At 55.8% G+C, this 56,706-nt stretch carries 57 protein-coding genes; 37 read left to right on the top strand and 20 right to left on the bottom strand.

Going from position 1 to position 56,706, the window contains the following annotated elements; genetic code table 11:
• Window positions 1-93: 93 nt before the first annotated feature.
• A complete protein-coding gene (gene mnmE, locus R0J87_RS15170) occupies window positions 94-1,464 on the top strand; it encodes a tRNA uridine-5-carboxymethylaminomethyl(34) synthesis GTPase MnmE (RefSeq protein ID WP_498887170.1) in 1,371 nt (456 codons plus the stop codon).
• 42 nt (window positions 1,465-1,506) lie between these two features.
• Here mnmE and R0J87_RS15165 read toward each other — a convergent pair whose 3' ends face one another.
• The 4 genes from R0J87_RS15165 to rdgB all read right to left on the bottom strand — a co-directional run bounded on the left by R0J87_RS15165 (window position 1,507) and on the right by rdgB (window position 4,942).
• Window positions 1,507-2,352: a 23S rRNA (adenine(2030)-N(6))-methyltransferase RlmJ gene (locus R0J87_RS15165; RefSeq protein ID WP_498887169.1), complete on the bottom strand. Its 846-nt coding sequence runs from the start codon at window positions 2,350-2,352 to the stop codon at window positions 1,507-1,509.
• An 86-nt stretch (window positions 2,353-2,438) separates the two neighbouring features.
• On the bottom strand, window positions 2,439-3,110 hold the full coding sequence (locus R0J87_RS15160; protein ID WP_404344372.1) for a YiaD family glycine zipper/OmpA-like lipoprotein: 672 nt from the start codon (window positions 3,108-3,110) through the stop codon (window positions 2,439-2,441).
• Between the two features lie 61 nt (window positions 3,111-3,171).
• Window positions 3,172-4,341: a radical SAM family heme chaperone HemW gene (gene hemW / locus R0J87_RS15155; RefSeq protein WP_498887166.1), complete on the bottom strand. Its 1,170-nt coding sequence runs from the start codon at window positions 4,339-4,341 to the stop codon at window positions 3,172-3,174.
• Window positions 4,334-4,942 (bottom strand): RdgB/HAM1 family non-canonical purine NTP pyrophosphatase, encoded by a 609-nt coding sequence (gene rdgB, locus R0J87_RS15150; RefSeq protein WP_404344370.1) that lies wholly within the window; start codon window positions 4,940-4,942, stop codon window positions 4,334-4,336. The genes hemW and rdgB overlap by 8 nt, the downstream gene beginning before the upstream one ends.
• A 258-nt stretch (window positions 4,943-5,200) precedes the next feature.
• Between rdgB and R0J87_RS15145 the strand changes: the two genes are divergently transcribed.
• The 6 genes from R0J87_RS15145 to R0J87_RS15120 all read left to right on the top strand — a co-directional run bounded on the left by R0J87_RS15145 (window position 5,201) and on the right by R0J87_RS15120 (window position 9,323).
• Window positions 5,201-5,893: a LuxR C-terminal-related transcriptional regulator gene (locus R0J87_RS15145; protein ID WP_498887164.1), complete on the top strand. Its 693-nt coding sequence runs from the start codon at window positions 5,201-5,203 to the stop codon at window positions 5,891-5,893.
• 19 nt (window positions 5,894-5,912) lie between these two features.
• Window positions 5,913-6,422 carry a CsgE family curli-type amyloid fiber assembly protein gene (locus tag R0J87_RS15140; protein ID WP_498887162.1) on the top strand — a complete coding sequence of 170 codons (510 nt, stop codon included), beginning with the start codon at window positions 5,913-5,915 and terminating at the stop codon, window positions 6,420-6,422.
• Window positions 6,422-6,835, top strand: coding sequence for a curli assembly protein CsgF (locus tag R0J87_RS15135; protein WP_498887160.1), 414 nt, complete (start codon window positions 6,422-6,424; stop codon window positions 6,833-6,835). The genes R0J87_RS15140 and R0J87_RS15135 overlap by 1 nt, the downstream gene beginning before the upstream one ends.
• Before the next feature lie 73 nt (window positions 6,836-6,908).
• Window positions 6,909-7,739: a CsgG/HfaB family protein gene (locus R0J87_RS15130; RefSeq protein WP_404464621.1), complete on the top strand. Its 831-nt coding sequence runs from the start codon at window positions 6,909-6,911 to the stop codon at window positions 7,737-7,739.
• Between the two features lie 263 nt (window positions 7,740-8,002).
• On the top strand, window positions 8,003-8,503 hold the full coding sequence (locus R0J87_RS15125; protein WP_498887158.1) for a hypothetical protein: 501 nt from the start codon (window positions 8,003-8,005) through the stop codon (window positions 8,501-8,503).
• Window positions 8,504-8,561: 58 nt separating this feature from the next.
• The gene (locus R0J87_RS15120; protein WP_498887156.1) at window positions 8,562-9,323 is read left to right on the top strand and encodes a hypothetical protein; all 762 of its coding nucleotides are present in this window, start codon (window positions 8,562-8,564) and stop codon (window positions 9,321-9,323) included.
• Window positions 9,324-9,373: 50 nt separating this feature from the next.
• Here R0J87_RS15120 and R0J87_RS15115 read toward each other — a convergent pair whose 3' ends face one another.
• The 5 genes from R0J87_RS15115 to R0J87_RS15095 form a co-directional block, all read right to left on the bottom strand.
• Window positions 9,374-9,751: a hypothetical protein gene (locus R0J87_RS15115; protein WP_498887154.1), complete on the bottom strand. Its 378-nt coding sequence runs from the start codon at window positions 9,749-9,751 to the stop codon at window positions 9,374-9,376.
• An 87-nt stretch (window positions 9,752-9,838) separates the two neighbouring features.
• A complete protein-coding gene (hemL, locus tag R0J87_RS15110) occupies window positions 9,839-11,119 on the bottom strand; it encodes a glutamate-1-semialdehyde 2,1-aminomutase (protein ID WP_498887153.1) in 1,281 nt (426 codons plus the stop codon).
• 36 nt (window positions 11,120-11,155) lie between these two features.
• Window positions 11,156-11,965 (bottom strand): bifunctional hydroxymethylpyrimidine kinase/phosphomethylpyrimidine kinase, encoded by an 810-nt coding sequence (thiD, locus tag R0J87_RS15105; protein ID WP_498887151.1) that lies wholly within the window; start codon window positions 11,963-11,965, stop codon window positions 11,156-11,158.
• Window positions 11,965-12,396, bottom strand: coding sequence for a protoporphyrinogen oxidase HemJ (hemJ, locus tag R0J87_RS15100; RefSeq protein WP_498887149.1), 432 nt, complete (start codon window positions 12,394-12,396; stop codon window positions 11,965-11,967). Before hemJ ends, thiD begins: the two co-directional genes overlap by 1 nt.
• Before the next feature lie 27 nt (window positions 12,397-12,423).
• Window positions 12,424-14,223, bottom strand: a complete 1,800-nt coding sequence (locus R0J87_RS15095; RefSeq protein WP_498887147.1) for a chloride channel protein — start codon at window positions 14,221-14,223, stop codon at window positions 12,424-12,426.
• A 170-nt stretch (window positions 14,224-14,393) separates the two neighbouring features.
• On the opposite strand from R0J87_RS15095, the gene argC reads away from it, so the two are divergent.
• The 19 genes from argC (at window position 14,394) to mgtE (ending at window position 32,024) form a co-directional block, all read left to right on the top strand.
• On the top strand, window positions 14,394-15,428 hold the full coding sequence (gene argC / locus R0J87_RS15090; protein ID WP_404464609.1) for an N-acetyl-gamma-glutamyl-phosphate reductase: 1,035 nt from the start codon (window positions 14,394-14,396) through the stop codon (window positions 15,426-15,428).
• Window positions 15,429-15,530: 102 nt separating this feature from the next.
• Window positions 15,531-15,884 carry an iron-sulfur cluster insertion protein ErpA gene (gene erpA, locus R0J87_RS15085; protein WP_083025782.1) on the top strand — a complete coding sequence of 118 codons (354 nt, stop codon included), beginning with the start codon at window positions 15,531-15,533 and terminating at the stop codon, window positions 15,882-15,884.
• 149 nt (window positions 15,885-16,033) lie between these two features.
• Window positions 16,034-16,801, top strand: coding sequence for a transporter substrate-binding domain-containing protein (locus R0J87_RS15080; RefSeq protein WP_498887144.1), 768 nt, complete (start codon window positions 16,034-16,036; stop codon window positions 16,799-16,801).
• Window positions 16,802-16,908: 107 nt separating this feature from the next.
• Window positions 16,909-17,580 carry an amino acid ABC transporter permease gene (locus R0J87_RS15075; protein ID WP_498887142.1) on the top strand — a complete coding sequence of 224 codons (672 nt, stop codon included), beginning with the start codon at window positions 16,909-16,911 and terminating at the stop codon, window positions 17,578-17,580.
• Window positions 17,581-17,590: 10 nt separating this feature from the next.
• Complete coding sequence (locus R0J87_RS15070; protein ID WP_399841232.1) at window positions 17,591-18,349, top strand: amino acid ABC transporter ATP-binding protein; 759 nt, start codon at window positions 17,591-17,593, stop codon at window positions 18,347-18,349.
• Window positions 18,350-18,927: 578 nt separating this feature from the next.
• Window positions 18,928-20,832, top strand: a complete 1,905-nt coding sequence (gene mnmG / locus R0J87_RS15065) for a tRNA uridine-5-carboxymethylaminomethyl(34) synthesis enzyme MnmG (protein WP_498887140.1) — start codon at window positions 18,928-18,930, stop codon at window positions 20,830-20,832.
• Complete coding sequence (gene rsmG, locus R0J87_RS15060) at window positions 20,829-21,494, top strand: 16S rRNA (guanine(527)-N(7))-methyltransferase RsmG (protein WP_498887138.1); 666 nt, start codon at window positions 20,829-20,831, stop codon at window positions 21,492-21,494. The genes mnmG and rsmG overlap by 4 nt, the downstream gene beginning before the upstream one ends.
• Window positions 21,494-22,261 carry a ParA family protein gene (locus tag R0J87_RS15055; RefSeq protein WP_498887137.1) on the top strand — a complete coding sequence of 256 codons (768 nt, stop codon included), beginning with the start codon at window positions 21,494-21,496 and terminating at the stop codon, window positions 22,259-22,261. The genes rsmG and R0J87_RS15055 overlap by 1 nt, the downstream gene beginning before the upstream one ends.
• A 55-nt stretch (window positions 22,262-22,316) precedes the next feature.
• Window positions 22,317-23,246, top strand: a complete 930-nt coding sequence (locus tag R0J87_RS15050) for a ParB/RepB/Spo0J family partition protein (protein ID WP_490175486.1) — start codon at window positions 22,317-22,319, stop codon at window positions 23,244-23,246.
• A gap of 221 nt (window positions 23,247-23,467) precedes the next feature.
• The gene (locus R0J87_RS15045; protein WP_054640720.1) at window positions 23,468-23,860 is read left to right on the top strand and encodes an ATP synthase subunit I; all 393 of its coding nucleotides are present in this window, start codon (window positions 23,468-23,470) and stop codon (window positions 23,858-23,860) included.
• 16 nt (window positions 23,861-23,876) lie between these two features.
• Window positions 23,877-24,704 carry a F0F1 ATP synthase subunit A gene (atpB, locus tag R0J87_RS15040; protein WP_044628644.1) on the top strand — a complete coding sequence of 276 codons (828 nt, stop codon included), beginning with the start codon at window positions 23,877-23,879 and terminating at the stop codon, window positions 24,702-24,704.
• 66 nt (window positions 24,705-24,770) lie between these two features.
• The gene (atpE, locus tag R0J87_RS15035; RefSeq protein WP_007112217.1) at window positions 24,771-24,998 is read left to right on the top strand and encodes a F0F1 ATP synthase subunit C; all 228 of its coding nucleotides are present in this window, start codon (window positions 24,771-24,773) and stop codon (window positions 24,996-24,998) included.
• Window positions 24,999-25,074: 76 nt separating this feature from the next.
• Window positions 25,075-25,545 carry a F0F1 ATP synthase subunit B gene (locus R0J87_RS15030; protein WP_044628601.1) on the top strand — a complete coding sequence of 157 codons (471 nt, stop codon included), beginning with the start codon at window positions 25,075-25,077 and terminating at the stop codon, window positions 25,543-25,545.
• A gap of 11 nt (window positions 25,546-25,556) precedes the next feature.
• Window positions 25,557-26,090: a F0F1 ATP synthase subunit delta gene (locus tag R0J87_RS15025; RefSeq protein WP_498887133.1), complete on the top strand. Its 534-nt coding sequence runs from the start codon at window positions 25,557-25,559 to the stop codon at window positions 26,088-26,090.
• Window positions 26,091-26,106: 16 nt separating this feature from the next.
• Window positions 26,107-27,651 carry a F0F1 ATP synthase subunit alpha gene (gene atpA / locus R0J87_RS15020; RefSeq protein ID WP_287837440.1) on the top strand — a complete coding sequence of 515 codons (1,545 nt, stop codon included), beginning with the start codon at window positions 26,107-26,109 and terminating at the stop codon, window positions 27,649-27,651.
• 65 nt (window positions 27,652-27,716) lie between these two features.
• Complete coding sequence (atpG, locus tag R0J87_RS15015; protein ID WP_044628604.1) at window positions 27,717-28,604, top strand: F0F1 ATP synthase subunit gamma; 888 nt, start codon at window positions 27,717-27,719, stop codon at window positions 28,602-28,604.
• Between the two features lie 76 nt (window positions 28,605-28,680).
• Window positions 28,681-30,060 carry a F0F1 ATP synthase subunit beta gene (gene atpD / locus R0J87_RS15010; RefSeq protein WP_188639548.1) on the top strand — a complete coding sequence of 460 codons (1,380 nt, stop codon included), beginning with the start codon at window positions 28,681-28,683 and terminating at the stop codon, window positions 30,058-30,060.
• A 24-nt stretch (window positions 30,061-30,084) separates the two neighbouring features.
• Window positions 30,085-30,513 carry a F0F1 ATP synthase subunit epsilon gene (locus R0J87_RS15005; RefSeq protein ID WP_498887130.1) on the top strand — a complete coding sequence of 143 codons (429 nt, stop codon included), beginning with the start codon at window positions 30,085-30,087 and terminating at the stop codon, window positions 30,511-30,513.
• A 128-nt stretch (window positions 30,514-30,641) separates the two neighbouring features.
• Complete coding sequence (gene mgtE, locus R0J87_RS15000; protein WP_404464596.1) at window positions 30,642-32,024, top strand: magnesium transporter; 1,383 nt, start codon at window positions 30,642-30,644, stop codon at window positions 32,022-32,024.
• A gap of 7 nt (window positions 32,025-32,031) precedes the next feature.
• On the opposite strand, the gene R0J87_RS14995 is transcribed toward mgtE, so the two are convergent.
• Complete coding sequence (locus tag R0J87_RS14995; RefSeq protein WP_404344351.1) at window positions 32,032-33,225, bottom strand: cation diffusion facilitator family transporter; 1,194 nt, start codon at window positions 33,223-33,225, stop codon at window positions 32,032-32,034.
• Between the two features lie 187 nt (window positions 33,226-33,412).
• Between R0J87_RS14995 and R0J87_RS14990 the strand changes: the two genes are divergently transcribed.
• From R0J87_RS14990 to nhaD, 5 genes are all read left to right on the top strand, one after another.
• On the top strand, window positions 33,413-34,213 hold the full coding sequence (locus tag R0J87_RS14990) for an undecaprenyl-diphosphate phosphatase (RefSeq protein WP_404344350.1): 801 nt from the start codon (window positions 33,413-33,415) through the stop codon (window positions 34,211-34,213).
• A 29-nt stretch (window positions 34,214-34,242) separates the two neighbouring features.
• Window positions 34,243-35,361: an FAD:protein FMN transferase gene (locus R0J87_RS14985; protein WP_404344349.1), complete on the top strand. Its 1,119-nt coding sequence runs from the start codon at window positions 34,243-34,245 to the stop codon at window positions 35,359-35,361.
• Between the two features lies 1 nt (window position 35,362).
• Window positions 35,363-36,730, top strand: a complete 1,368-nt coding sequence (glmU, locus tag R0J87_RS14980; RefSeq protein WP_498887127.1) for a bifunctional UDP-N-acetylglucosamine diphosphorylase/glucosamine-1-phosphate N-acetyltransferase GlmU — start codon at window positions 35,363-35,365, stop codon at window positions 36,728-36,730.
• Window positions 36,731-36,783: 53 nt separating this feature from the next.
• The gene (gene glmS / locus R0J87_RS14975; protein ID WP_498887125.1) at window positions 36,784-38,610 is read left to right on the top strand and encodes a glutamine--fructose-6-phosphate transaminase (isomerizing); all 1,827 of its coding nucleotides are present in this window, start codon (window positions 36,784-36,786) and stop codon (window positions 38,608-38,610) included.
• A 156-nt stretch (window positions 38,611-38,766) separates the two neighbouring features.
• Window positions 38,767-40,233, top strand: coding sequence for a sodium:proton antiporter NhaD (gene nhaD, locus R0J87_RS14970; RefSeq protein WP_498887123.1), 1,467 nt, complete (start codon window positions 38,767-38,769; stop codon window positions 40,231-40,233).
• 187 nt (window positions 40,234-40,420) lie between these two features.
• Here nhaD and R0J87_RS14965 read toward each other — a convergent pair whose 3' ends face one another.
• The 7 genes from R0J87_RS14965 to R0J87_RS14935 form a co-directional block, all read right to left on the bottom strand.
• Complete coding sequence (locus R0J87_RS14965; RefSeq protein WP_404344345.1) at window positions 40,421-41,038, bottom strand: CBS domain-containing protein; 618 nt, start codon at window positions 41,036-41,038, stop codon at window positions 40,421-40,423.
• A gap of 118 nt (window positions 41,039-41,156) precedes the next feature.
• On the bottom strand, window positions 41,157-42,560 hold the full coding sequence (locus R0J87_RS14960; RefSeq protein WP_498887121.1) for an ATP-binding protein: 1,404 nt from the start codon (window positions 42,558-42,560) through the stop codon (window positions 41,157-41,159).
• Window positions 42,557-43,234, bottom strand: coding sequence for a response regulator transcription factor (locus R0J87_RS14955; protein ID WP_404464585.1), 678 nt, complete (start codon window positions 43,232-43,234; stop codon window positions 42,557-42,559). Before R0J87_RS14955 ends, R0J87_RS14960 begins: the two co-directional genes overlap by 4 nt.
• Window positions 43,235-43,261: 27 nt before the next feature.
• Window positions 43,262-43,939 (bottom strand): tetratricopeptide repeat protein, encoded by a 678-nt coding sequence (locus R0J87_RS14950; RefSeq protein WP_399841191.1) that lies wholly within the window; start codon window positions 43,937-43,939, stop codon window positions 43,262-43,264.
• Entirely contained in the window at window positions 43,936-44,763 is an 828-nt protein-coding gene (locus R0J87_RS14945) for an SDR family oxidoreductase (RefSeq protein ID WP_498887118.1), read from the bottom strand. Before R0J87_RS14945 ends, R0J87_RS14950 begins: the two co-directional genes overlap by 4 nt.
• Window positions 44,750-46,897, bottom strand: a complete 2,148-nt coding sequence (locus R0J87_RS14940; protein WP_498887116.1) for an AMP-binding protein — start codon at window positions 46,895-46,897, stop codon at window positions 44,750-44,752. The genes R0J87_RS14945 and R0J87_RS14940 overlap by 14 nt, the downstream gene beginning before the upstream one ends.
• Window positions 46,881-47,516: a thermostable hemolysin gene (locus R0J87_RS14935; protein ID WP_498887114.1), complete on the bottom strand. Its 636-nt coding sequence runs from the start codon at window positions 47,514-47,516 to the stop codon at window positions 46,881-46,883. Before R0J87_RS14935 ends, R0J87_RS14940 begins: the two co-directional genes overlap by 17 nt.
• Window positions 47,517-47,663: 147 nt before the next feature.
• On the opposite strand from R0J87_RS14935, the gene R0J87_RS14930 reads away from it, so the two are divergent.
• Window positions 47,664-48,563, top strand: coding sequence for a GNAT family N-acetyltransferase (locus tag R0J87_RS14930; protein ID WP_498887112.1), 900 nt, complete (start codon window positions 47,664-47,666; stop codon window positions 48,561-48,563).
• Window positions 48,564-48,841: 278 nt separating this feature from the next.
• Window positions 48,842-49,672: a c-type cytochrome gene (locus tag R0J87_RS14925; RefSeq protein ID WP_404344337.1), complete on the top strand. Its 831-nt coding sequence runs from the start codon at window positions 48,842-48,844 to the stop codon at window positions 49,670-49,672.
• A gap of 120 nt (window positions 49,673-49,792) precedes the next feature.
• Here R0J87_RS14925 and rep read toward each other — a convergent pair whose 3' ends face one another.
• A complete protein-coding gene (gene rep, locus R0J87_RS14920; RefSeq protein WP_498887110.1) occupies window positions 49,793-51,862 on the bottom strand; it encodes a DNA helicase Rep in 2,070 nt (689 codons plus the stop codon).
• A 108-nt stretch (window positions 51,863-51,970) separates the two neighbouring features.
• Between rep and R0J87_RS14915 the strand changes: the two genes are divergently transcribed.
• Window positions 51,971-52,441: a tRNA (cytidine(34)-2'-O)-methyltransferase gene (locus R0J87_RS14915; protein ID WP_253018726.1), complete on the top strand. Its 471-nt coding sequence runs from the start codon at window positions 51,971-51,973 to the stop codon at window positions 52,439-52,441.
• A 2-nt stretch (window positions 52,442-52,443) separates the two neighbouring features.
• Here the strand turns inward: R0J87_RS14915 and pyrE are convergent, their stop codons facing one another.
• Window positions 52,444-53,109, bottom strand: a complete 666-nt coding sequence (pyrE, locus tag R0J87_RS14910) for an orotate phosphoribosyltransferase (protein ID WP_498887108.1) — start codon at window positions 53,107-53,109, stop codon at window positions 52,444-52,446.
• Window positions 53,110-53,250: 141 nt separating this feature from the next.
• Here pyrE and R0J87_RS14905 point away from each other — a divergent pair, with 141 nt between their 5' ends.
• A complete protein-coding gene (locus R0J87_RS14905) occupies window positions 53,251-54,018 on the top strand; it encodes an exodeoxyribonuclease III (protein ID WP_159343622.1) in 768 nt (255 codons plus the stop codon).
• Window positions 54,019-54,106: 88 nt separating this feature from the next.
• Here the strand turns inward: R0J87_RS14905 and rph are convergent, their stop codons facing one another.
• Complete coding sequence (gene rph, locus R0J87_RS14900; RefSeq protein WP_498887106.1) at window positions 54,107-54,844, bottom strand: ribonuclease PH; 738 nt, start codon at window positions 54,842-54,844, stop codon at window positions 54,107-54,109.
• Between the two features lie 119 nt (window positions 54,845-54,963).
• On the opposite strand from rph, the gene R0J87_RS14895 reads away from it, so the two are divergent.
• Together R0J87_RS14895 and R0J87_RS14890 are read left to right on the top strand one after the other, a co-directional pair.
• On the top strand, window positions 54,964-55,842 hold the full coding sequence (locus tag R0J87_RS14895; RefSeq protein WP_498887104.1) for a YicC/YloC family endoribonuclease: 879 nt from the start codon (window positions 54,964-54,966) through the stop codon (window positions 55,840-55,842).
• Window positions 55,843-56,099: 257 nt separating this feature from the next.
• Complete coding sequence (locus R0J87_RS14890; RefSeq protein ID WP_498887102.1) at window positions 56,100-56,648, top strand: integrase arm-type DNA-binding domain-containing protein; 549 nt, start codon at window positions 56,100-56,102, stop codon at window positions 56,646-56,648.
• Window positions 56,649-56,706: the final 58 nt, after the last annotated feature.

The following is a 56,706-nucleotide window of genomic DNA, read 5'->3' as shown; positions in this document are numbered from 1 at the left end:
CCCGCCTTTGCGGGGGTCTGGCGTTTTAGGCCTAACCTGCTCATCATGAGCGCCATCACGATACACTCATCTCTTTAGCCACTAGGAAGCGCCATGGCCGATCGACTCTATACCCAAGACACCATTACCGCCTTGGCAACCCCACCCGGCCGTGGCGGCGTTGGTATTATTCGTGTGTCAGGCCCTGCTTGCCGCGCGATTGCCGCTGAAATACTGGGTAATTGCCCTGCTCCTCGTTACGCCCACTACGGCCCGTTTCAGGGCGCTGAGGGCATTATTGACGAGGGCATAGCGCTACTGTTTAACGGCCCCCACTCCTTCACCGGTGAAGACGTGCTGGAGCTGCAAGGCCACGGCGGCCCCATCATTATGGATATGCTGCTTGAGCGCTGCCTGCAGCTGGGTGCTCGCCTGGCCCGGCCTGGGGAGTTCTCTGAACGGGCGTTTCTTAACGACAAGCTGGATCTGGCGCAGGCGGAAGCGATTGCCGACCTAATTGATGCCACCTCCCGCTCCGCCGCTGAGAACGCCGTGCGCTCGCTTCAGGGCGAGTTCTCACAGCGGGTTGCTGCACTGGTCCAACGGCTGATTGAGCTGCGCGTTTACGTTGAAGCTGCCATCGATTTTCCGGAGGAGGAGATCGACTTTCTCGCCGATGGCCATGTCGCCACGCACTTAGAGAGTGTTCAGCAGGCGCTGGTTGATGTTCGTAAGGCCGCTGGGCAAGGCGCTCTGCTACGCGAGGGCATGAGCGTGGTGATTGCAGGACGCCCCAATGCAGGTAAATCGAGCCTGTTGAACGCGCTGACCGAGCAGGATACTGCCATCGTCACAGATATCGCGGGCACAACGCGGGACGTACTCCGGGAGTACATTCACCTAGACGGCATGCCGCTGCATATTATCGATACCGCCGGGTTGCGTGATACGCCCGATGCAGTAGAGAAAATCGGTGTTGCCCGGGCATGGGAAGAGATCGAAAAGGCCGACCGCGTACTGCTTATGGTGGATGCATCTACCACAGCGGCTACCGACCCAATGAGCATCTGGCCTGAGTTCGTGGAGCGCCTCCCCGATCAAAGCAGGCTTACCCTGGTGCGTAATAAAATCGATGCCAGTGCTGAAGCGCCGGGCATTGAATTATCCACAGCCACTCCGATTATTAGGCTATCTGCGAAAACCGGAGAGGGTGTGGATAGTTTGAAAACGCATCTGAAAGAGGTGATGGGCTTCTCTGCAACGACAGAGGGCCGCTTCTCCGCCCGCCGCCGCCACCTGGATGCCCTTGACCGCGCCATGGCGGCACTTGATACCGGGCGAGCACAGCTAGATGGCTACGGAGCAGGCGAGCTGCTTGCCGAAGACCTAAGGGATGCGCAGCAAGCGCTGGGAGAGATCACCGGTGAATTTAGCGCCGATGATCTGCTTGGCGAAATTTTTGGCAGCTTCTGTATTGGCAAATAACCGAGCCACTCGTAACAAATCATCCACCACGACTATCCGTCACTACTCGCCCACCAGCCATTTGGCGCGGTAGTGGCTGTCGCTCCCCAGCTGCGGTGTCACCTGAGACATCGCTGCTGCAAGCTGCTCATCCAGCCCCCAGGGCGGATTGATAACCACCATGCCGCTACCGTACATCCCGTGCGCACTCTCCCCTGCGGCTCGTAGCAGCAGCTCGCTGTGCCAAATTTTACGAATGCCGCTCGCTTCAAGGCCGCTGAGCAACGTTTCGTGATGTCCAGCAGGCAGCAGCGGGTACCAAATCATCACCACGGCGTGGCGCACTTTTTCCAGGGTATAAGCAACGGTTTCAACGACCTCTTGATACTCCGCTTTACGCTCGTAGCTAGGGTCTACCAACACGCACATTCGTGGCGTCGCCACCGGCACCAACTGTTTCAGCCCCTGCAACCCATCGCCGTATACGCGACGTGCCTGCTTTGGCAGCGTCTGGCCACTCAAATGTTCATGCTCACCCGGGTGTAGTTCAAATAGACGCAGTTGGTCATGGTCACGTAGCGTCTGAGCAAGCCACCAGGGTGACCCCGGGTAGTGAGATAGCGCATCAGCGTTGGGTTGTGCTGAATTCAAAGCGGTAAGCCAATGACTGAGCAACGGGTCGCTCAGCTGCTGTCGGGCCTGCCAGAGCGGAGCGATGCCTTCCCGATACTCTTGAAGCCGCTGGGTCTCTTTGGTGGCTAGCGGGTAGAGGCCTCTCCCCGCATGGCTATCCACATATGTAATTGCTGATTTTTTACGTAATAAATAATCAGCCACCGCATAAAGCGTTAAATGCTTCTGGACATCGGCAAAGTTACCGGCGTGATAGGCGTGTTGATACGACAGCATGGCAGCTCGCTTGCAGTTGAACAAAAAAAGCCCGCTATGTGAGCATAGCGGGCGCTGGACAGCAATGCTGAGATTAACGCATCACGTTACTGGCCGTTACCGGTAGGGGTCAGGGTAATTTCTACCCGGCGGTTTTGAGCACGCCCCTGTTCATTGTCGTTACTGGCCACCGGCTGATTAGCACCGTAACCCATGGTGTTTAAGCGCATAGAGGAAACACCGTTCTGGCTCAGGTAACTGCCCACCGACTGAGCACGACGCTCAGAGAGACGCTGGTTGTAGCTGGCGTCGCCGGTGCTATCCGTGTGGCCTGCAATGTTGATGCGGGTGTCGGTGTACTGGGTGAGAACACTAGCGACTTCGTTGAGAGCGCTGCGGGCATCGCCGGTCAGCTCAGCAGAATCAAAACCGAAGGTCACGCTGCTGGGCATGTTGAGCACGATATCGTCGCCACGGCGATCAATCTCTATACGCGAACCTTGCAGATTGTCACGCAACTGCTGCTCTTGGCGGTCCATGTAAACACCCACACCCGCGCCGGCAGCCGCGCCTACTGCGGCACCAATGAGCGCACGGTCACGGCGGCTGGTGCTGCCATCGCCAGAAAGCGCGCCGGCAGCCGCGCCAATCGCTGCGCCAATACCAGTGCCCATCGCGGTGCTAGAGCGCTGCGTTTGACCGCCGTACGGGTCGGAAGTCGCACAGCCAGCCAAAAGAATTGCCGCTGCCAACGGGGTCAGTAGTCGAGAAATACGCATCACTCACTCCTTGCTTATGATTGGGTTATTGCCTTATAGATCGCTGGTCACTTGTCACTGATCACTCTTCGCTGATTAAGGCCAGCAACTCGTTCAAGAATAATAGACCTTGGGGCGATGCACGCAGCTTTTCAGGCATTTCCATTAAAAGTCCTTTTTCCTGGGCGCTTTGTAAACGGCTAAGTAACAGAGCATTTGGCTGCCCAGTATGGGCAAACCAATCCGCTAACGTCACGCCTTCCGTTAAACGCAGCGCGTTCATGGCAAACTCAAGGGGCAGTTCCTGGGGTTCGATAAGCTGTTGGCCTGCCACAAAACCACGCGGGTCGTTAGCACGACGCAAGTACGCATCAGGTTGGCGCGTTTTCCAACGCCGCTCAATCTGCCACTCCCCCTGGGAATCTATATGGGTGAGTTTTCCATGAGCGCCTGCGCCAATCCCCAGATAGTCGCCAAATCGCCAGTAGTTCAGGTTATGGCGGCTCTGAAATCCTGCGCGGGCATAGGCAGAGATCTCATACCGGTTCAATCCAGCCTGCTCCAAGCGCTGGTGCCCCGCTTCCTGAATATCCCACAGCGCCTCCTCTTCTGGCAGAGGTGGCGGATGCGAGAAAAACGCCGTATTAGGCTCCAGGGTTAACTGATACCAGGAAAGATGTTCAGGGTTGAGGGCAAGCGCCTGGTCGATGTCTTCCATGGCTTGTTCGGGCGTTTGCTGGGGTAGCCCATGCATTAGATCAATATTGAGGTTATCAAACCCCGCCGCCCTGGCCTCGCTGATGGCCGTCACCGCTTCATTACCGCTATGAATTCGACCTAAAGCTTTCAGCTGAGTTGGGCGGAAACTCTGTACGCCCAGTGACAGGCGATTAATACCTGCTTCCCGGTAACCGATAAACCGCTGCTGCTCGGTCGTGCCTGGATTCGCTTCCAGCGTGATTTCAATCGTGGGTGAGAAAGGCAGCCGCTGGCGAATACCTTCAAACAACTGTCGATAAAACCCAGGAGAAAGAAGGCTAGGTGTACCACCACCGATAAAAATGGTTTGAACGGTTCGGCCGGAAGCTAACGATACATCACCGTCCAAGTCGCTAAGTAAAGCAGCCAAGTAGGCCGCTTCGGGTAGCTCGCTAGAATCAGGCTCATGAGAGTTAAAGTCGCAATAGGGGCACTTGCGTACACACCAAGGCGTATGAATATAAAGCGATAGTGGCGGCAGCTGATCAGCCATGCGCCACCTTCAAAATATCTACTAGGGCGTGCAGCGCGCGCCCTCGATGGCTTAAGCGATTTTTGGTCTCGCTTTGTAGTTCAGCAACGCTCATGCCCTGGTCGGGTAACCAAAAGAGCGGGTCGTAACCAAAACCACCCTCACCGCGAGGATGGGCAAGGATTTCTCCCTCCCAGCTACGCTGCACAATCACAGGCACCGGGTCTTCTGCATGGCGTAAATAGACCAAAACGCACCAGTAACGGCCCGTACGCTGACCTTCCGCGCACTCACTGAGCGCCGCCAACAGTTTCTCGTTGTTACGTTCGTCACTTTTAGGCTCACCCGCATAGCGAGCGGAATAGATGCCTGGCGCCCCATGCAGCGCATCCACTTCTAATCCAGAGTCATCTGCTAGCGCAGGTAACCCACTGACTCGGCTGGCTTCACGCGCTTTTAACAAAGCGTTTTCGACAAACGTGAGGCCTGTCTCCTCCACATCGTGCACACCAAATTCCGCTTGAGGCCGTACGTCCAACCCTAGCGGCGACAGCAACTGATTGAATTCTCTTAATTTACCGGCATTTCCGCTGGCTAAAACAAGCGTGTTCGCTGCATTCATAGGGGCTATCTCCACACATAAGGCGTTCAGTTTACGCCTAACAGAAACGCAGCTAAAGGCGACAAAATGTTACTCAATGTACATTAGAAAAATTAAAACGAAAATTAAAAAACTAATTAAATCAATTGATTAAAATTTTTTTTAAATCTTATGCTACTTTTTAATAATTTTTTTGATAACAAAACTTTACGAAATTAACCTATTGAGCAACACTTCGTAGACCACCTGCTAGCGCTCCCTTTAACTGAGGCTTTCCCAATGTCACAAGAAAAAACGCACGGTTTGGTGTACATCGTCACCGAAAAAAGCCCCCAATCGCAGCTGTTTGCTGACTACTTACACGAACACACAGGCTGCACGGTGAGCATTCATTCGCCCCGTGGGGCATTACCCACGGCTACCCCAGAAAAACTGCTGATCTTGATTGATAGTGATCACATTGGGATAGATGCGCTCCCCGAGTGGCAGGAGAAACTACCCGAAACCTTGGCGAAAACCTCTCTGGCTGCTTTTAACATTCGCGATATGGATCACGCCCTCGAGGCCCTCTCGTGTGCTCAACTGAAGGGTGTTTTTTACCGTAACGAAAGCCTGGATGTTATTTGTAAAGGTATCCACTCCCTATTAGAAGGTGAGCTATGGATGTCGAGAGACTTGATGGCACGCCTGATTCTTTTTTACCGCAAATATCAAAGCAATGCCTTTAGACCAGCTTGCGGCTTAACGAATCGCGAGATGGAAATTATCTCTTTACTAAGCGCAGGCTCTTCTAATCAACAAATTGCCGATAAACTTTTTGTGAGTGAGCACACAGTTAAATCACATCTTTACAATATCTTTAGAAAAATCAATGTGCATAACCGCATTCAAGCACTCAACTGGATTCATCAAAATTTAGGTCCGATTCTGCCTAATATCGAAACGGCACGTAGTTTACAGCGGCATCGGTAATCGAAAGGAGCCTAACGTCATGGGCAACTTATTAAAAAGAATAACGCATTACCTTCTGCTCATTGTCACTCTTTCCATGAATGCGCTTGCGGCCATGGCGAGCGAAGAGGAAAGCGTAAACGATCAACAACAAGTGAATGCCATCAATCAGCTTTCTAGTCCTGACGGGCCGGCAATTCAAAGCCGGGCTTACCCTAGCAGCGAGTTAACGGGCGTCATGGTAGACCGAACCATCACCATGGCGGGAAAAACGTTTTATCGGGCCTTTAGCCAACGTGCGATGGATAACATCGTAATCAACGGCGCAACCATCACCATACAAGAGCGCCCAGATGCTCGGTGGGGCAGTCAAATTTGGGTGATGGAAGGCAACCGTATGTATTTTAGAACACAGCTCTCTCCTCGAATAAGTGAAGCCGATAGTGTGGCGGGAGAAGCTGTTCAAATCGTCGAAAAAGCACTGCTTGAACGGCAAATATCCGCAGCAATGTCTTCCGACATAGATCTAGGAAAAGAGGAGATATTCTGATGAACGATTTATTGAAACGTAGCGGTATGGGGGTGGTACTGGGCGTGATGAGCATGACGGCGACAGCAGGAGACCTTGTCTATCAACCGTTAAACCCCTCGTTTGGTGGCGATCCTTTTATGGGTAGTTATCTACTGGGTAAAGCGCAAGCACAAGACACTAACACCGATCCAAACTCACGCCGAACGCAGCCTCTTTCTGCAACTGAAAGGCTTGTACAAAGTTTGGAAAGCCGTTTGATCTCACAATTGATCGGAGACATAAGTAGCGGAGAACTGGATCAAGGAAGTTTCGATAGTGATGACTTTAGCGTTGTGATTGAAGACCAGGGCGGGCTCATCAACCTACGCATTGTGGATAAAGTAACGGGTGATGTCACCAATATCAGCGTGGGTGGATTATTTAACCCCTGAGCTGTGAGCAAACGCTTATCCACCATTAATGCCGTAGAACAATATTTACATAAAAGATAGCCAGGGGGTCATCATGAAAGCCATTGCTACACTGCTTGTCGTAAGCCTACTGAGTGGCTGCGCAGGCATGGTTGCCACATCAGAAAACCTTGAAGGGGCACAAGCAACATTAACCCCGAGAGGCGCGACTTACCAAGACCTTGTATCGTTACCACCACCGGCGGGACGCATATTCGTCTCGGTTTATGATTTCCGTGATCAGACCGGTCAGTATCGACCGGCACCGGCGAGTACTTTCTCAACGGCTGTCACCCAAGGGGCAGCGGCTATGCTCACAGGTGCGCTTGCAGACTCTGGCTGGTTCATCCCTCTTGAGCGCGTCGGGCTACAAAACCTGCTGACGGAGCGGCGCATTATCCGCGCGGAATCTGAACGCTTTGGCCAGCCGGATACTCTGCCATCGCTTAGAGCGGCTTCCGTGATGCTTGAAGGGGGCATCATTGCTTACGAGTCGAATGTGAGGACGGGGGGCGCAGGCGCTGAGTATTTTGGTATCGGAGCATCGGGTCAGTATCAAGTTGATCAAGTGACCGTTAATTTACGCGCCGTTGAGATTTCCACTGGTGAAATTCTGGCAAACGTTACCACCACAAAAACGATCTATTCTAAAGAACTCAGAGCAGGTGTTTATCGCTTTATCGACTTTCGACGTTTGCTAGAAGCAGAAGCCGGCATTACGACTAATGAGCCCGTTCAATTGGCAGTCATGTCAGCCATCGAATCAGCCGTTATTCACCTGGTTGCACGAGGAGTTGAAAATAATCTGTGGAATCTTGCCCAGGGTGTTAACCTTCAAGATACTGTGCTGGGAGATTACCTTAACGCTCCCACTCCACTTTTATAAAAAATATTATCAAGGGAACACAAGCCCTGCTTTACGCAGGGCTTTTTTTTATTTTTCACTTTATTAAAAACCTCATACTCTTGTTATTATAAATAATAAGAATAAACACTAAAAAATAAGTAAAAAAGCAGACTCAACTATAAAAAAAGTTCTGATAGCGGAAAATTTGAGATGGTTCAAACTCAACATATGGAAAACAAAAGATACAAAAAGTTTCAGAAATGAAACATTCAAACCACCTTAATCGCTTGGGAGCACATAAGATGAAAAAGATCTTTCCTGTACTTCCGTTAGCTTTAGTAAGCATGGTGAGTTTGCATGTGGCTGCTGATAATACACATGTCTACAACTCTCAAAACCGAGTTGAACAGTTTATCGAAAACAGTCGCGTTTCGTCACCTGCTAACGTGAGTATTATCGAACAAATAGGAAATGATAATCGTGCCGAGGTATCTCAATCACGCTCTTCACGATATCAAACCAATAACTTGGCTTATATATATCAGAATGGGAGCCGGAATAACGGCACGATCCATCAGCTTTCTGGAAATAATGTCGGCTTCATCCTCCAGTTTGGTAACGACCATAACGCTATTATTGAACAGCGTAGTCAGGGACGAGGCATTAACCATTCGTCTGTCGTTCAAACAGGGTTCAATAGCGACATAACGCTTTCACAATCGGGTAGTGGCTATCGAAGTATTACCGTAGAACAGCAAGCTTTCTCTGGTAATGCAAGACCCGTCACTGTCGAGACCTACTGAGGCAACCTTCGTTGCCCAGTAATAACCAAAAGCAAGTGCGAGATAAAGGGGAAACACCATGAAAACTCAAATGACTGCTATCGCTGCTGCTGTTGTAATGGCTGCTAGCTTTTCTGCAAACGCTCGTGATTTCCAAAACTCCACTACAACAGGAGACGCAAATACTGGGGCAAACCCAGCTTTTGAAAATCAACAAGATATCCGTCAAAGCATGGATGGCTTTGATCGTGACGCCATGCGAACTTCTCTGATCTATCAGATCGGAAACAGTAACAGTGCAGAAACAGACCAGTTAGGTGATGCGCAATATTCTCGAGTTGTTCAAGAAGGAAATGACAACTCCTCTTATGTCTATCAAAGCGGCAATGAGCACGAGTCTATTGTTTACCAATTTGGTAATGAAAACGATTCCACTGTATATCAAGATGGTGGTAACCGTAATGATTCTTACGTCTTCCAAGATGGTAACAATAACTCATCTACAGTGGCTCAGTTCTTGAATACTAGCCAAAGTGATTCAGTGGTTGAACAACTAGGCGATGGTAACGATGCTGATGTTTATCAAGCCTACAACACAGATGAAACTTGGAGCTTCATTCACCAAGATGGTAATGGCAATGATGCAACTGTTGTTCAAATTGCTGCCGATCTAAGCGCATCATATATCTACCAAGGTGGTGATGGCCACATGGCAGATGTATACCAAACCGGTAACAGCAATATTTCTACAATCCGTCAAAACGTTACATACGGTGGCGCAGCCGCAGCCACTCACTTCCAGGCTGGCAACGGTAACTCCGCTATCTCTACTCAGTGGTAAGCACCGCCTCTCTCTTCCAACCGCCCCCCAGGGGGCGGTTTTTTTATGCCTTAACGCACCACCACCGTCAGCGTGCCGCCTTTGCCTTGGGTCGAAGAACGTGAGCGGTTGCTGCCTTTGACGATATCCACTTCCAGTCGTTCGTCATCACTTAATAGCTTGACCGTTCCTTCTAGCATATCGCCTTCAAAGGTGAATTCTGCGGGTACCGTGCCGTGAGTTTCAGGGTGTTCAACGGTTTCGCCATTGTGGGTAATGCGCCACTCGGCGGAAAACTCAGCGCCGGGGGAGCCGCTCATGGTGATGTGGATCTGGGTCATATGCTGCTCCTGTGCGGCTAGCCCTGTTAAGGGAAAGCCAAAGGTGAGCACGGCGGTAAACAGAGCGCCGTGTAAACGTAAAGCCTGCCAAGCCGATGGTTGTTTCATGGTTAGCTACCTCGTTAACCACAAGAGCCGCTCAACATGGGCGGCTCTTGCAGTGTAGCAGGCGATCTCTCTACCGTTTACTCAACGTTACATTACGGTAAAGGCCTTTTCGGCCGCTTCTAGCGTACGCTGGATATCTTCTGGCGTATGGGCACTGGACATAAAGCCGGCTTCATAAGCAGAAGGCGCGAGATAAACGCCATGATCAAGCATCGCACCAAAGAAGCGGCGGAAGGCATCCGGGTTACAGGCAGTCGCCTGGGCAAAGTTATCGACCCGCGATTGAGAGGTAAAGAAAAGACCAAACATGCCGCCCGCTGATTGCGTCATCATCGGCACTCGCGCCGCATTGGCACGCTCTTGCAGGCCGTTACACAGCGTTTGTACGCGCTGGCTCAAGGCGTCGTGGAAGCCCGGTACCTGCAGCTTGGTGAGTAGTGCCACCCCGGCGGCCATGGCCAGCGGGTTACCCGAAAGGGTGCCCGCCTGATATACCGGCCCCAGCGGAGAAATGTTTTGCATAATGTCGCGCTTACCACCAAACGCGCCTACCGGCATACCACCGCCAACGATCTTACCCAAACAGGTTAAATCCGGCGTGACACCGTAGTAAGCCTGGGCACCGCCCAACGCTACGCGGAAACCCGTCATCACCTCGTCAAAAATCAGAATGCTGCCGTACTCGTTACAGACGTGGCGCAGGGTTTCCAAGAAACCTGGCTGAGGCGGAATACAGTTCATGTTGCCCGCCACCGGCTCGACGATGATACAGGCAATCTGCTCACCGATCTCAGCAAAGCACGCTTCAACGCCTTCCGGGTCGTTATAGGAGAGCGTGATGGTGTGCTCGGCCAGCGAGGCCGGCACGCCTGGAGAGCTGGGCTCGCCATGTGTCAACGCGCCAGAGCCCGCTTTTACCAGCAGGGAATCCGAGTGGCCGTGGTAGTTACCCTCGAATTTAACGATCTTATCTCGCCCCGTGGTGCCCCGCGCCAGCCGAATCGCTGACATGGTGGCCTCGGTGCCCGAGCTGGTCATGCGCACCATTTCCATAGAAGGAATCATGTCGCAGATCAGGTCTGCCATGGTGGTTTCCACAGCAGTGGGGGTACCGAACGAGAGCCCGTTATCCAACCGCGCACGCACGGCTGCCAGTACGTCTTGATCGGCGTGACCGGTGATCATCGGCCCCCAGGAACCAATGTAATCAACGTAGCGGTTGCCCTCCACATCAAAGAGGTAGGCACCCTGCGCACGCTCCATGAAGACCGGCGGGCGGTGCAACCCTTTGAAGGCACGCACAGGAGAGTTCACGCCCCCAGGAATATGGCGACTCGCGAGGTCAAACAGTTCAGCAGATGTGGTCATGGCATCCTCAATATAAATGGCTTACTACCAATGAGATCAAAAGCGCACGGGGCGTGGCAAGCGATTCGGCAAGCACTGCCCGCTCGGGGGTTGGTAGCCGTGAGACAAGCTCTCCCAGGTAAAGTGCTGCGCCTGTTCACACGCCGTTGGTAAGCGCTCACCTACCGCTAGGCGCGCTGCCAAGGCCGACGCGAGCGTACAGCCGGAACCATGAAACACTTCCGGCAGCCGCGGCCATTGCCACTGGCGGGTGGTGTCGGGTGAATGCAGTGTATGCACCACTTGCTGTGCCGTACCGGGTAATGGGTCATCCGTTGCCGTTACTAACACCGCTTGGCAACCCTGAGACAGCAGTGATACCGCACGGGCGGTATCGTCATAAGGCTCATGGATCTCAGGCGTCAGCGCCGCCAGCTCAAAGCGGTTCGGGGTTAATATATCCACAAGCGGTAGCAGCCGATCACGGTAAAGCGCCTGCAAAGCAGCTGTGGATAACATAGTGCCTCCCCCTGCTTTGAGAACCGGGTCGGCAACCACGGGTACCCCAGGAAAACGGCGAATAATTTGCTCCGCAGCGCGTAGCGTAGCTTCATCCGCCAGCAGGCCGAGCTTGATCGCGGCAATCTGCATATCACCGACGGCTTCGGCCATTTGCCGCATGGCGCCAGGGTCGGCGGGCATCACCCTAGAGACGTTGTGGCAGTTCTGCACGGTCATCGCCGTGGGGATCGTCACCGCCCAACCGCCGCAGGCGGCGATGGCTTCGCTATCAGCGACTAGTCCGGCACCGCCCGTGGGGTCATGGCCCGCTAACACTAAAACGACGGGGGGAAGGGCTTGGCGCATCAAAAGGGCTTCACTACCGCCAGTAGAATAATCGCGACCAGCGCAATCACAGGCGCTTCATTGAACCAGCGAAAAAATACGTGGCTCTTAGTGCAGCGCGACTGATCAAACTGCTTCAAGTAGATCAGGCAAACGTGGTGGTAGGCAATCAACAGCGCAACCAGCGTGAGCTTAACGTGCATCCAGCCCTGGCTAAACCACGCAGGCACCAAATAGAGCATCCAACCACCAAAAATCAGCACCACAATCATCGACGGCGTCATGATGCCGCGATAGAGCTTACGCTCCATGGTTTTGAAGTAAGTGATCGCTTGCTCATCGCCTTTGTCGCGTGCCATGGCGTGGTACACATAAAGTCTTGGCAGGTAGAACAGTGCGGCAAACCAAGTAACAACGGCCATCAAGTGAATAGCCTTTACCCATTCGTACATGGTCTCTCCTTAGGCGGTGACGTATGGCTAGGAATCGGTCTCGCGGGCATCTGTTTGCCGAGCGTCAGTGTAGTGGTAATAACGCTCGATCGCGCCCCGGGTAATGATACCTGAAATTCGCTGCTGCTTTGGTCGATAGCCATGCACCACATAAAGCGCCCCAAGCGCGCTATCTTGAAGCTTTAAAAACGCTTCCGATAGCGTGGCCTGCAAACCAATCGGGGCCATTTCCAGCCGCTGGCCGGGAATCTCCAACAGATCAATCAACTCATCCTCCGGCGGCGCTTCCCCATCAAGCGCCTTATCGTGCTCCAGCAGCCAGCGGGCAAGCTCCGCCGCCTTCAGCGCCAGCACGGGCTTCTCTTCACTAGAGCGCTCGATCACTAGCCACATAGGGTTGGTTTCCAGCAAGCGGCGGGCTTGGTCTGGCGTAATCATCCGTTCTGTGCGCACCAATTGGCGCTCCATCACCGCCGGTACCGATACTCGGGAGAGCGCCTGCATCAGCGGCTGCTGCAGCGGGTGTAACCCGTAGCGTACTGAGCTAATGAAGAAACCTTCACAGCCTGTCAGCTGGCGCGACGTCAAGCAGGCCACCACCACGACCAGCATCCCCGGCAGCATGATATTGGGTGTATGCGTCAGTTCTAATAGCGCCATCAGCGCTGCAAGAGGCGCCTGAAGGACGGCCCCCATCATCGCCGCCATGCCCAGCATGGCATAAATGCCCGGGTCCGCGGCTTTATCGGGCCATAGCCATCCACCAAGCATACCGCCTAGCGCCCCAGTGGCCGCCCCCGCCACCAGCACTGGGCCGATAATACCGATGGGCACACCGCCAGCGACGGTAATCGCCGTAATCAGCAGCTTGGCCACCATCAGCGCCAACAGCACCGTGATCGTCAGCTGATTATTCAGCGCAGCAGCGACGCTGTCGTAGCCGATCCCCTGAATTTCAGGGAACCGCCACGCCAACGCCCCAGTGGCCACACCCACTACTCCTAATCTCAACCACAACGGCAATTTTTGTAAGCGCTGGCTGCGGGAAATATGAATGAAAAGCCCAGCCATTAAACCAATCACCAAGCCAATCACCACGATCCAGGGCAGGTTCATCAGCGATCCTAACGCCACCTCAGGAATCCGAAAGGCAGGCTCGTTGCCATACATCACCTGAGCCACCAGCGCGCCCATGGTGGAAGCTAAGATCACCGGCATAAAGCTCATCAGGGTGTACTCCATCATCACCACTTCCATGGCAAAGATCACCCCAGCGATGGGCGTGTTGAACGAGGCCGAAATACCGGCTGCCGTGCCGCAGGCCACCAGCACCCGCAAACTGTTATTGGGCAGCCGCAGCTTTAGCCCTAACCCGCTGGAAGCCGCCGCGCCTAAATGAATCGCAGGGCCTTCGCGCCCGGCGGATAAGCCACCCAACACGGAAACGACCCCCACCCACCATTGGTTCAGCCAGTTACGCAGCGGAAAGCGCCCCTGGTGATAGGTGAGACGCTCAATCACATGGCTCACCCCGAGTTTGCGCGCAGCGGAGCGCTGCCGATATAGCAACAGGCCAATCAACGTGACGGCGACGATCGGCAGAAGTGCTCTCAGCCACGGTGACAATCCTTCAAAGGCTTCCGGATCCCCTTCCGGCATATAGAGCACCGCCCCGGCTTCAAGCAGCAGGCGGAACGCCACCATCACTGCCCCAGTAATCACCCCAGACACCAACCCCAGCACACACAGCTGCGGTAAGGCATCCACGTTCGCCAACTGGCGGCGAAAACTCTCTAGAGTGAAATCTGACCGAGAAAAACGTGCCACAACGTCCGTCCTTGCGTTTGTTGTTCGTTTCATTGTCTCGCGTTGCGCAGCGCTCTTAAGCGCTGGCTCTCTTGTGTATCATAGCTGGATACACTTCAACAGCCTGGCCACACTCATTAGGCTGTTAATTATTCAAGCGTTGGCTGTGCGAAGCACACAAGGAGTGGTTTGTGATTAACGTTGGCATTGTAGGCGGCACCGGTTACACCGGCGTCGAACTTCTCAGGCTGCTGGCCCAGCATCCCCAGGTAAGCGTGAAAGCCATCACCTCTCGCTCAGAGGCGGGCGTGAAAGTGTGCGACATGTACCCCAATTTACGCGGCCACTACGACACGCTGGCGTTTAGCGAACCTGACGCCAAAGCGCTGGGCGCGATGGATGCGGTCTTTTTCGCCACGCCCCACGGCGTTGCCCATGCGCTTGCAGGCGAGCTGCTGGCTAACGGAACCCGGGTAATCGACCTCTCCGCCGACTTCCGCCTGCGGGATGCCGACGAGTGGAGCCGCTGGTACGACCAGCCCCACGGCGCGCCGGAACTGCTGGAAGAAGCCGTCTACGGCCTGCCTGAAATGCATCGCGAAAAGATCAAAACAGCGCGTTTGATTGCCGTTCCTGGCTGCTACCCCACCGCCGTTCAACTAGGCTACCTGCCGCTGTTAGAAGCGGGCTTGATTGATCCGAGCCAGCTGATTGCCGACTGTAAATCCGGTGTGACCGGTGCTGGCCGCGGCGCTAAGGTCGCCTCGCTGCTTGCCGAGGCCAGCGAATCGATGAAAGCCTACGGCGCGGGCGGCCACCGCCATCTGCCGGAAATTCGTCAAGGCTTGGGCGACATGCAGCCCAACCCGGTGGGGTTGACCTTTGTGCCCCATCTAACGCCTATGATCCGCGGCATTCACGCCACGCTCTACAGCACGCTTACCGCCGAGCCAGAAGATCTACAGGCACTGTTCGAGCAGCGCTATGCCAACGAGCCGTTCGTGGATGTGATGCCCGCCGGCAGCCACCCGGAAACCCGCAGCGTCAAAGGCAACAATACCTGCCGGATCGCGGTCCACCGCCCGGGTAACGGCAATACGGTTGTGGTGCTCTCGGTCATTGATAACCTGGTGAAGGGCGCCTCTGGTCAAGCCATTCAAAACCTTAATTTAATGTTTGGCTTTGATGAACACATGGGGCTCAACGCCCCCGCGCTGATGCCCTAACGTTTGAGGAATTCCCAGCAATAGTTGACCAATTTGCTGGGAATTACCCATAATCACCCCCCAATGCGGATTATTCGTTCTTAAAGCTCGCGGGAGGTACCCATGAGCGGTGCAGAAGCTTTTGTTCCAACCCCTCTGTTACTGTCAGACAGCGCACGCAAACGTATCAAAGCGTTAATGGCTGAAGAGAGTAACCCGGCGCTGAAACTGCGCGTGTATGTTACCGGTGGCGGCTGCTCAGGTTTTCAATACGGTTTTGACTTCGCGGACAACGTTGCCGAAGACGACACGCTGATTGAGTTTGGCGATGCCACGCTGGTCGTCGACCCACTATCGTATCAGTACTTGGTCGGCTCCACAGTCGATTATGAAGAGGGCTTAGCGGGCGCACGTTTTCGTGTCCAAAACCCAAATGCCACCACTACTTGCGGGTGCGGTGCCTCGTTTATGGTGTGACCAACGTTGGTGGCAACCCCGTCCCCATGACTTGACGCCTTGGTGGTTTCTCGCCAAGGTTGAAAGGTCAATAACGTTTGCTTGCCCGATTTATAAGAAAAAAAATTCTATAAACAGCGCGGCAAACCACATAAAACATGGGGAAACTAATGAAACACTTACTCACTACCTCTGCCATTGCGACCGCTATCACACTGGGCTTGGGCAGTACCACCGCGTTTGCACAAACGCCGTCTGTTAACGTGGCCACTGACCCAAGCTTTGTGCCTTTCGAGATGCTCGACCCCGAGACCGGTGAAATGATCGGTTTCGACATGGATATCATCAACGAAGTTGCTGAGCGCGCTGGCTTTGAAGTCAACCTCACCACCATGGAGTTCTCTGGCATTATTCCCGCCGTACAAACCGGCAGCCAGGAGATCGCCATCGCGGGCACCACCATTACCGAAGAGCGTTCACAGGTCGTCGACTTCTCTGACCCCTACTACGACTCCGGTCTACAAATCATCGTGCGTGCCGATAACGAAGAAGTGTCTGCCATTGAAGACCTCGAAGGCCTGACGATTGCCACCAAAATCGGTTCCACCAGCTACGACTTCCTCCAGCAAGAGCTAGGTGAAGACGCCGATATCACGCCCTACCCCGGCACCGCCGATATGTACATGGCACTGCTGGGTCGCAATGTCGACGCCGTACTTTACGATGCGCCGAACGTTGCCTACTTCTCGCAAACCCGTGGCGAAGGCCGCACTAAGGTGGTCGGCCCGCTGTATGAGGGTCAGCAGTACGGCATCGTGTTCCACAAAGGCAGCGAGTGGGTAGAGCCGACCAACGAAGCGCTGGCCGCTATGCGTGAAGATGGCACCTACGACGAGATCTACACGAAGTGGTTCGGTGAAGCACCCAGCGCTGAGTAATTCGCGCGCTATGCCATAACCAACGCTTAAAGCGACTCTCACCACAGGGCCGGGCGGCCATTTACCCCCGGCCCTGTGTCGTTGTTCCTCTTGCCTGGAGATAACGCGTGGACGTTAACTTTCAGTTTGACTGGTCGGCTGCCTTTAGCTCGATCCCCTACTTGTTACCCGGTATTCCCTGGACCCTACTGATTTCGTTTGGCGGTCTGGCGATTGGTTTTTTCATCGGTATTTTCTTTGGCCTGTTGCGCATTAGCCCGGTGCGCTGGTTACGCTGGCCTGCGGTTGTGTATGTTGAAGTGTTCCGCGGCACCCCTATTCTGGTTCAGGTGCTGTTTATCTTTTACGGTTTGCCGCAGCTTTTAGGCAGCCCCATTAATGCGTTGGTAGCGGGTATTGCGGCCATTGCCGTCAACTCCGGTGCCTATATCTCTGAAATTGTGCGCGGCGGTGTACAGTCCATTGAGCGCGGCCAGCGGGAAGCATCGCTATCGCTTGGCCTCTCCCGAGTACAGGCCTTCCGCTATGTTATTTGGCCCCAGGCACTGCGCCGTATGATTCCACCGCTGGGCAACCAGGGCATCATCAGTATCAAAGATACCTCGCTCTTCTCCGTCATCGGGGTCAGTGAGCTGGTACGCCAAGGGCAGATCTATATCGCCACTACCTTCACCGCGCTGGAGGTCTACTTCATGGTGGCGCTGATGTATCTCGCCATTACCTGGACCCTCTCACTGGTGCTGCGCCAAATCGAGCGCCGCGGCCTCACCGGACAATAAGGAGCGCACAATGACCTCTACTCAAACGCCTATTGTGCGTATGCAAAAGCTCCACAAGCACTTTGGCAGCCTGCACGTACTCAATGATATCGACCTGGAAATTGTGCCTGGTGAAGTCGTCGTGGTCATCGGGGCCAGCGGTTCCGGTAAATCCACGCTCATTCGCTGTATCAACGGCTTGGAAGAGTTTCAGTCGGGCAGCCTGGATGTGGACGGCAATACGCTGCTACCCAACGGTAAAAGCAGTCAGGCGCTGCAAACCATCCGCACCGAAGTGGGTATGGTGTTTCAGCAGTTCAATCTGTTCCCGCATCTTAGCGTGCTCGATAATGTCACTCTCGCACCGATGAAGGTGCGTGGCTGGAGCCGCCAGGACGCCGAAGAGACCGCTAAGCGGCTGCTTGATCGCGTAGGTATTGCCGATCAGGCAAATAAGTACCCCAGCCAGCTCTCCGGCGGCCAGCAGCAGCGTGTGGCGCTGGCCCGTGCGCTGGCCATGGAGCCGCGCCTCATGCTGTTCGATGAGCCAACCTCAGCCCTCGACCCCGAGATGATTGGTGAAGTGCTGGATGCCATGCGGGAGCTTGCCAAAGAAGGCATGACCATGGTGATCGTTACCCACGAAATGGGCTTTGCCCGTGAGGTGGCCGACCGCATCATCTTTATCCATAAAGGCGAAATTGCTGAACAAGGCACTCCCGAGCAGCTGTTTGATGCTCCTCAACACGAACGCACTCAATCGTTCCTGGCACGGGTACTGAAGCACTAATGTCGTGCTAACCATGTGTTCTTAAATAGCCAATATTGCGCTTAAAACGTCCTATCTAATGGCCTGTCTTCATGACAGGCCATTTTTTTTGCCTGTGGATACTATTTTTTACACGCTCTTCGCTACTTCGCCACGAAGCCCACCATGAGCGCTTATCAGCATGATTTGAGTATATGAAGCAGGTTGTTCACAGGTGCGGTAACAAGCCAGGTACCCATCGGTGGATAACCCGTTGTCAGTCAGCCTTGTGGGTAAGTCGCACTTTCATCCACAGCTCCAACACCGCTTCTACGCAGGCACTACGCTGCTTAATCACCTAAAGGTCAACAATGTAAAATGTTGATAAAAATAGCGTTAGTAGACTTATCAACAGATTTTGTCCACACCAGTAGTTACTACATCAACAGAACTTCTCTTATTTATTTTTATTTTGTTATTAATAAAGACTGAACCCTTAGGTTGGGGTGTGGAAAAACCTGACGGTTACCCACAGGAGGTTTATACTGGCGGGCTTATTCCAACAGCGCTGAATCGCTGACCACATCATCCGTGCCAACAGGCGCAAGACGAGGTGTCTCTTGAACTACCCCGACCGCTTTGACGTGATTGTCATCGGCGGTGGCCATGCGGGAACTGAAGCCGCACTGGCCTCTGCTCGTATGGGCTGTCAAACCCTATTGCTAACCCACAACATCGAGACGCTTGGCCAAATGTCGTGCAATCCCGCCATTGGCGGTATCGGCAAGAGCCATTTGGTGAAAGAAATTGATGCGCTCGGCGGTGCAATGGGGCTAGCCACGGATTTAGGCGGCATCCAGTTTCGCGTGCTCAACGCACGCAAAGGGCCAGCGGTACGTGCAACCCGTGCCCAGGCCGACCGCATCCGCTACAAAGCAGCCATTCGCGGGATGCTGGAAAACCAGCCCAACCTGACAATTTTTCAGCAGGCGGCCGGTGATCTCATTGTGGATAACGACACCGTGCGCGGCGTCGTAACTGAAACCGGCATTCACTTTCACGCGGAATCCGTTGTGCTCTCAACCGGTACCTTCCTGGGTGGCGTTATCCACATCGGGTTGGATCAAAGCCGCGGAGGCCGCGCGGGTGATCCGCCCTCCAACGCGCTGGCAGAACGACTGCGTGCGTTGCCGTTTCACGTTGACCGGCTCAAAACCGGCACGCCGCCGCGTATCGATGCCAAAACCGTCGATTTTTCGCAGTTGGAAGAGCAGCCGGGCGATACCCCAACGCCGGTGATGTCTTACCTCGGCTCGCGGGAGATGCATCCCCAGCAGGTGAGCTGCCATATCGCGCACACCAACGAGCGCACCCACGAGATTATTCTGGGTAACTTGGATCGCTCGCCAATGTACTCTGGCGTGATTGAAGGGATCGGCCCGCGCTACTGCCCCTCGATTGAAGACAAAGTGCACCGCTTTGCCGACAAATCGAGCCATCAGGTGTTCATCGAGCCTGAAGGCCTGGATACCCACGAGCTTTATCCCAACGGCATCTCGACCTCATTGCCGTTTGATGTGCAGCTACAGGTGGTCCGCTCCATCAAAGGGTTAGAAAACGCGCACATTACGCGTCCTGGCTATGCCATTGAGTACGATTTCTTTGATCCGCGGGATTTGAAACACTCGCTGGAAACCAAGTTTATCCACAACCTGTTTTTTGCCGGACAGATCAACGGCACAACCGGTTATGAAGAAGCGGGTGCCCAAGGGCTACTGGCGGGCTTAAACGCCGCTCGCCGCGCTAGACAGCTTGACGCTTGGTATCCCCGCCGTGATGAAGCCTACCTAGGCGTTTTGGTAGACGACTTAATCACCATGGGCACCAAAGAGCCCTACCGCATGTTTACTTCGCGGGCGGAATACCGCCTGCTGCTGCGTGAAGATAATGCCGATCTGCGCCTGACCGAAAAAGGCCGCGAGCTGGGCTTAGTCGACGACACCCGCTGGGCAGCGTTTAGTCAAAAGCGCGAAGCCATCGAGCGGGAAACTGCACGCTTGGCTACCGCTTGGGTGCAGCCCAATAGCCCGGCGGCGGAAAAAATCGCTGAAAAAACCGGCAGGCCGCTACCCCGAGAGTACTGCTTAAGCGATTTGCTGAAACGCCCTGAGCTGACGTATGCCGATATTACTTCGCTTCCTGGTATGGAAAGCGGTGACGTACACGACGAAGCCGTGGCCGAACAGGTGCAAATTCAAGCCAAATATCAGGGCTATATTGATCGTCAGCAGGATGAGATCGATAAGCTTAAGCGTCATGAAGCTACGCCGCTGCCTGCAGAGCTTGATTATCATCGGGTGGAAGGTCTCTCCAACGAGATTCGCCAAAAACTCAGCGACACCCGTCCAGAAACCCTTGCACATGCAGCCAGGATTTCTGGGGTAACGCCCGCAGCCATATCGATTCTGCTCGTGCATCTGAAAAAACGCCGCCTGATTACCAACGCCGAGGTGGCCAACGGATGAGTCGACTCCAGCCGCTGGTCAACAGCTTACCCAATGGCGTTGCACCACGACTTGATCAAGGCCTGTCAGCGCTGGGGGTAATCATCAGCGCTGAACAGAGAGAACAGCTGCTTGGTTTACTGGCGCTGTTGCACAAGTGGAACCGGGCTTATAACCTCACCGCAGTGCGTGATGTTGAAGAAATGGTCTCGCGTCACGTACTGGATAGCGCCGCCGTTGCTCCCTACGTTCACGGCCCAACGCTGCTGGATGTGGGGGCAGGGCCTGGGTTACCCGGCTTGGTACTAGCGATTATGAAGCCCGAGCTTCAGGTGACGCTGCTGGATAGCAATGGCAAGAAAGTCCGCTTCCAGCGCCAAGCGGTGATGGAGTTGGCGCTGACGAACGTGACGCCTACTCAGGCACGGGTAGAGCAGTTCGCCGGCCAGCACTTTGATCAGGTGATCTCACGTGCGTTTGCCAGTTTGGTGGATTTCGTGACGCTAACGCGTCCCCTGCCATCTGCAAATGGCCAGTGGCTAGCAATGAAAGGCCCTGGTGCCGATGACGAGCTGCGTGACCTGCCGGAAGGCATTGAACTCAGCGAGCGCCACCTGTTGAATATACCCTTTGAAACGGCCGAGCGGCAGCTGTTGATCCTGACCCCAAAAGGAGTTGAGTAGTGAGCCAGATCATTGCCCTGACCAACCAAAAAGGCGGCGTGGGCAAGACCACTTCAGCCGTTAACCTGGCCGCCAGCCTGGCTGCTCTTGACCGCCGCGTACTGCTGGTGGATTTGGACCCACAGGGCCATGCCAGCATGGGTAGCGGGATTGACAAGTACGATCTTGATAAAAGCGTGCTGGATGTGTTGCTTGGTGAAGCCACTGCAGGTGAGGTTATCGTTCGCGGGCTGCCGGTTCACTATGACGTTCTACCCGGTAACGGCGACCTCACTGCAGCAGAAGTCGAATTACTGGATAGCGATCAGCGCCAAAGCCGCCTATCGCTCGCGCTCGCCAGCGTCGCGGACGATTACGACGTGGTGCTGATCGACTGCCCGCCGTCGCTGAATATGCTGACGGTGAACGCACTCACTGCCGCCCATGGCGTACTGATTCCGCTACAGTGTGAGTTTTATGCCCTAGAGGGGCTCTCGGCGCTGCTGGATACGGTGGAGCAGATCAAACAAAGCGTGAATCCTGAGCTTGCCGTCTCTGGCATTCTGCGCACCATGTACGATAAGCGCACCAGTCTCACCCGCGAAGTGGATAAGCAGCTACGCGACTTTTTCGGCGATGCGCTTTTGAAAACGACGATTCCGCGCAACGTGAAAGTCGCTGAAGCGCCAAGCCACGGCGTACCGGTCACCCAATACGCGCGTTTTTCGCGGGGTAGCCAAGCCTATCGCGTGCTGGCCAAAGAGATGATTCGGCGTCTGTCGTTGTAACGGTTGCCGCTGTAGCGTTCAAAGCACGTAACGTTAAAAGTACGAGGGAAAGCGAATGACGCGTAAACGCGCGCTAGGACGTGGCCTGGATGCCCTGATTGGTGCGGGCGCACGTCGTCGTGACAGTTTAGACCTGACCGGTGGCGCAACGCTTGAGAGCGCCGACGCTCCGGTGCCAGACGTGGCGGTGGATGACGCAATGGCTGAACGCTTGGAGCGTCTGCCACTTGGGCAACTGATGCGCGGAAAGTATCAGCCCCGCCGAGACATCCAGCCCGAAGCCCTGGAAGAGCTTGCCGACTCGATCCGTGCCCAAGGCGTGATGCAGCCCATCGTGGTGCGTCCGGTAGGTAAAGATCGCTATGAAATTATTGCCGGTGAGCGTCGCTGGCGCGCCGCGCAACTGGCTGAGTTGGATGTTATTCCGGCGGTCATACGCCATGTGAGTGATGAAGTTGCGCTGGCCCTAGCGCTGATTGAAAACATCCAGCGGGAAAACCTCAACGCCATTGAAGAAGCAATTGCGCTGAAGCGTTTGGGCGATGAATTTGAACTCACTCAGCAACAGATTGCCGATGCAGTGGGTAAGTCCCGTACCCAGGTTGCCAACTTACTTCGTCTGCTGGCCCTCGACCCAGAGGTGCAAACCCTGCTAGAGCGGGGCGATTTAGATATGGGTCACGCTCGCGCACTGCTCTCGTTAACCAGTGCACAGCAGCGCCAAGTCGCCCACGAAGTGGTCAATAAAGACCTTACCGTGCGCGATACCGAAGCGCTGGTGAAAAAGGTTCAAACCAATCAGGCACCTGCGCCGACCGCCAAGCAAGCGGCCAAGACTCCGGATGTGGCCCGCTTAGAAACCCACCTGGGCGAAATTCTCGGTGCGCCTGTTTCGATTGATCATGGTCAAAAAGGCAAAGGCCGAGTCACTATTCGTTATACAAGCCTTGAAGAGCTGGATGGAATTCTAGCGCACATTAAATAGCACGCTAATGAAAGATATGGCCTGTTTTTAGCCCTTTGGTCGCAAGTCGGCGCTGAAACGCGCGAATTCCGTGCAACTTCGGTTGAAGGTGTGATAGCGCTTCCCTATAATCGCGCAAGATTTGTGCAGGTTGCTTATCGATGCGCTTGAAAGGCACATCGGCAGCAACCCATCTAACGCGCTGGGGAATCATTTGCTTACTAGCGATATGTTGAAAGCTTATGCAGCGAATTGAAACCCAGCGGCAGCGAGCCTACTTCGCTCGGCTAACCTGCGCCCAGCTCGTGGTGATGCTGCTTGGAGTACTGCTGGCTTATCCGGTAGCCCAGATGCCAGGGGTGCTGTCGGTCATAACGGGAGCATTGGTAGCGTTGCTGCCACACGCTTTCTTTATACAGCGCATGGGAATTTTTGGTAAAACGCGTCGTTCTCCAGGCGCTATGGTCCTGTTTCGCGCCGAGGCAGGTAAGTTTGGTTTGACGGTGGCACTGTTTGCTTTGGTGTTCGTGGTAGTGCCTCCCTCAAACCCCGCTTTCTTTTTTAGTGCTTATGTTGCGATTGTTCTAACGCATTGGCTTGCACCTTGGTTAATGCCTGGGAAATCGCACAACTGATTGAGGTGACATGTCTATGGCCGCAGGAAACGAAGTCTCGTCGACTTACTATATCCAGCACCACTTGCAGAACCTGACCTTTGGTAAACATCCAGAGAATGGCTGGTCGCTGGCGCACTCCGCCGAAGAAGCTCGTGAAATGGGCTTTTGGGCCATTCACCTGGACACCATGGGCTGGTCGATCGCCATGGGCCTCCTGTTTATCTGGATTTTCCGTAAAGCCGGTAAAGCAGCAACAACGGGCGTTCCTAGCGGCCTGCAAAACGCTGTTGAAATGGTGGTTGAGTTCATCGAGAACCTCACCCGCGCGACGTTCCATGGCCGTAATCCGGTCATTGCCCCGCTGGCACTGACGCTGTTCGTGTGGATTTTGCTCATGAACACGCTGAAAATTATTCCGGTCGACTATGGCCCTGAGCTCTTTAAACGGTTAGGCGTTGAGTACATGAAAATTGTACCGACCACTGACCCGAACGCCACGCTGGGTATGGCGCTGGGCGTGTTCTGCCTGATTATTTACTACAGCATTAAAGTCAAAGGTGCCGGTGGTTTTGCCAAAGAGCTGTCGCTGACGCCGTTCAATCACTGGGCGCTGATCCCCTTCAACCTGGTACTTGAAGTGATTGGCCTGCTGGTGAAGCCGTTAGGCCTCGGCCTGCGTCTGTTCGGTAACATGTTTGCCGGTGAGGTTATCTTTATTCTGATTGCTCTACTGCCGTTCTGGGCAATCTGGCTGTTGGACGTGCCATGGGCCATCTTCCACATCCTTGTGGTAACGCTGCAGGCCTTTATTTTCACCACGCTGTCGGTTGTATACCTCAGCGCGGCGCACGAACATCACTAAAACCAAGCAACGACGTTTTCATTAACCCTCAACCCTTAACCAAAACTTAAACTCAGGAGCAACATCATGGAAATGGTTTATCTCTCAGCTGCCATCATCATCGGTCTGGGCGCACTGGCTACCGGCATTGGCTTCGCTCTTCTGGGCGGCAAACTGCTTGAGTCTACTGCGCGTCAGCCGGAACTGGGCGACCAGCTGCAAACCAAAACCTTCATCATGGCCGGTCTGCTTGACGCCGTTCCGATGATCGGTGTTGGTATCGCGATGTACCTGATCTTCGTTGTCGCCGGTTAATGCAGCTTAACCGAGCGGACATCCGCTCGGTTTTGTTTCACTCCGGTCGCCACGAACTTGTCAGAGGTACATCCCTGTGAATATCAACATGACGCTTATCGGGCAGACGATCGCCTTCGCGATCTTTGTCTGGTTTTGCATAAAGTATGTGTGGCCTCCGATCAGCAACGCGCTTCACGAGCGTCAGAAGAAAATTGCTGATGGCTTAGACGCAGCCAGCCGTGCGACTCGCGACCTTGAGTTAGCTCAAGAGCGCGCTGAGCAAACGCTGCGTGAAAGCAAGGAGCAGGCTTCTCAAATTCTCGAGCAAGCCAACAAGCGCTCTGCTCAGATGATCGAAGAAGCACGCGAACAGGCTCGCGCTGAAGGCGAACGCCTGATGGCAAGCGCTCGTTCCGAAATTGAGCAAGAAGTAAATCGTGCAAAAGACGAGCTTCGTGCCCAGGTTTCTCACCTCGCCATCCTTGGTGCCGAGCGTGTATTAGAAGCTTCGGTCGACGAGAAAGCACATCGCAAGTTACTTGATGAGCTTGCTGCTGAACTGTAAGGAGGTGACCCATGGCGGAATTACTTACCGTCGCTCGTCCTTACGCTAAGGCGGCGTTTGAATACGCGCGTGATCATGAGGCGCTTGATAGCTGGTCCCAGGCGTTTGGTTTTTTAAGCACTGCGGTTGCCAATAGCGACGTTCGTCGCTTGTTGGGTAGTCCAAAGCTTGAGAACGACAAAAAGGTAACCCTGCTTTCCGATATGTTACCGGAGCAGAATGCCGACGTGTCGCGCTTTTTGGATACCCTGGCCGACCAAGGTCGCTTGATGGCCCTACCCTTTATCGCTGAGCAGTTCGAGCACCTGCGTGCCGAACATGAGCAGCGTGTTGAGGTACTGGTGACGTCCGCCTATGCGTTGGACAGCCAACAGCAGACCAAGCTAGCAACCGCGCTCAAGAAACGTCTGAATCGCGAAATCTCCATTACTACTCAGGTGGACAAGGCGCTGATTGGCGGTGTCATCCTGCGTGCCGGCGATACCGTCATTGATGGTTCGGTGCGTGGTCGATTGAACCGACTTTCCGAAGCGCTGACCGCTTGAGTCTGAGGGACATGGCATGCAGCAACTGAATCCTTCCGAGATCAGCGACATCATCAAGCAGCGAATTGAGAAGCTTGACGTCGCATCCGAAGCCCGTAATCAGGGCACCATCGTCAGCGTTTCCGACGGTATCGTGAAAATTCACGGCCTCGAAGACGCGATGTTTGGTGAAATGATCGAATTCCCCAACAGCATCTTTGGCATGGTACTGAACCTGGAGCGTGACTCCGTCGGTGCCGTTGTCCTGGGTGACTACCTGCAGCTTGAAGAAGGCATGACCGCTCAGTGTACCGGTCGCATTCTGGAAGTTCCGGTAGGCCCTGAGCTGATTGGTCGCGTTGTCGATGCGCTGGGTAACCCCATCGATGGCAAAGGCGAGATCAACGCTAAACTGACCGACGCGGTAGAAAAAGTAGCGCCTGGCGTTATTACCCGTCAGTCCGTTGACGAGCCGATCCAAACCGGTCTGAAATCTATCGATGCCATGGTGCCAATCGGTCGTGGTCAGCGTGAGCTGATCATCGGTGACCGTCAGATTGGTAAATCTGCCATTGCCATCGATGCGATCATCAACCAGAAAGGCAAAGGCGTGACCTGTGTCTACGTAGCGATTGGTCAGAAGCAGTCGACCATTGCTAACGTCGTTCGCAAGCTCGAAGAGCACGGCGCGCTGGAACACACCATCATCGTCGCTGCAGGCGCTGCCGACCCGGCACCGATGCAGTTCCTGGCCGCTTACTCTGGCTGCACCATGGGCGAGTACTTCCGTGACCGTGGTGAAGACGCGCTGATCGTGTATGACGATCTTTCCAAGCAGGCCGTTGCGTACCGTCAGGTATCGCTGCTGCTGCGTCGTCCGCCGGGTCGTGAAGCTTACCCGGGTGACGTTTTCTATCTCCACTCACGTCTGCTGGAGCGCGCTGCGCGCGTTAACGCTGACTACGTTGAGAAGTTCACCAACGGTGAAGTGAAAGGCAAAACCGGTTCCTTGACCGCACTGCCGATCATCGAAACACAAGGTGGTGACGTATCGGCGTTCGTTCCGACCAACGTTATCTCCATCACCGATGGTCAGATCTTCCTGGAAACCAACCTGTTTAACTCCGGTATTCGTCCGGCGATTAACGCAGGTCTTTCGGTTTCTCGTGTAGGTGGTGCTGCGCAGACCAAAATCATCAAGAAGCTGGGTGGCGGTGTTCGTCTGGCCCTGGCTCAGTACCGCGAACTGGCGGCATTCTCGCAGTTTGCCTCTGACCTTGATGAAGCGACGCGTAAGCAGCTTGAGCACGGTCAACGTGTTACCGAACTGATGAAGCAGAAGCAGTACTCGCCGATGTCAGTTGCAGAAATGGCGCTGTCTCTGTACGCCGCTAACGAAGGTTACCTGGATGACGTGAGCGTCGATAAGGTGCTGGACTTCGAACGTGCTCTGCACGATTACATGAAGTCTGAGCACAGCGAGCTGCTCGATAAGATCAACCAGACCGGCGACTACAATGGCGAGATTCAGGACGGCTTGAAGTCAGGTCTCGAGAAGTTCAAGGCGACTCAGAGCTGGTAATGTCCGGCCCGCCTGCGGGCGGGCTTGCATGCTTTCTGAGAGCCACGAACGAAGGGTAGATCGCTATGGCAGCTGCAAAAGAGATACGCACCCAGATCGGGAGCATTAAAAATACGCAGAAGATTACCAGTGCCATGGAAATGGTAGCTGCATCGAAAATGCGTAAAGCGCAAGATCTGATGAAGGCTGGCCAGCCGTACGCCAAGCAGATTCGTAACGTGGTAGGCCACATTGCTGACGCAAACCCCGAGTACAAGCACGACTATATGGTCGAGCGCAACGAGGTAAAGCGCGTTGGTTACATTGTGGTTTCCACCGACCGTGGCCTGTGTGGCGGCTTAAACGTCAACCTGTTCAAGGCAGTGGTGAAAGACGCTGTTGCCTGGAAGCAGCAAGGCGCTGAGCTAGACTTCTGCGCCCTCGGCTCGAAAGCAGGGGCTTTCTTCCGCAACTACGGCGGCAACTTGATTGCTGCGAAAAGCGGATTAGGAGAGTCACCGACCGTCGAGGGTCTGATCGGTAGTGTTAAGGTCATGCTCGAAGCGTACGACGAAGGACGCCTAGACCGCCTGTACGTGGTGTATAACGAATTCGTTAACACTATGACGCAGCGGCCGGTAGTGCGTCAGCTTCTTCCTCTGTCGTCCGATATGGGCGCAGACGCTAAGCATGACGAAGAAAACGCCCGTCCCGGAAGCTGGGACTACCTGTATGAACCGGATGCCAAGGCGTTGCTAGACAGCCTGTTGGTTCGATTCATCGAATCGCAGGTGTATCAGGCGGTAGTCGAAAACGGTGCGTGCGAACAGGCCGCCCGAATGATCGCTATGAAGAGTGCCACTGATAACGCGGGCAACCTGATCGACGATCTGGAGATGGTTTATAACAAGGCCCGTCAGGCCGCCATCACCCAGGAAATTTCCGAGATCGTCGGCGGCGCTTCAGCCGTATAACGCCTAGGGAGCCTGCCATCGCTTAGGTGGCTCCCGGCAGACAGGTTTCATTTGCAGGTTTTTGAGAGGAACCAAGATGAGCGGACGTATCGTACAAATCATCGGCGCGGTGATTGACGTAGAGTTTCCGCGGGACTCTGTGCCCAAGGTCTACGACGCGCTGAAGGTCTCCGATGTTGAGACCATCCTCGAAGTCCAGCAGCAGCTGGGCGACGGCGTGGTGCGCACCATTGCCATGGGCTCCACTGAGGGCTTAAAGCGTGGCTTGGACGTGACCAACACAGGTACCGCGATTTCCGTACCGGTAGGTAAGGAAACGCTGGGTCGCATCATGAACGTGCTCGGCGAGCCGATTGATGAAGCTGGCCCGATCGGCGAGCAAGAGCGCATGCCGATCCACCGTAAAGCACCGAGCTATGCCGACCAGGCAGCCTCTAACGAGCTGCTGGAAACCGGTATCAAAGTAATCGACCTGGTTTGCCCCTTCGCGAAAGGCGGTAAAGTCGGTCTGTTCGGCGGTGCGGGTGTAGGTAAAACCGTTAACATGATGGAGCTTATCCGCAACATCGCCACCGAGCACAGCGGCTACTCTGTATTCGCCGGTGTAGGTGAGCGTACGCGTGAGGGTAACGACTTCTATCATGAAATGACCGAATCCAACGTTATCGACAAGGTAGCGCTGGTCTATGGTCAGATGAACGAGCCGCCCGGCAACCGTCTGCGCGTGGCGCTGACTGGTCTCACCATCGCTGAGAAATTCCGTGATGAAGGCCGTGACGTTCTGCTGTTCGTCGATAACATCTACCGTTACACCCTGGCGGGTACCGAAGTATCTGCCCTGCTGGGTCGTATGCCGTCTGCGGTAGGTTATCAGCCGACACTGGCCGAAGAGATGGGCGTTCTGCAGGAACGTATCACCTCTACGAAAACCGGTTCTATCACTTCCGTACAGGCCGTTTACGTTCCTGCGGATGACTTGACTGACCCGTCGCCAGCGACCACTTTCTCCCACCTGGATGCGACCGTGGTACTGGCGCGTTCAATCGCTGAGCTGGGTATCTACCCCGCGATTGACCCGCTGGACTCCACTTCACGTCAGTTGGATCCGCTGGTGGTAGGCGAAGAGCACTATGACGTTGCTCGTGGCGTTCAGAACGTTCTGCAGCGTTATAAGGAACTGAAGGACATCATCGCGATTCTGGGTATGGACGAGCTGTCTGATGAAGACAAGCTGGCCGTATCTCGTGCGCGTAAGATCCAGCGCTTCCTGTCGCAGCCGTTCTTCGTAGCCGAGGTATTTACGGGTTCGCCCGGTAAATACGTGTCGCTGAAAGACACCATCCGTGGCTTCCAGGGCATCCTCGCGGGTGAGTATGACGATCTTCCGGAACAGGCCTTCTACATGGTCGGCTCCATCGACGAAGCTGTCGAAAAAGCCAACCAGATGAAGAAGTAATCCCGTCCATTAGGGGGATTCGCTATGGCGAATAGCTTCACTTGCAATATCGTCAGCGCAGAAGCATCTATCTTCTCAGGTAAAGTTGAGCAGGTAATTGCTTCCGGGATTATGGGTGACCTCGGCATTTTGCCGGGGCACGCCCCGCTGCTGACCGAGCTTCAGCCGGGCCCGATCCGCGTGATCCACGATGATGGTAAGGAAGAAAACTTCTTTGTCTCGGGTGGTTTCATGGAAGTCCAGCCAGATGTCATCACGATTCTGGCAGACGCTGCGGCCCGTGCGAGCGACCTTGATGAGGCCGCTGCCGAAGAAGCGCGTCAACAGGCGCTGAAAGCCTTTAATGAGAAGTCAGCGGAGCTGGATTATACCCGCGCTGCCGCTGAACTTGCCGAAGCCGTTGCACAGCTGCGAACGATTCAGCAGCTGCGTAAAAAGGCGGGTAAAGGCTAACAAAACACGCTCTGCGTGAATAAAACGCTCCTTGAACCCGTCACAGGGTTTAAGGGGCGTTTTTTTTATCCGATAGTAAAGAAGTAGGTTCAACAGTACGGCGCTTGCCTGCACACAAGGAGATGGCGATGGCACTCAACGAAGAAGCCCTACAAGCCTTAAAAAGTGAGCTGCATGAAGAGCTTACCCAAGAAGCGCCGAATAAAGCACAGCTAGCCGAGCGGCTGGCGGAAATTCGCTCGGCCGATATTGGCGAGGTGCTGGAAGAGCTGATTGAGGAGGACGAAGCACTGTCGGCTGCCCTTGCCGTGCTGGCGATTCTCTCCGCAGAGCGAGCGGCCAATGTGCTGGGTTACCTGCCCAAAGAGAGTCAGCTCGAGGTGGTGGGAGAGCTGTCTGATACCCAAGTGCTCAAACTGCTGGAAGAGATGGGCTCCGATGAGCGGGCGGACTTGTTTAACCTGCTAGGGGAAGATCGCCGCGAAGCGCTGCTGCGTCGTATGGCGCACCAAGAGCGAGAAGATTTAAAGCGCCTCGCCAGCTATGAGGAAGGTACGGCCGGCGCCATCATGACCTCTGACTATGTGGCCATAGCCAGTGGCATGACGGTGTCGCAAGCGATGATGCGCGTGCGCCAAACCGCCCCTGATGCAGAAACGGTCTACCAGCTTTACGTGTTGGATAATGACGGCCAACTGATCGGTACTATGTCACTGCGCCAACTGATGGTCGCGCGCCCTGGGGCGTTGGTGGATGACATCATGATCAAAGATGTCATCAAAACCCCTGTGGATAAAGCGCAGGAGGAGGTGGCAAGAATTGTAGCCCGCTACGATTTGCTGGCACTGCCTGTGATTGATACTGACGGCCGTATGGTAGGTATCGTGACTCACGATGACGCCATGGACGTTGCTGAGTCGGAGGCCACTGAAGATATCCACAAAGGGATGTCCATTGGGCAGTTGGAAGATGGCGTTAGCCGGGTGCGACTGTGGAGCCTTTATCGCAAGCGGGTGTTCTGGCTCGTTCTGCTGGTATTTGCCAACCTCTTTTCCGGGGCAGGCATTGCGTATTTTGAGGACACTATTGCGGCACAGGTCGCGCTAGTGTTCTTTTTACCCTTACTAATTGGCAGTGGCGGAAACGCGGGTGCCCAAGCCGCTACGCTGATGGTGCGCGGCATGGCCACGGGCGATATCGGCGTGAAAGACTGGAGTAAGATGTTGGGGCGTGAGCTGCTGGTGGCTGGCGCGTTAGGGCTCACCATGGCGATTGCTGTTGCCCCCATTGGCATTTTCCGGGGCGGCGAAGCGGTGGCGATCATCGTCGCGCTGAGTATGGTCACGATTGTACTCTTTGGCAGCATGATCGGTATGTGTCTACCGTTTGTGCTGGAACGCTTTAAAGTGGATCCTGCCACCGCTTCTGCACCGCTGGTGACCACGCTGATTGATGCTTCCGGGGTGCTGATTTACTTCAGTATTGCCACGGCCATATTGTCAGGCGTTTAGAAGAGGCTTAACGCATGGCGCTGCTGGCCGCGCGAGTAATAAACATCACTTCCACATGACCCAGCCACTCAATGTCACTGGCCAGCGCTTTTAGCTGGCTGGCTAGGCATTGAGGCGGCTGGTGAACCGCATCGCCGATGATCAGGGAGACCGATACCTTATCGTCTAAATAATGGAGCTGAAGCTCATTTAACGTGCGCCATACGGGGTGTGTGTACCAGCGCTCGTTAAGAGCGGCTTCCACCTCCGGGCGCAGCGGCAGGCCTGGCAGTCGGCTGGGGTCGCCTTCACCGGCGTCATCTTCTGGGTCAACGTGGAAGATAACGTCAGTGAGCAGAGGAAACTCGTGGCGCAAACGGCGGCTCACTTCATTGCCGATTTCATGGGCTTCCGAGACGGTAATTTTAGGCCCTACCACCACATGCAGATCGACCATGACCCAACCTGCCGATTGACGGGTGCGCAGGTCGTGCACGCTATCCACGCCGGGTACGCTACACGCCACGTCGTGCATCTGCTGCTGTACTGTTTCGGGTAACGCGGTGTCGACCAGTTCGCGAGCGGACTCCCACAACAGGTCTAAACCCACTTTACCGACCAGCAGGCCAACGATAATAGCGGCCACAGCATCTAGCCAGCCCAAGCCAAACTGCGCGCCCACTAAAGCTACCAGCACCACGGCGGTTGAAAGTGCGTCGCTGCGCGAGTGCCAAGCGTTGGCTTCTAAAAGCTTGGATTTCAAGCGTTTCGCGACCCGCATGGTGTAGCGAAAAATCCACTCTTTGCTAATCAGGGCCAGTATCGTGATGACGATCGCAAGCGCGCCTGGGGCGCCCACTTCTGTGCCGCTCAACAGGCGATCCACGCTTGACCACGCAATGCCTCCGGCCACGAAGATCAGGACGCTGCCTAATAGCAGTGTGGTGAGGGTTTCGATTCGGCCATGGCCGTAATGATGGTCATTATCGGGCTCCTGGCGACCATAGTGAATGGCAGCCAACACAAAGCCATCGGTGACAAGATCAGAGAGCGAGTGAATACCGTCGGCAATCAGCGCGGCAGAGCCGACAAAAAAACCGACCGCTACTTTAATAATGCTCAGCAAACCGTCCAGCCAAGCGCCGATATAGGTCACGCGCTTAGCCTCTTGGCTATCTAACTCGCGATTGGGAACCACTGGCGTTTCTACGGTCTGAGTCATGAGGTACCTTGCAGGGACGCACACTTCTAATAGACGCCTATTGTAGCTTACCGCTGCATAAGCTCTATACCCTCTTGTGAATTCGTACCCTTCTCCAGGGCGGACAATGAATGGCGGGATGTGTATCCTTAGCGCCACTGCGGGTGCGCAAACATCATTTAATGACGTAATACAGACAGGATGACCTATGGATTGGCTCCAGGTGGTGGTATTGGCGGTGGTGCAAGGGCTCACTGAATTCCTTCCTATTTCTAGCTCTGCCCACCTCATTTTGGTGCCGGTGCTGACCACCTGGGAAGATCAAGGCCTTGCCTTCGATGTTGCCCTGCATTTAGGCAGTTTAAGCGCCGTGGTGATCTATTTTCGCCAGGAAATTTGGAAAATGGTCGTCAGCAGCCTGACCGCGGTGAGGGGAAAGGGTGTCGATGAAGACGCGCGCCTAGCCTTTTGGGTCACCATTGCCACGCTGCCAGTATGTATCGTGGGTTTTTTATTCCACGATGTTATTTCCGGCTATATGCGCTCCACTTTAATTATCGGCATTAGCCTGATTGCCTTCGGGCTACTGCTGGGCTACGCCGATTGGAAAATGCGCGGCACCCGCAGCGAGTATCAACTGACCCTCAAGGACGTGCTGATTATCGGCGGAGCCCAGGTGCTGGCGCTGATTCCAGGTACGTCGCGTTCTGGTATCACCATGACGGCTGCCTTGATGGTTGGCATGAACCGTGAAGGGGCCGCACGCTTCTCGTTTTTACTCTCTATTCCGGTGATTGTTTTGGCGGGTGGCCTTGAAGCGATCAACCTGCTGAAAGCGCCTCACTTAATCGATGTACCCGCTATGCTAGTAGGGGCGCTTTTATCAGGGATCAGCGCTTACTTATGCATTCATTACTTCCTGGTGGTGATTAAAAAGCTGGGGATGCAGCCGTTCGTGGCGTATCGGGTGCTGTTTGGTGCCTGGTTACTGTGGTTTTTTCACTTCTAAACGGGCGCGCTTTATTTAAGGGAAAACAAATGAAGGGCTATCAAACCGCGCTAGGGCGTGTGGGCATTGCGACACTGGCGGGCGTTTTGCTGGCGGGCTGTTCAGAAAATGATCGGCCGCTGGAGTCACCGGTGCGCTTTGAAGGCGGAATATTTGGCACCTATTACCAAATGACCCTGGTTGATTCGCTCACTCAGGGGGAAGCCAGCGCGCTGGAAGAGGGCATACTGGCTGAAATGGAAGACGTCGACCAAGCGATGTCCACCTATCGGGATGACTCTGAATTAGTGGCGTTTAACCAATCGCCGCTGAATGAGTGGCAGCCGCTCTCTAACGAACTGATCGAAGTGATGGCCATTAGCCGCTCGGTGGCGGAAGCCAGCGACGGGGCGTTTGATATCACCATTGGTGATGTCGTCAATCTATGGAGCTTCGGCCCCGAGGCTCGGCCAGAAGAGGTACCTAGCGAGGCAGAGTTAAGCGAGCGCATGGCCACCATCGGCTTCGATGCGGTGGAAGTGGATACCCAGCGCATGCAGGCACGGCGCCTTCGCGATGTCTTTGCTGATCTTTCTGGCGTGGCTAAAGGCCACGCCACTGACCGCGTGGCCGCTTACCTCGACCAGCAGGGCATCGAAAATTATTTGGTGAATATTGGCGGCGGCCTGATTGCGCGCGGTTACCGTGACGTTGAAGCACAAACACCCTGGCGGATTGGTATTGAAGTGCCGCAGAGCGGTGTGCCAGAAGCGCAGCATGTGCTTGCCTTAGAAGGGATGTCGGTCGCTACGTCAGGCGACTACCGCAATTACTTTGAAGTCGACGGCGAGCGCTTCTCCCACCTCTTGGACCCCCGTACTGGGCGACCCATTAAACACCAGCTGGCGTCGGTGTCGGTATTTCACCCCTCCAATGCCTGGGCGGATGCTTGGGCGACGGCGTTAACCGTGGTGGGCAGTGAAAAGGGCATGCAGCTTGCGGTAGAGAACAACCTGAATATTTTAATGCTGGTAAAAGAGGATGACCGCTGGCGCAGCTTAGCAAGCCCAGCCTTCGTCAACTATTTCGGCGATGCAATAATCGATGAACTTGGAATAGAGCCCTGGGCGACGCCCGTGGCGAATCGCCAAACGGAGACAGGTGAATAATATGCACGACCTCGATATCGTCATCCTTGCGGCGGGTAAAGGTACGCGGATGCGCTCACAGCTGCCTAAAGTGCTGCATACGCTGGCGGGCAAACCGATGGTGCAACACGTACTGGAGACGGCCAGTGGTCTGAATCCTAGCCGCACCCACGTGGTGATTGGCCACGGAGCCGATCAGCTTCGCGAGGCGTTGGCAGAGCACACAGTGTCGTTTGCGCTGCAAGAAGAGCAGAAGGGGACCGGCCACGCAGTAGCACAAGCCCAGGCTCAGTTAGGTAGCGGCATCGTATTGGTGCTGTACGGCGACGTCCCTCTCATTCGTCGCGATACGCTGGCCAATTTGCTGGCCCATGTCGATGAACAGCATATGGGCCTGTTGACCGTCACGTTAGATGACCCCAGCGGCTACGGCCGTATTGTGCGCGACAGCGATGGTCATGCCGTGGCGATTGTGGAACAGAAAGATGCCAACGACGAACAGCTGACGATTACTGAGTGCAACACTGGCATTATGGCCATGACCAGCGCCCAGTTGAAGCGCTGGTTGCCCCAACTATCGGCGGAAAATGCCCAGGGCGAGTACTACCTGACCGACGTCATCGCCATGGCGGCCAGCGAAGGCGTCAAAGTTGCCACAGCGCAGCCCCATAACGCCACCGAGGTAGAAGGGGTCAATAACCGCTCGCAAATGGCCCGCTTGGAGCGTGCCTACCAGCAGCAGACGGCGGAGACGCTCATGGCCCAAGGCGTTGCCTTGGCCGACCCGGCGAGAATTGACGTGCGCGGTAAGCTCACCTGCGGTCACGACGTATTCATCGACGTGGGCTGTGTTTTTGAAGGGGACGTAGAGCTTGGCGAAGGCGTGCGGGTAGGCCCTTACTGCATCATCAAAAACAGCACCATTGGCGCAGAGAGTGAGATTCACAGCCACAGCGTGATCGACACGACCGTGGCGGCAGGTCTTAACCAGGTGGGCCCCTACGCAAGGCTGCGTCCTGGCACGCGCTTAGCCGTGAAAGCCAAGGTAGGCAATTTTGTCGAAACTAAAAATGCCGACGTGGGTGAAGGCAGCAAAATCAATCATTTAAGCTACGTGGGTGATGCACGCCTGGGGCGCGATGTGAACGTGGGCGCGGGCACCATTACCTGCAACTACGATGGCGTGAACAAACATCGCACCGAGATTGGCGATAACGCCTTTATTGGTTCCAACACTGCCTTAGTGGCGCCTGTCACGGTAGGTAAGGGAGCCACTGTGGGTGCAGGTTCCACGATTGCAAAAGATGTGGCTGAACACGCATTAGCGGTCACCCGCAGCCGACAGTTAGAAAAACCAGACTGGCCTCGCCCGGTTAAAAAGGCTAAATAAGCGTATCAGGACGTTGAATAACACGGCGTGATAACGCCTCAGGAGAAAGAGTTATGTGTGGCATCGTCGCAGCGGTTGCGCAGCGCAATGTGCAGGGAATCTTGTTGGAAGGGCTTAAACGCTTGGAGTATCGCGGGTATGACTCTTCTGGCATGACGGTGCTTAACAACGGTGTATTAACCCGTCACCGTGCTTTGGGCAAAGTGATGGCGCTCGCTGAGCAGTTAGAGGCCGCCGCACTGCCCGGTAACAGCGGTATCGCCCATACACGCTGGGCGACCCACGGCAAACCCTCTGAGGCCAACGCGCACCCGCACCACAGCAGCGATAACGTCGCCGTGGTGCATAACGGCATTATCGAAAATTACGAACAGATTAAAGAAACGCTGCAGGGCAGTGGCCATACCTTCACCTCGGAAACCGATACCGAGGTGATTGCTCATTTGCTGGCGGACAAACTCGCCACGGGCAAAACGCTGTTTGACGCGACACAAGAAATTGTCAGTGGCTTGGGCGGTGCCTACGCCCTGGGGGTAATGAGTGCAGCCGAGCCCGGCGTGGTCGTGGGCGCACGCCAAGGCAGCCCCTTGGTGGTGGGTGTTGGTATTGATGAGGCCTTTTTAGCCTCGGACCCGCTGGCGCTGCTTCAAGTGACCGACCGCTTTATCTACCTGGAAGAGGGCGATTTGGTCGAGCTGCGTGAGCATGGGGTGATTCGCATTGTCGACCGCCAAGGCAACGACGTTGAGCGCCCTATCCATACCTTTGAACATGGCGACGGCGCGGCTAGCAAAGGCGAGTATCGTCATTACATGCTCAAAGAGATTTTTGAGCAGCCCGCCGTTATTAGTGCCGCGCTGGAAGGGCGTTTAAGTAGCCACGGCGTGTTGGTTGAGAGTTTTGGGCCGGATGCGCTGGCGCTGTTCCAGAAAACGCGCCATGTGCATATTATTGCCTGTGGCACCAGCTACCATGCGGGTTTGGTTGCGCGTTACTGGCTGGAGCGCTATGCCGGAGTGCCGGTACAGGTCGAAGTGGCGTCGGAATACCGCTACCGCCATCCGGTGGTACCGGAAGGCACGCTGTTTGTAACGCTCTCCCAATCCGGGGAAACGGCCGATACGCTGGCAGCACTGCGCTTTGCCAAAACGCTCAACTATGTGGGCTCGCTGGCCATTTGTAACGTGCCCGGCAGCTCGCTGGTGCGTGAGTCAGACATGTCGTTGATGACCCGCGCAGGCCCCGAAATTGGCGTTGCCTCGACCAAAGCGTTTACCACCCAGCTCGTGGCACTGATGCTGCTGACGCTGTCTGTTAGTAAAGCGAAAGACCAGCCCGAGCAGCCAGAAATTATTGCCGCGCTACAAGCGCTTCCGGCGCTCTGCCAACAGGTGCTAGCGCTCGATAAGCAGATTGAAGTGCTCTCCCAGGCATTTGCCGAAAAGAATCACGCACTCTTTTTAGGACGCGGCGCGCACTATCCCATTGCCTTGGAAGGCGCGTTAAAGCTCAAAGAGATCTCCTATATTCATGCCGAAGCCTATCCAGCCGGGGAGCTGAAGCATGGCCCGCTGGCACTGGTGGATAGCGAGATGCCGGTAATCTCAGTAGCACCCAATGATGACTTGCTGGAAAAACTGAAATCCAACCTTCAAGAAGTGCGCGCCCGCGGCGGCCAGCTGTTTGTGTTTGCTGACCAAAAGGTGGGAATCAGCCCGCAAGATGATATCCGTGTGTTGGAGCTTCCCGAAGTACACGAAGCGTTGGCACCACTGCTCTACACGCTACCGTTGCAGCTGTTGAGCTATCACGTAGCGGTGCTAAAAGGCACTGATGTGGATCAGCCGCGCAACCTCGCCAAGAGCGTGACCGTCGAATAATCAGCGAGTCACAATTAATAACAGTTAGCTGGCATAAAGCGCTTTACAAGATGCGGCGAATGGCCGCATCTTATGCGCCATCGCTGCGTTGCAGCACATAGTTAGTGTGCTTATTATCGTGGCGGTACTCTCTCACCTTGCCAGGATCATGCTGCTATGAAACCACCTAACGCCCTCGCAACTCGGCATACTGCTTGCCGCGTCGCTTGGTTGTTGACCGCACTTTGCCTTTTCGCTTTTCCTTCGCTCTCCTATGCTGCTGCCGGCCCCCTAGATTTGACCACCTCTCTAGCCGGTATTGCCTCCGTGACTATTTTCATTCTTGCCTATGCCCTGGTAATGAGTGAAGAAATTATCCACATGCGTAAATCCAAACCTGTCCTGGTGGCCGCTGGCCTTATCTGGGCCATGGTGGCATGGGTTTATGTTCAAGCAGGGATGCCCCACGAGGCGGAAAGCGCCTTTAAGGAAACGCTGCTGGAGTACACCGAGCTTCTATTATTCTTGCTGGTGGCGATGACCTATATCAACGCTATGGAAGAGCGGCGTATTTTTGATGCCTTGCGGGCGTGGTTGGTACGTAAAGGCTTTAGCTACCGCAGCCTGTTCTGGATTACCGGCTGTTTGGCGTTCGGTATTTCCTCGATTGCCAACAACATGACCACAGCGATGTTGATGTGTGCGGTCGTACTAAAGGTGGCGGAAGGGGATAACAAATTTATTAGCCTTTGCTGCGTTAACGTCGTCGTGGCGTCCAACGCCGGCGGTGCGTTTAGCCCGTTTGGTGATATCACCACGCTGATGGTGTGGCAGGCAGGACAAGTGCCCTTTGAAGGCTTCTTCGCGTTGTTAATCCCCGCGATAGTAAACTTCATGGTGCCTGCGGTGATCATGAGCTTCTTCCTTGTTAATCGTCAGCCAGCCGCGCTCACCGAGAACGTGTGGATGAAACGTGGCGCTAAACGCATCATCGTCCTGTTTTTAATTACCGTGGCGATCTCGGTGCTATGCCACTCAATCCTTTACCTACCGCCTGCCATGGGCATGATGTTTGGTCTAGGGCTGCTGCAGTTCTTCGGCTACTACCTGCGCCGCAGCCTGCCGCGCTCTCTGGAACGCAAGCGTGAGCGCTACTCTCGCCGTGGCGACTGGCAAAAGCTGGAGCAACTGGGTAGCGTGGTGCCGTTTGATATTTTCAGCAAAATTGCCCGCTCCGAGTGGGATACGCTGCTGTTCTTCTACGGAGTAGTGATGTGTGTGGGGGGCCTTGGGTTTATGGGCTACCTGAGCCTGCTCTCAGAGACACTCTATGGCGGCTGGGACCCGGTATGGGCCAACGTTGTGTTGGGGCTAATTTCTGCAGTGGTAGATAACATCCCCGTGATGTTTGCCGTGCTCTCGATGGCACCGGAGATGTCGGAAGGCAACTGGCTGCTGATTACGCTGACTGCAGGGGTAGGCGGTAGCCTGCTCTCCATGGGTTCCGCTGCTGGCGTGGCACTGATGGGCCAGGCACGAGGCATCTACACTTTTGCGGTTCACCTGCGCTGGGTGCCCGCTATTTTTCTGGGCTACGTGGCCAGCATCGCAGCGCATCTCTTGGTGAATGCAAGTATGTTCTAACCCGTTTGTTAGCACCTTGGCCTGCTTAGCCTCTATGGCTAAGCAGGACGGCTAAGCAGACAAACAAAACGCCCCTTATCTTTCGATAAGGGGCGTTTGCGTGCATAAACTGCTTAAAAACGCGTTACTTTCATCACAGTATTTTTAATTACAGTACTTTTAATATCAGTGCCTTTAATTTTAGGGCTTATAAATCGTGTCCAGTAATGACCTGACAAATATCTGCAAAACTGCGCGCCATGGGTACCACCGTGGTGGGTAGCTTAGCGGGGATTCGGCTACCCATCACTGTCTGAATATCGGTGGCAGAGATGATGCCGCGAACGCTCAATTCCTGATTTGGCTTACGCTCGGTGATCAGCAGGTGCTGTTCGGTGAAGCTTTCCATGGAGAGCAATAAATCTTCAATGGTCAGCGATGCCAGCTGCTCTAAGGGCATGGCGCTGAGCTTTTCCCAGGGCGTCATGATCATGGCGGCGGTGACTTCTGCGCGTTCCAGGTTGCGCTGCTGCATGGCAAGGTTGATACGCCGAGTGCCAATCACCTCTTTGGCGGTCAGTACACCGACACAGTGAGCCTGTTTGTCCATCACGAACAGTAAGCGAATGCCGCCATGGCGCATTTTCAGGTGGGCGTCATCAATCGGGGTATCGCCTGCAATGGACTGCGGCATAACCTGGGTAAAATCGGTCAGCACGGACATCGCTGGGCTTTCAGGGGTTAAGTGCTTGGGCGCGGGTGTGGTCAGTAACGGGGTGGCGCCAAATTGCACTAACGGCTTATGGGTGTTCAGTAATGTAGTCATCGTGGGTACCTCCGTGGTGTGAAGAAGCAGATCATTAACCACACGCCTGCTCTGTACCTTCACATTTGCACGGAATTCTTATCACAATCTTAAGAGTCCGCCGGTGTTACATTTTTTCTCATTCTTTTGCATGGCGCTGGGTCAGCGCGTCTCTTGCTAATACTGCTCGGATGCGCAGGCCATTACCGGGGGCATCTTCGAGTCGCAGCAAGCCTTCATGGCGCTTTACTAGACGCTCGACGATGGATAACCCTAGCCCTGCTCCCGCCCCTGGGCCTGCGCGCTGAAAGCGTTCTACTACCCGGCTGCGCTCGTGAATCGGTATGCCCTGCCCTTGGTCATCTACCATCAGCGTGATGCCCAGTAAGTCCGATTCCAGGGTAACCGTGATGGTACTTTGCTCGGGAGAGTGTTGAATCGCATTACCGACGAGGTTTTGCACTAGGGTTTCAATCGCGCCGGGCTCCTCTTCCATCGTCCAGTCGGCTTGGTCATCGGCATCTAACAGCAGCTGCTGTTGGCGTTCTGCCGCCAGTGGCGAAAGCTTGGCCAGGGTTTCTCGGGTTTCCAGCAGCACGTTGGCATGGCGCAGTTCAGGCAGTGGCTCCTCTTCAGGGTCCAGACGGGCCAGCGTTAACAGTTGAGAAACCAGCCGCGTCGAGCGGGCAACGCCGCTGCGCAGGTGGTGCAAAGACTCTTCACGGTCCTCAGCGTTATCAGCCGTTAAAGCATTCTGGGCGTGAAGGTCCAGCACGGCCAGCGGGGTGCGCAGTTCATGGGCGGCGTCGGCAATAAAGCGTTTCTCGCGCACGCGCAGCTGGCGCAGCCGCTCCAGCAGCCGGTTGAGCGCACCGGCGATGGTGTCTAGCTCCTGGGGCAGTGGGTAGAGTGATAGGGGCTTTAGATTATGCGGGTCGCGGTCGCGGATTTGCTCCGCCATGCGAGATAGAGGGGCCAGCCCCCAGCCAATCGACCACCAAAGCAGCAGTGTTAAGAAAGGCAGACCGATCAGATCCGGCAGCAAGGTGCGCAGCGCCACGGCACTGATTAGCTCGCCGCGCACGTCTTCGCGTTCGCTGACCACCACACGGCTTAAGGAGTCTGGCACATCCAGCACATACACTCGCCAGTCGTGCTCCCCAACGGTCAGCGTGGAGTAGCCAACGGGTTGCTGCGCTAGCGAAGCATCGGGGGCACTGGCGGAGTGTAGTAACAGCCGGTCCTCTTCCCATAGCTGAAAGGCCAGCTTGCTTTCATAGCGGTGCCCTGCAAAGCGTTTATCCGACTGCTCGGCGCGTAGCAGCGCGTTTTCCAAGCTGGTTAGTAGAACATCGCGGTCGTCATCGGGCAGCGGTGCTTGCAGTAACCCCTCTAGCAGGCGTGCATTCTGGGCCAGGCTGGCATCATAAAGCTCTTCGATCTCATGGGCGGCATAGCGATAGCTAATGAAACCAATCACTAGCATGCTGGCACCAAATACTAAGAGGGCCAGCCCCAAGGTGCGTTGACGAATCGATGTCATGCCTCGTCCTTAGCGGGTTTATCCATGACGTAGCCGATGCCGCGCACGGTACGAATGACATCGGAAAACAGCTTTCGTCGCAGGTGGTGAATGTGCACCTCAATGGCATTGCTCTCCACATCCTCCTCCCAGCCGTACACCAGTCGCGTTAGGGTATCCCGGGTAAATACTCGGCCGGGGTGGCTCATAAACTCCTGCAGTAGCGTTAGCTCGCGGCGGGAGAGCGTTACCGGCGCGTCTTGATAGCGAACGTGGAGGGTGTGCGGGTCAAGGGTAATGCCCCGACAGCTAAGCAGGCTGCTGGTTTGGCCTTGGCTGCGGCGCAGCAGGGCTCGCAGGCGGGCTTTTAGCTCGGCCACCTCGAAAGGTTTGGTGAGGTAGTCGTCAGCGCCAGCGTCGAGTCCCGCGATGCGGTTATCCACCGCATCGCGGGCGGTGAGTACCAGAATAGGTACATGGCTACCGTGTCGCCTAACCGCATTCAACACTTCCATGCCGTCCAGGCGCGGTAAGCCTAAATCAAGAATCACCGCGTCAAACGGTTCGCCCTCGGTGAGCGCATTGAGCGCGGTAGCACCGTCACTCAGATGATCCACGGTGTAGTGTTCGGGCTTTAAAGCCAGTCGAATACCCGAGGCTAAACTGGGGTCGTCCTCTACCAGCAAAATGCGCATAAGGCTCCTTGTTCACTGTGTGCTGCGTTACTCAAGCTCAGCGAGTAGCTGACGTATTTCACCACGGCGACCACTGTCTGCCAGTTCGCGGCCTTCCCTGGGGGGCGCCAGTAGAGCGTTCTCTAATGCCTGGCGCGCTTCGGCATCACGACCCTGTTCATGTAAATAGTCGCCCCAGAAGTAGAGACTGTCGATCCCTTCGGGATTAATCGCAAGGGCGCGCTGCAAATGCCATTCGGCTTTGGCCTCATCGCCAAAGCCAATGGGCCAGCCCGGCACCTGATAGTAGAGCGCCCCTAAGCTGGTATAAGCCGAGCCTTCCAGCGCCAGCGGGTTAAGTTCCAGTGCGGTTTCAAGCTCCTGTTTCGCCTCCTTCACCAGCGCTAGCGCGCCAAGCCCACCGTTCACCCCGGCTTCCGTAGAGCGGATAATTCCCGCCCAGATATGCAGCTCGGCGGCTTCAGGGTGGCGCTCAACTAACTGTTCTGCGTGGTCACCCAACTGGCGAAAGGCTTGGCCTTGCTGATCTTGTGGTAGGGAGTACTTAATCTCCGCCCAGCGCTGCTGTAATTCAGTAAAGGATTCTGCCACTGCCGGGTTGTCGGGCTCGCTGGCAAAGCCTGGCAGGCTGAGTAGCCCAAAAGCCGTGGCCAGCAGCGTATGACGTAGAGCCTTTATTTCAAGCATAGCCACTGACCGTTTCATGGCGTGGACTCCTTAGTGGTAACAAAACGACGAATCACCGGTAATTGACGTAACAGCGCCCGATCTACCGCACCGGGCCACAGGGTGTTAAGGCGCGTGAAGAAGCGTTCCGGCCGACCAATTTGCAGCTCTTCGCGCTGCCGCTCCACGGCGTTGATAATGGCCAGGGCAACGGCGTTGGGGGAGTCAACGGCGTTTCCAAGCGCGGCGTTGAGCGCGTCGGTTTGCGGCGAGTTCATGGCCGTGCGTGTGGCGCGAGGGGCGATATACATCACGCGTACCCGGGTGTCGGCAAGCTCGCGTCGCAGTGCTTCGCTAAAGCCTCGCAGAGCAAACTTGGTCGCGCAGTAGGTCACTTGGCCTGGATAGCCCAACTGACCAAAGGTAGAGCCGATGGTGATAATCGTTGCCTGAGGGCAGGCCATCAGTTGAGGCAGCAGTGCCTGCGTTAACTGCAGCGTGGCGGTTAGATTAATCGCCACTAACTGCTCGATATCGCTATCGGTGGTGGTATCGAAAAATCCCTGCTGGTTGTTGCCTGCTGCATTAATCAGCATATTGCAGCCCGCCAGATGGGCCGCACTGACTAAACGGTGGCGTTCCTCGGCACGGGTCAGATCTGCGGCAACGGCCACCATCTGCTCTGGGAAGCGGTTAACCAGCAGAGCGAGCACCTCTGGTTTTCGCCCACTGATGACAAGGTGCGCGCCACGCTGGGCCAGTGCCTTGGCTAGGGCGTAGCCAATGCCGCCGCTCGCTCCTGTGATGAGCACCCGTTGGCCTGCCCACCCGCCAGGAAGTGCCTGTTTGCTAGGCCAACGCATGGCTAAGTTCCTCCACCGCGCTGCGTCCTGCACAGCGCGCTTGAATGCCTCTGAACATCGCGCCATACAGGCGGTAAAACATATTGGCGCTATCAATCACTATGGCGAGGTCTTCATCGCCAAGTTGGTTGATCTGCTGTTCGAAAAAGGCTAAATGGCCAATATCCAGGCTGCCGTGGGAGGTGAGATAGCGCACGGCACTATTGGGCAGCGAGAGGCTGGCCTGTAGCCGCTCGGCGGCCTGGGTCGCTAGTGCCGTGCTGGTGCCTTCCAGTACTTGCACCATGCCGAAAAACGCCACTGGGTTGCCGTGCTCTACGCTATCTCGAATCCAGGCCACCATCAGCCGGGTGGCGGGGTCGGGCGTGGCCGCTGCTGCGGCATCCGCGTCACCGCCTGCGGCACGGATATCATCTAGAATCCACTGTTCGTGGCCGTGCTCCTCTTCGATGTACTCCACCAGCGCGGTACGCAGCCAGTTCAGCCGGTCGGGCAGCCGCGCGCCGCAGGCCATCATGAGCGGCACGGTGAAACGTACGTGGTGATATGCCTGGCCGAGAAACGCAAGGTACTCCTCCAGGGTGACATTGCCCGCCAGAGCGCGGTTAACAATCGGCGTTGTCAGTAGCCAGGTACGTGCTTCTTGGGTGGCGTCTTGTAGCTGTTGGTAAGCGGTCATGATGTTGCTCCTTCTGTTGTGGGGTGACGCGCTCTGCAGCCAATGGCCATAGGCTGTCAGGAGTGTGTCGCGGCGCAGGCGGCCATTGGCCGTGAGCTGTTGGTTATGGGGGGTAAAAGGGGCGGCACGCTGCCACTCATGCACCTGGGCGTAGTCGGGCAGCGTGCGATTCACGGCATCAATCGCCGCGTCGATTTGGGTATCGGTGATGTGGGCGGAAGCGGGCACAATCAGCGCTCTATTCGCGGGCAGGGCTTCGCCGTAGATCATGGCCTGAGCAATGGCTGGCTGCGTGCAGAGTTCACCCTCTACCCACTGTGGGTTCACATTGCGCCCATAGGCGGTAATGAATACCTCCCGTTGGCGGCCGTTGAGGCGGATCGCGTCGCCTTGCCACTGGCCGGTATCGCCGGTGGCATACCACTCGCCGCTTGGGGCTTCGCCGAGATAGCCCAGCATTAGCGCGCCGCACACGTGAAGTTGGCCGTTTTCATCCACCTGAACTTGCGCGTGTGGCAGCGGGCGGCCAACGCCGCCGCTTGGCTCGCCAGGGCGGTTAAGACACACCACCGAAGTGCACTCTGATAAGCCGTAGCCTTCATACACCGGCCAGCCGCTTTGCTGGGCGTTGGCGAGCAGGGCCGGTGCCACCGTTGCCCCGCCCACTGCCACAAAGCGCAGGCTACGGGGGGCATTGGGCGCGTGATTGACGAGTGCTTGAAGCAATTGCGGTACGACAATCAGGCTATTGGGCTGATAGCGGTCTATCGCTTCAAGAGCGTGGGGCGCGTGAAAGCCGCTGGCGCCCTGCCAGCCGAGTGCCGCCATGCTGGGCAGCACGCTACAGGCGCCTAACCACAGCGGTAGATACAGCCCACCGATGTTTTCCAACAGCGTGGAGAGCGGCAGCAGGGCAAGGTGACGGCGTATATCCAGCGGTGCGACGACGGTGGCGAGGCTTTCGGTCACGGTGAGTAGCGCCGCATTATCCAAACACACCCCTTTGGGCGCGCCGCTAGTGCCAGAGGTAAAGGTGATGCGCGTAGTGCCTGCGTGTAACACAGGCGGCTGTTCAACCCAACGCTGTGTGATGGCCGTATCATCGGTGGGCTGAAAGCCGTAGGTGTCGCTGCCGTGGCCAATCCAGCTATCCAACCCCGCTTGCTGAACGATGTGGCGGCGCTGCTGGTCGCTGAAAAACTCAGGGATAGGCACGGCCACGCAGGCTTCCATCATCAGCGCTAAGTCCCAGAGCGCCCATTCCAAACCGTTATCTAGCGCCAGCGCGACCCGCCGAGCGTGAGCGTTGCGCAGCCGCTGGCGGCGCTGAGCAATCTGCTCAAGTAGGTCGGTATAGGAGAGGGAGCGGGTGCCGTCAGTCAGCGCAATGTGCTGGGCAGCGCTGGTGGCATAGCGCTCAATACGTGCCAGTAAGGCATTAGGCTGAGCGCGCATGGAGCACCTCTGTGCTAACGAGGCTGACAGGCGCAGCAGAGGCCTGCAGGGTGCGCATGGCGCTGCGTAAGTCACCGGCCATTACCCACGGGCGATGCTCGTAATAGTGCCCCCACAGTGCCTGTTCATCGCCCAGGCGGCTGGGGTCGGCAGGAGTGATCGGCTGAGGCTCAAGCCCTAAGCGGCGCAGCCCGTTAGCCACTTCTGGCGTGGCCGTAAACAGCAGCCAGGCGATGCCTTCGGACGCTAGCTGGTGTGCTAAATGGATGAATAGCTGGCGCTGCAAGCCGGGCCGAAGGGTGGCTAAGTTGCCAATTTCAGCGATATCCTGGCGGCGAAGGGAGTGATCAAAGCGCTCGTTGAGCACCTGTTCGGCCTGGCTATCCAGGTAGCGTTCTAAAAACAGCGGCTCGCTGTCGGCCACGCGGAGCCCAACGGCAGCATAGGGCTTGTCTGCCTGCCAAAGGCCAAATAGGCGCGGTAGAAAGTGATGGACCGTGGCGTTGTGTTGATGCGCGAAACGCGCCTGTATCAACTGTTTTAGCTGCGTTTGATCATGTCTGTTAAGCGCTTCTTGCCAGCGCAAAGACGTTAAGGGCAGTGAACGTAGATGAGCCATCGGGCGATCTCCATCGTATTTCCCGATACTCTCGTCGACATTACTTAACGAAAACTTAAACCGCGTAAAAAGGCATATTATCCTTTCGTAGGCTTATTAAGCCTTAGAGTGATTAAGCCTTGGGGTTACTAAATAAGGAGAGTCGTTGTGACATTCGACGCGCAGCGCCACCACGCTAGCCTCTATCAGGTGGTGCCCTGTCCCGCACATCGACGACGCGAAGCGCTGCTGCATCTAGCGGCTGTCCACACTCCTTCCCTGCAGGCTGGCCTGCAGCACGCCTTAACGGCGGCGACTGATTCTGATTGGCAGGGTTTGTGGGTGGCGATGGAAGGCGAATACATACGCGCGGCGGCCTGGGTGCAGCCGCTGGCAAACCAAACGGCGCAGCTATGGCTGCCCAGGCACAGCGATGCCGCCGCCCAGGCTCTGCTGAGTGCTTTGCCGGGGTGGGTGAAGCAGCAGCCGATCAGTCTCTGCCATGTGGTGCTCACTGAGCCGTGGGCAGCGTGGGAAGACACGTTAGTCAACAGCGGTATGCGTGCGATGGCCACCCTAGAGCATCGCGCGTGGCCTTGCCAAGCAGCTCTCGCGCCTCAACAGCCGTTGAGATTACGCCCTTTCAAGGCGTTAACGCTGGCTGCACAGCAGGCGTTACTGGCACGGGTAGGTGAAGACTCTTTGGACTGCCCGGCGCTGCGCGACGCGCTGCCGGTTAGCACGCTGCTAGCTGGGTTCCAAGCCCAGGCGGCTTCGGCTCACCCGCAACACTGGTATTGGTTGGAATACCAAGAAAAGCCGATAGGAGTATTGCTGCTCGCTACCCTTTCTTCGCACTGGAGCCTGCAACTGATGGGGCTGGTGCCCGAATGGCGCGGGCAGGGGCTGGGGCACGTTATTATTGAGCATGCCCAAAGCTTGGCTGCCCAGGCCGGGGCGCGGTGCTTAACCCTAACGGTGGATGAGCAGAATACCCCTGCGCAGCGGGTTTATACCCAAGCGGGGTTTATACAGCAGGGGCGCGAGCGCTTGCTGGGGTGGTATTAATCTGGCCGTTCAGTGACGTCATCCTCTGCATATTGGTGTCATGGGTTGAATTGCCGCGCTTAGTAGCATTTTCTTACCCTTTATGTTCTCGGTATACTAACTCTATACGTATGTCTTGGCGTTTCGGTGGCCGCGGTAGCACCATAGAGCGTGGCACGGCCGCACCCAAGGGCAAGAACGGTGTCTCCAGGCGTTAGGTATCCAGCATAAGCAAAAAACGGACGCACTCGTTTTGAAGCGCAACGCGTTTATTACATAAAACTCAAGAGGTGGTGAGAGTGAAATCTAAGCTGATCATGAGCGGGCTGGCGGCCCTCGGCGTCATGGCAGGCACATCCGGTGCTTATGCCCAAGATGCAGCGCGTGACGCAATCGCTGAGCGCCTAGCGCCGGTAGGACAACTCTGCCTTCAAGGCCAAGACTGCGGCACGGCAGCAGCCCCCGCGGCTTCTAGCAGTGGCGGTGATGGTGAAGTCGACGGTGCTGGCATTTACAACAACGTGTGTATGGCGTGCCACGAAACGGGCGCCGCCGGTGCCCCGGTACGCGGTGATGAAGCCGCTTGGGCCGAGCGTACCGAACAAGGTTTTGCCACCCTGCTAGACCATGCCATTAACGGTATTGGCGCGATGCCTGCCCGTGGCGGTAACCCCAACCTCTCTGACGAAGAGATGGAAGCGGCCGTTGCTCACTTGGTCTCTCCCGTGATGGAAGTACCGGAACTGGGCGGCGGCGAAGAAGCCGCAGCAGAAGCCTCTGAAGAGAGCGCGAGCGACGACATGGCAGCAGCCGACGACGCTTCAGCAGAAGAGCCAGCCAGCGAAGCCACCGCCGCCAATGAAGAAGAAGCTGCCGGTGGCGACAGCGGTTTAGACGGTGAAGCGCTCTACGCCAGCGTTGGCTGTGCGGCGTGTCACGCTGCTGGCGTGGCGGGTGCGCCGAAGCTGGGCGACGCTGAAGCTTGGGGCCCGCGTATTGAGCAGGGTACCGACGCACTCTACCAAAGCGTCTTCAACGGTAAAGGCGTGATGCCGCCGCGTGGTGGTAGCAGCGCTTCCGATGAAGAGATTATGGCCGTGGTGGATTACATGGTCTCGCAAGTACAGTAAAGGCTATCGGCCCGCCCTGATGGGGCGGGTAGGCTAGGCGTTATAAAATATCCACAGGCGGGTTTTCAAAACCCCCTGTGGATATTTTTTTGCGCGATACATGGCGCTTGCCCTGCACGCTTATCCCAGCAGCGAGCGCAGCCCGGCAATGGCATCCTTGCCGCGTGCCTGCTTTTTCTCCGGGTCTTCTTTATCGGCGCGGCCCTCCCACTCCAAGTCATCCGCGGGCAGCTCATCCAAAAAGCGGCTGGGTTGGCAGTCCATCAGTTCGCCATACGCCTTGCGCTGGCGGGCCAGCGTCAGCGTTAGCGTACGCCGTGCGCGGGTAATACCCACGTAGGCCAAGCGGCGCTCCTCCTCCACGGTATCCATCTCGATGGCGTTGCGGTGGGGCAGCAAATCCTCTTCCAGGCCCATCAGATACACATGGGGGAACTCCAACCCTTTGGAGGCGTGCATGGTGAGCAGCTGAACCCGATCCGAGTCATCCTCCTCTGCCTGCTGTTCGAGAATATCCCGCAGCACTAGGCGCGAAATGGCCGCTTCCACCCCGTCGGTTTCTGTTTCGGTGGAATCTGTCGCGTCTTCCGGGTCGCGGTTCAGCGACTTCTCCAACTGATCAATCAATATCCACACGTTGGCCATGCGCCGCTCGGCAATAGTAGGGGCGCTGGCGTTTTGGTAGAGCCACGCTTCGTAATCCATATCCCGCAGCATGTCGCGGATCGCGGCAATGGCATCGCCTTGGTCCATGCGTTTACGCACGCCATCAATAAAGTGGGTAAAGCGTGATAACCGCTCCACGGCGCGGGTAGGCAGGGTTTGTTCGAGCCCTAGCTCGTGGCAGGCGGAAAACAGCGAAATCGAGCGCTCGGTGGCATAGTTGGCGAGCTTCTCCAGCGTGCCGGGGCCAATTTCGCGGCGGGGCACGTTGACGATGCGCAAAAAGGCGTTGTCGTCAGCGGGATTAATCAGCAGGCGCAGGTACGCCATGGCGTCTTTGATCTCGTTACGAGAGAAAAACGACGTGCCGCCGGAGAGCTTGTACGGGATCTGGTAGTGCTGCAGCTTTAACTCCAACAGCCGCGCCTGGAAGTTGCCCCGGTAGAGCACCGCAAAATCGCGCCATTCGGCTTTTTCTTTAATGCGCCGGGTAAGCATCTCACTGGCGACCCGTTCAGCTTCGGCCTCTTCATGGCGGTTCACCACCACGCGAATCGGCGCGCCGTCGCCCATATCCGACCACAGGGTTTTGTCATAGACGTGGGGGTTGTTAGCAATCAGCGTGTTGGCGGCGCGCAGGATAGTGCCGGTGGAGCGGTAGTTCTGCTCCAACTTGATAACCTTCAGGCGCGGAAAATCCTCCCCAAGAGTGACCAAGTTCTCTGGTCGTGCGCCTCGCCACGCGTAAATCGACTGGTCGTCATCGCCTACCACGGTAAAGGTGGCCCGTTCCGCCATCAGCAGCTTTACCAGCAGGTACTGGGAGACGTTGGTGTCTTGGTACTCATCCACCAGCATGTAGTGGATTTTGCGCCGCCAGCGGGCCAGCGCCTCTGGGTCGCGCTGTAAGAGCACCACCGGCAGCAGAATCAGGTCGTCGAAATCCACCGCGTTGTAGGCTTTCAGGTGACGAACGTAGGCTTCATAGACGCGCGCGGCGAAGTGCTCGTCATCGTCGGCCGCGAACGAGAGCGCATCCCCAGGCAGCACCAGGTCGTTTTTCCAGGTCGAAATTTTGGCCTGCACAGCGTTAATCTGCTCGGCATCGACCTGGGCATCCTTGTTCATTAAATCCCGCAGCAGCGCCTTGGCATCCTCCGGGTCGAACAGCGAAAACCCCGGCTTGTAGCCCAGGGTTTTCAGCTCGCCGCGAATGATATTGAGCCCCAGGTTGTGGAACGTAGAGACCGTCAGCCCGTGGCCCTCTTTGCCCTTCAGCATTTGGCCCACCCGCTCTTTCATCTCTCGGGCGGCCTTGTTGGTAAAGGTTACCGCGGCAATTTTACGCGCGCTCATGCCGCACTCTTGCACGAGGTAGGCAATCTTGGTGGTGATCACGCTGGTTTTGCCCGACCCCGCGCCCGCCAGTACCAGGCAAGGGCCATCGATGTAGCGCACCGCTTCTTGCTGGCGTGGGTTGAGCCCTTTGATACGGCTAAGAATGCTCTTTGGCGGTTGGGGCGTCATGGCGAAGGGTGACCTCTACAAGTGTTTCGGGGCAATTTCTATTACAATCAGCGGCGCTGACAAAGGCGCAGCAGGCAAATACAGCAGGTAACTCATAGGCAGGTGGTGATGTTTGAAGTAGCGCTATTCGAGCCGCGCATGGCTCCCAATACGGGCAACATTATGCGCCTAGTGGCGAACAACGGCTGCCGTCTCCATTTGATTGAGCCGCTGGGCTTTGATCTCGAAGAGAAAAAGCTGCGCCGCGCTGGTTTAGACTACCGCGACCTTGCCAACGTGACCCGTCACGCGGATTTTACGGCGTTTTACACAGCCATGCAGGGGCGCACCATCTGGGCGATTACCACTAAGGGCACCCGCGCCCACAGCGATGCTAACTTCGCACCGGGGGATGTACTGCTGTTCGGTTCAGAAACCGCCGGGCTCTCTCCAGAAGTGCACGCCATGCTTCCGGCGGAGCATAAACTGCGCATCCCCATGCAGCCTAATAACCGTAGTTTGAATCTCTCCAACGCGGTAGCGGTGGTGAGCTATGAAGCGTGGCGCCAGCAGGATTACGCTGGCGCCCTCGAGATTTAGACTTACCCGGCAATGCCGTATTGGTCGCGATAAGCGCGTACCGCATCGGCGTAGGCGAGCATCTCGCCGCCTGCGTGCTCTTCAAGATACGTCAGCACTTGCTCAAGGGTGACGATGCTGACCACCGGCATGCCGTACTGGGCCTGTACTTCTTGAATGGCGCTCTGTTCGCCTTGGCCGCGCTCCTGGCGGTCCAGGGCAATGATCACCCCACCGGCACGGGCACCGCTCTGCTTAATCAGGCCCATCACTTCACGGATCGCGGTGCCTGCGGTGATCACGTCATCAATGATCAAAATATCGCCTGAAAGCGGCGCACCCACAATGTTGCCGCCTTCGCCGTGGGTTTTGGCTTCTTTACGATTGAAGGAGTAAGGCATATCCAGGTCGTGGTGGTCGGCCAGCGCCGCCGCGGTGACCGCCGCCAGCGGAATGCCTTTGTAGGCCGGGCCAAACAGCACGTCGGCTTTCAAGCCACTATCCACAATCGCCTGGGCGTAAAAGCGGCCCAGTTTGGCCAGCGCCCGACCGGTTTGGAACAGCCCAGCATTAAAAAAGTAGGGGCTAACGCGGCCAGATTTCAGCGTAAACTCGCCAAACTTAAGTACGCCCTGTTCAATGGCAAAAGCAATGAAATCGCGCTGGTAGGGTTGTAGAGTGGTGGCCACGGCATTCCTCACTAAGCGGTAGGTTTCAATCGGCACGAAAGCAACAATAAAAGTAGGGTAAATGGCAAGTTTTACTCGCTGCCTTTACCCAAACGTCTAAACGTCGGGTATCATACAGCAGCGACGCAAAAGGGACGATTTATGAAAATTGCCAGCATTAATGTCAATGGTATACGTGATGCCGTCGACCGTGGCTTCCTGGACTGGCTGGCTCAGCAGGATGCCGACGTGGTCTGCGTGCAGAACATCAAGGCGAAAAGTTTTGAACTGGGTGACCACATTCTCTATCCGGAAGGCTACGAAGGCTACTTCCTGGATGCCGAAGAGGATGGTTTCTCCGGTGTGGCACTCTATTGCCGCAAAATCCCCAAAGCCATTATGTACGGCCTGGGGTTTCCTCAGTGCGACCACGAAGGACGCTTTCTGCAGGCGGATTACGACCGCTTCAGTATCGCTACCTTCCTGATGCCTGATGGAAGTGACCAAAAAGCCAAGCAGGCGTTTATGGAGCAGTACCAAGAGTACCTGACGAAGATGTCGCGCAAACGCCGCGAATACATCATCTGCGGTACCTGGCACATTGCCCACAAAACCGTCGATTTGGCCAACTGGTCGGACAACCAGCTCACCTCGGGTTTCCGCCCGGAAGAGCGTGCCTGGATGGATCAGGTGCTTGGCCCCACCGGCTTTATCGACACCTTCCGCGAAATTAATCGCGACGCAGGCGAGTACACCTGGTGGCCAAAACTTGACCAAGACGTGCCCCGTGATCGTCAAGAAGGCTGGCGGATCGACTACCAACTGGTCGGCCCCAACTTCCGTCGTCACGTGGTGGACGCGTGGATTGATTACGATGCGACCTTCTCTGAGTTCGCACCGCTGATCGTTGAGTATGATCTAGCGCTTTAAGCGTTAGCTACTTCCCGCGTCGCACCGCCAACAGGCCAGCTTACCGCTGGCCTGTTGCGTTTTTGGGCTTGCGTAATGCCGTGCTTCCTTAACCGCGAATCCCCAGCGCTTCCCGCTGTTTCTCACGCAGTTCATCACCGGCTTTCTCGGCCAAATCCAGCATCGCGTTCAGCTCTTTACGGTTAAACGCGCCCGCTTCCGCCGTGCCCTGTACTTCAATCAGCTCGCCGCCTTCGGTCATCACGACGTTCAGGTCGGTGTCGGCTTTGCTATCTTCGGGGTAATCCAGGTCCAGCACCGGCACGCCTTTGTAGATGCCGACTGAGATCGCGCTGACCAGCTGCTTGAAGGGGTCGCCTTTGATCTTCTTTTCTCGCTGCAGGTAGCGAAGCGCATCCACCAGCGCCACGCAGCCGCCGGTAATGGCCGCCGTGCGCGTGCCGCCATCGGCCTGAATCACATCGCAATCCACGGTGATGGTGAACTCGCCCAGCTTCTTCAAATTCACCGCCGCGCGCAGGCTGCGGCCAATCAGGCGCTGAATCTCCAGCGTGCGGCCACCCTGTTTGCCACGGGTCGCTTCGCGGCCACTGCGGGTATGAGTCGCGCGGGGCAACATGCCGTATTCGGCAGTAATCCAGCCCTGATTTTTACCGCGCAGCCAGCGCGGCACGCCCGCTTCCACGCTCGCGTTGCACAGCACCTTGGTATCGCCAAACTCCACCAGCACGGAGCCTTCCGCATGGCGGGTGTAATCACGGGTTAAGCGAATTTCACGGAGCTGGTCGGCCTCGCGACCGCTGGGGCGAACTACATCAGGACGCATAGCACCTCACATCATCTTAAAAGTGGAAAAGCCCTCTATTGTACACGTCTGAGCGTGCGCGGATGGGCCTATCGGTTAGACTGTTCGGAATCACATTGATGAAAAGGATGCATCGACATATGGCCGCTTCCCGCCGCGTACACAGCATGACCGCCTTCGCCCGCACCGAACAGGCCGCCCCGTTTGGCACCCTGCAGGTCGAGATTCGCTCGGTGAACCAGCGCTACCTAGAGCCGCACTTTCGCCTTCATGAAAGCCTGCGAGATTTAGAACCGGTGCTGCGCGAAGCATTGCGCACGCGCCTGGCCCGAGGCAAGGTGGAGTGCAGCCTGCGGTTCGAGAGCGCCGACACCGCCCAAGCACCGGCAGTGAACGCCCAGCGCCTAAAAGAGATAGCCGACGCCCTGGCGGCCATTCAGCAGCAGGTGCCCAGCGCCGTGCCGCCCACCACGCTGGCGCTGCTCAACCAGACCGGTGTGATGGAAACCCAGCACCTCGACCAAGATGCCATTAAAGCCGCCGCCAAAACGCTTTTTAACCAAGCGCTGGATGAACTGATCGACGCCCGCGCCCGCGAAGGCGAAAAACTGGCCGAGATGATCACCACCCGCCTTGACGCGGTGAGCGAGCAAGTGGCCACCGTACGCAGCCTGCTCCCGCAAATCCTGGAACGCCAGCGTGCCCAGCTGCTAGAGCGCTTAGAAATCGCCAAAACCGAGCTCGACCCCCAGCGCCTGGAAGCCGAACTGGTACTGGTAGCACAAAAAGCCGACGTAGACGAAGAGCTAGACCGCCTCACCGCGCACATCGAAGAAGTGCGCCACCAGCTCGCCCAAAAAGGCCCCAAAGGCCGCCGACTGGATTTCCTGATGCAGGAGCTGAACCGCGAAGCCAATACGCTCTCGTCAAAATCGGTGGTGGCGGAAACAACGCGTTGTGCGGTGGAGCTGAAGGTGCTGATTGAGCAGATGCGGGAGCAGATTCAGAATATTGAGTAGTATCCATTTTCGTCTAGGAAATTATATAAACTATTGTTTTTTATATTTTTTATATCAGTCGTTGTCCACGCTCGTCTACCAATATCCAGCTTAAGCCGCTTCTAAGTGGGTAGTAAAGTGGGTAGTGAAATGCCATGCTACCCACTAATCAGGCCGAATTTCTTAAAAGTACTACCCACTTTTACATAAGTAACTGAAAGTTATTTGAAAAATGGGGAAGTGTTGAAGCGTTAATAGAGGGGGGAGGGATGGGGAGCTTGACCGCCAAGAAAATTCAATCATTGATCAGAGAAGCCAAACCAGGGCGCTATGGTGATGGTAACGGTTTGTACTTGATGATTCCCAAGGCAGGAGCTGCCTATTGGATGTGCCGCTATACCTTCGCGGGTAAACGCCGTGGCATGACGCTGGGTAAATGTTCTCACCTCTCTTTAGCTGAAGCTCGTGAGCAGGTGGTTGAGACTCAGAAGGCGATTCGTAGCGGTAAAGACCCTCTTACCGAGCGCAAACGTGAAGAAAAGATAACCATCAGTACGGTGCAGGATCTGTTCGACGATTGGTATCAGGAACTAGAGAAGCGGCTCAAACACCCCAATATCCCCAAGCGCGTATTTGAAAGGGATATCGCTCCCTCCATAGGTTCGCTAACGCTGGATAGCGTTACCCCCATGGATATACGTGCCATCGTCAGAAAGGTGACGGGCAGCGGTCGGCCAACCATTGCAAACGATGCTTTGATGTACTTAAAGCAGCTATTTAATCATGGCATCAAGCTAGGACTTTTGACCCCTGAATTCAAACATTAAGCGCAGCACCCGCGGTTTCCAGCGCTCCTGAATACTCTCCCAGGAACACTTGTGCCGG

It is taken from the genome of Halomonas sp. SIMBA_159 (genome assembly GCF_046536035.1).
Taxonomy (GTDB): domain Bacteria; phylum Pseudomonadota; class Gammaproteobacteria; order Pseudomonadales; family Halomonadaceae; genus Vreelandella; species Vreelandella venusta_A.
Note: the sequence above shows the minus strand (reverse complement) of the source record. Positions and strands in the feature narration are given on the sequence as shown.

Bases quoted from the DNA above. Each gene is read 5' to 3' on its own strand.
- atpA (WP_287837440.1), top strand. From the start codon at position 26,107: ATGCAGCAACTGAATCCTTCCGAGATCAGCGACATCATCAAGCAGCGA.
- rsmG (WP_498887138.1), top strand. From the start codon at position 20,829: ATGAGTCGACTCCAGCCGCTGGTCAACAGCTTACCCAATGGCGTTGCA.
- R0J87_RS14965 (WP_404344345.1), bottom strand. From the start codon at position 41,038: ATGACTACATTACTGAACACCCATAAGCCGTTAGTGCAATTTGGCGCC.
- R0J87_RS14985 (WP_404344349.1), top strand. From the start codon at position 34,243: ATGAAGGGCTATCAAACCGCGCTAGGGCGTGTGGGCATTGCGACACTG.
- atpE (WP_007112217.1), top strand. From the start codon at position 24,771: ATGGAAATGGTTTATCTCTCAGCTGCCATCATCATCGGTCTGGGCGCA.
- rdgB (WP_404344370.1), bottom strand. From the start codon at position 4,942: ATGAATGCAGCGAACACGCTTGTTTTAGCCAGCGGAAATGCCGGTAAA.
- mnmE (WP_498887170.1), top strand. From the start codon at position 94: ATGGCCGATCGACTCTATACCCAAGACACCATTACCGCCTTGGCAACC.
- R0J87_RS15080 (WP_498887144.1), top strand. From the start codon at position 16,034: ATGAAACACTTACTCACTACCTCTGCCATTGCGACCGCTATCACACTG.
- R0J87_RS14960 (WP_498887121.1), bottom strand. From the start codon at position 42,560: ATGACATCGATTCGTCAACGCACCTTGGGGCTGGCCCTCTTAGTATTT.
- R0J87_RS15050 (WP_490175486.1), top strand. From the start codon at position 22,317: ATGACGCGTAAACGCGCGCTAGGACGTGGCCTGGATGCCCTGATTGGT.
- R0J87_RS14915 (WP_253018726.1), top strand. From the start codon at position 51,971: ATGTTTGAAGTAGCGCTATTCGAGCCGCGCATGGCTCCCAATACGGGC.
- erpA (WP_083025782.1), top strand. From the start codon at position 15,531: ATGAGCGGTGCAGAAGCTTTTGTTCCAACCCCTCTGTTACTGTCAGAC.
- hemW (WP_498887166.1), bottom strand. From the start codon at position 4,341: ATGGCTGATCAGCTGCCGCCACTATCGCTTTATATTCATACGCCTTGG.
- R0J87_RS15130 (WP_404464621.1), top strand. From the start codon at position 6,909: ATGAAAGCCATTGCTACACTGCTTGTCGTAAGCCTACTGAGTGGCTGC.
- R0J87_RS15160 (WP_404344372.1), bottom strand. From the start codon at position 3,110: ATGCGTATTTCTCGACTACTGACCCCGTTGGCAGCGGCAATTCTTTTG.
- R0J87_RS15005 (WP_498887130.1), top strand. From the start codon at position 30,085: ATGGCGAATAGCTTCACTTGCAATATCGTCAGCGCAGAAGCATCTATC.
- rph (WP_498887106.1), bottom strand. From the start codon at position 54,844: ATGCGTCCTGATGTAGTTCGCCCCAGCGGTCGCGAGGCCGACCAGCTC.
- glmU (WP_498887127.1), top strand. From the start codon at position 35,363: ATGCACGACCTCGATATCGTCATCCTTGCGGCGGGTAAAGGTACGCGG.
- atpG (WP_044628604.1), top strand. From the start codon at position 27,717: ATGGCAGCTGCAAAAGAGATACGCACCCAGATCGGGAGCATTAAAAAT.
- thiD (WP_498887151.1), bottom strand. From the start codon at position 11,965: ATGCGCCAAGCCCTTCCCCCCGTCGTTTTAGTGTTAGCGGGCCATGAC.
- nhaD (WP_498887123.1), top strand. From the start codon at position 38,767: ATGAAACCACCTAACGCCCTCGCAACTCGGCATACTGCTTGCCGCGTC.
- hemL (WP_498887153.1), bottom strand. From the start codon at position 11,119: ATGACCACATCTGCTGAACTGTTTGACCTCGCGAGTCGCCATATTCCT.
- R0J87_RS14995 (WP_404344351.1), bottom strand. From the start codon at position 33,225: ATGACTCAGACCGTAGAAACGCCAGTGGTTCCCAATCGCGAGTTAGAT.
- R0J87_RS15165 (WP_498887169.1), bottom strand. From the start codon at position 2,352: ATGCTGTCGTATCAACACGCCTATCACGCCGGTAACTTTGCCGATGTC.
- R0J87_RS15145 (WP_498887164.1), top strand. From the start codon at position 5,201: ATGTCACAAGAAAAAACGCACGGTTTGGTGTACATCGTCACCGAAAAA.
- R0J87_RS15135 (WP_498887160.1), top strand. From the start codon at position 6,422: ATGAACGATTTATTGAAACGTAGCGGTATGGGGGTGGTACTGGGCGTG.
- glmS (WP_498887125.1), top strand. From the start codon at position 36,784: ATGTGTGGCATCGTCGCAGCGGTTGCGCAGCGCAATGTGCAGGGAATC.
- hemJ (WP_498887149.1), bottom strand. From the start codon at position 12,396: ATGTACGAATGGGTAAAGGCTATTCACTTGATGGCCGTTGTTACTTGG.
- R0J87_RS15115 (WP_498887154.1), bottom strand. From the start codon at position 9,751: ATGAAACAACCATCGGCTTGGCAGGCTTTACGTTTACACGGCGCTCTG.
- rep (WP_498887110.1), bottom strand. From the start codon at position 51,862: ATGACGCCCCAACCGCCAAAGAGCATTCTTAGCCGTATCAAAGGGCTC.
- atpB (WP_044628644.1), top strand. From the start codon at position 23,877: ATGGCCGCAGGAAACGAAGTCTCGTCGACTTACTATATCCAGCACCAC.
- R0J87_RS15045 (WP_054640720.1), top strand. From the start codon at position 23,468: ATGCAGCGAATTGAAACCCAGCGGCAGCGAGCCTACTTCGCTCGGCTA.
- R0J87_RS15120 (WP_498887156.1), top strand. From the start codon at position 8,562: ATGAAAACTCAAATGACTGCTATCGCTGCTGCTGTTGTAATGGCTGCT.
- R0J87_RS14940 (WP_498887116.1), bottom strand. From the start codon at position 46,897: ATGCGCGCTCAGCCTAATGCCTTACTGGCACGTATTGAGCGCTATGCC.
- R0J87_RS14990 (WP_404344350.1), top strand. From the start codon at position 33,413: ATGGATTGGCTCCAGGTGGTGGTATTGGCGGTGGTGCAAGGGCTCACT.
- R0J87_RS15125 (WP_498887158.1), top strand. From the start codon at position 8,003: ATGAAAAAGATCTTTCCTGTACTTCCGTTAGCTTTAGTAAGCATGGTG.
- mgtE (WP_404464596.1), top strand. From the start codon at position 30,642: ATGGCACTCAACGAAGAAGCCCTACAAGCCTTAAAAAGTGAGCTGCAT.
- R0J87_RS14955 (WP_404464585.1), bottom strand. From the start codon at position 43,234: ATGCGCATTTTGCTGGTAGAGGACGACCCCAGTTTAGCCTCGGGTATT.
- R0J87_RS15025 (WP_498887133.1), top strand. From the start codon at position 25,557: ATGGCGGAATTACTTACCGTCGCTCGTCCTTACGCTAAGGCGGCGTTT.
- R0J87_RS14935 (WP_498887114.1), bottom strand. From the start codon at position 47,516: ATGGCTCATCTACGTTCACTGCCCTTAACGTCTTTGCGCTGGCAAGAA.
- R0J87_RS14895 (WP_498887104.1), top strand. From the start codon at position 54,964: ATGGCCGCTTCCCGCCGCGTACACAGCATGACCGCCTTCGCCCGCACC.
- R0J87_RS15140 (WP_498887162.1), top strand. From the start codon at position 5,913: ATGGGCAACTTATTAAAAAGAATAACGCATTACCTTCTGCTCATTGTC.
- R0J87_RS14950 (WP_399841191.1), bottom strand. From the start codon at position 43,939: ATGAAACGGTCAGTGGCTATGCTTGAAATAAAGGCTCTACGTCATACG.
- R0J87_RS15070 (WP_399841232.1), top strand. From the start codon at position 17,591: ATGACCTCTACTCAAACGCCTATTGTGCGTATGCAAAAGCTCCACAAG.
- R0J87_RS14945 (WP_498887118.1), bottom strand. From the start codon at position 44,763: ATGCGTTGGCCTAGCAAACAGGCACTTCCTGGCGGGTGGGCAGGCCAA.
- R0J87_RS14905 (WP_159343622.1), top strand. From the start codon at position 53,251: ATGAAAATTGCCAGCATTAATGTCAATGGTATACGTGATGCCGTCGAC.
- atpD (WP_188639548.1), top strand. From the start codon at position 28,681: ATGAGCGGACGTATCGTACAAATCATCGGCGCGGTGATTGACGTAGAG.